General features: G+C 35.9%; 37 protein-coding genes. 15 read left to right on the plus strand and 22 right to left on the minus strand.

What is annotated here, in order from left to right:
* Positions 1-165 precede the first annotated feature (165 nt).
* Positions 166-648 (minus strand): GNAT family N-acetyltransferase, encoded by a 483-nt coding sequence (locus OPU68_RS17725; RefSeq protein WP_498475252.1) that lies wholly within the window; start codon positions 646-648, stop codon positions 166-168.
* Between the two features lie 119 nt (positions 649-767).
* Between OPU68_RS17725 and OPU68_RS17730 the strand changes: the two genes are divergently transcribed.
* The 4 genes from OPU68_RS17730 to recG all read left to right on the plus strand — a co-directional run bounded on the left by OPU68_RS17730 (position 768) and on the right by recG (position 7,000).
* Complete coding sequence (locus tag OPU68_RS17730; protein ID WP_498475253.1) at positions 768-2,516, plus strand: peptide MFS transporter; 1,749 nt, start codon at positions 768-770, stop codon at positions 2,514-2,516.
* Positions 2,517-2,693: 177 nt separating this feature from the next.
* Positions 2,694-4,205: a peptide MFS transporter gene (locus OPU68_RS17735; RefSeq protein WP_498475254.1), complete on the plus strand. Its 1,512-nt coding sequence runs from the start codon at positions 2,694-2,696 to the stop codon at positions 4,203-4,205.
* A gap of 38 nt (positions 4,206-4,243) precedes the next feature.
* A complete protein-coding gene (locus OPU68_RS17740) occupies positions 4,244-4,780 on the plus strand; it encodes a thioredoxin family protein (protein WP_498475255.1) in 537 nt (178 codons plus the stop codon).
* Positions 4,781-4,912: 132 nt separating this feature from the next.
* Positions 4,913-7,000, plus strand: coding sequence for an ATP-dependent DNA helicase RecG (gene recG / locus OPU68_RS17745; RefSeq protein ID WP_498475256.1), 2,088 nt, complete (start codon positions 4,913-4,915; stop codon positions 6,998-7,000).
* 754 nt (positions 7,001-7,754) lie between these two features.
* On the opposite strand, the gene OPU68_RS17750 is transcribed toward recG, so the two are convergent.
* The 6 genes from OPU68_RS17750 to OPU68_RS17775 all read right to left on the minus strand — a co-directional run bounded on the left by OPU68_RS17750 (position 7,755) and on the right by OPU68_RS17775 (position 14,277).
* A complete protein-coding gene (locus OPU68_RS17750) occupies positions 7,755-8,279 on the minus strand; it encodes a GNAT family N-acetyltransferase (RefSeq protein ID WP_498475257.1) in 525 nt (174 codons plus the stop codon).
* 5 nt (positions 8,280-8,284) lie between these two features.
* On the minus strand, positions 8,285-8,962 hold the full coding sequence (gene recO, locus OPU68_RS17755; protein WP_498475258.1) for a DNA repair protein RecO: 678 nt from the start codon (positions 8,960-8,962) through the stop codon (positions 8,285-8,287).
* Positions 8,963-8,965: 3 nt separating this feature from the next.
* Positions 8,966-11,224: a type IX secretion system anionic LPS delivery protein PorZ gene (gene porZ / locus OPU68_RS17760; protein ID WP_498475259.1), complete on the minus strand. Its 2,259-nt coding sequence runs from the start codon at positions 11,222-11,224 to the stop codon at positions 8,966-8,968.
* 1 nt (position 11,225) lies between these two features.
* Entirely contained in the window at positions 11,226-12,176 is a 951-nt protein-coding gene (locus tag OPU68_RS17765; RefSeq protein WP_498475260.1) for a bifunctional metallophosphatase/5'-nucleotidase, read from the minus strand.
* On the minus strand, positions 12,176-12,937 hold the full coding sequence (locus OPU68_RS17770) for a 5'-nucleotidase C-terminal domain-containing protein (RefSeq protein WP_498475261.1): 762 nt from the start codon (positions 12,935-12,937) through the stop codon (positions 12,176-12,178). The genes OPU68_RS17765 and OPU68_RS17770 overlap by 1 nt, the downstream gene beginning before the upstream one ends.
* Positions 12,938-13,119: 182 nt before the next feature.
* Positions 13,120-14,277 carry a hypothetical protein gene (locus OPU68_RS17775; protein WP_498475262.1) on the minus strand — a complete coding sequence of 386 codons (1,158 nt, stop codon included), beginning with the start codon at positions 14,275-14,277 and terminating at the stop codon, positions 13,120-13,122.
* Between the two features lie 108 nt (positions 14,278-14,385).
* Here OPU68_RS17775 and OPU68_RS17780 point away from each other — a divergent pair, with 108 nt between their 5' ends.
* From OPU68_RS17780 to dapA, 3 genes are all read left to right on the plus strand, one after another.
* Positions 14,386-15,915, plus strand: coding sequence for a hypothetical protein (locus OPU68_RS17780; protein WP_498475263.1), 1,530 nt, complete (start codon positions 14,386-14,388; stop codon positions 15,913-15,915).
* A complete protein-coding gene (locus tag OPU68_RS17785; protein ID WP_498475264.1) occupies positions 15,912-17,426 on the plus strand; it encodes a hypothetical protein in 1,515 nt (504 codons plus the stop codon). Before OPU68_RS17780 ends, OPU68_RS17785 begins: the two co-directional genes overlap by 4 nt.
* Before the next feature lie 80 nt (positions 17,427-17,506).
* Positions 17,507-18,382 (plus strand): 4-hydroxy-tetrahydrodipicolinate synthase, encoded by an 876-nt coding sequence (gene dapA / locus OPU68_RS17790; protein WP_498475265.1) that lies wholly within the window; start codon positions 17,507-17,509, stop codon positions 18,380-18,382.
* Between the two features lie 39 nt (positions 18,383-18,421).
* On the opposite strand, the gene OPU68_RS17795 is transcribed toward dapA, so the two are convergent.
* From OPU68_RS17795 to mqo, 3 genes are read right to left on the minus strand one after another with little or no spacing between them, the layout of a single operon-like run.
* Positions 18,422-18,817, minus strand: coding sequence for a hypothetical protein (locus OPU68_RS17795; protein WP_498475266.1), 396 nt, complete (start codon positions 18,815-18,817; stop codon positions 18,422-18,424).
* Complete coding sequence (locus OPU68_RS17800) at positions 18,818-19,294, minus strand: GNAT family N-acetyltransferase (RefSeq protein ID WP_498475267.1); 477 nt, start codon at positions 19,292-19,294, stop codon at positions 18,818-18,820.
* Entirely contained in the window at positions 19,294-20,775 is a 1,482-nt protein-coding gene (mqo, locus tag OPU68_RS17805) for a malate dehydrogenase (quinone) (protein ID WP_498475268.1), read from the minus strand. The genes OPU68_RS17800 and mqo overlap by 1 nt, the downstream gene beginning before the upstream one ends.
* Before the next feature lie 596 nt (positions 20,776-21,371).
* Here mqo and OPU68_RS17810 point away from each other — a divergent pair.
* From OPU68_RS17810 to OPU68_RS17825, 4 genes are all read left to right on the plus strand, one after another.
* Positions 21,372-23,060, plus strand: coding sequence for an ABC transporter ATP-binding protein (locus OPU68_RS17810; RefSeq protein WP_498475269.1), 1,689 nt, complete (start codon positions 21,372-21,374; stop codon positions 23,058-23,060).
* A 138-nt stretch (positions 23,061-23,198) separates the two neighbouring features.
* Positions 23,199-23,534 (plus strand): DUF3276 family protein, encoded by a 336-nt coding sequence (locus OPU68_RS17815; protein ID WP_498475270.1) that lies wholly within the window; start codon positions 23,199-23,201, stop codon positions 23,532-23,534.
* A gap of 236 nt (positions 23,535-23,770) precedes the next feature.
* Positions 23,771-24,874: an Mrp/NBP35 family ATP-binding protein gene (locus OPU68_RS17820; protein WP_498475271.1), complete on the plus strand. Its 1,104-nt coding sequence runs from the start codon at positions 23,771-23,773 to the stop codon at positions 24,872-24,874.
* 70 nt (positions 24,875-24,944) lie between these two features.
* Complete coding sequence (locus OPU68_RS17825) at positions 24,945-25,193, plus strand: NifU family protein (protein WP_498475272.1); 249 nt, start codon at positions 24,945-24,947, stop codon at positions 25,191-25,193.
* 39 nt (positions 25,194-25,232) lie between these two features.
* Here the strand turns inward: OPU68_RS17825 and OPU68_RS17830 are convergent, their stop codons facing one another.
* On the minus strand, positions 25,233-25,571 hold the full coding sequence (locus tag OPU68_RS17830) for a YkvA family protein (RefSeq protein WP_498475273.1): 339 nt from the start codon (positions 25,569-25,571) through the stop codon (positions 25,233-25,235).
* Positions 25,572-25,661: 90 nt separating this feature from the next.
* Complete coding sequence (locus tag OPU68_RS17835; protein WP_498475274.1) at positions 25,662-26,678, minus strand: NAD(P)H-dependent glycerol-3-phosphate dehydrogenase; 1,017 nt, start codon at positions 26,676-26,678, stop codon at positions 25,662-25,664.
* A gap of 211 nt (positions 26,679-26,889) precedes the next feature.
* Here OPU68_RS17835 and OPU68_RS17840 point away from each other — a divergent pair, with 211 nt between their 5' ends.
* Positions 26,890-27,777 carry a M23 family metallopeptidase gene (locus tag OPU68_RS17840; RefSeq protein WP_498475275.1) on the plus strand — a complete coding sequence of 296 codons (888 nt, stop codon included), beginning with the start codon at positions 26,890-26,892 and terminating at the stop codon, positions 27,775-27,777.
* Positions 27,778-27,789: 12 nt separating this feature from the next.
* Positions 27,790-28,311, plus strand: a complete 522-nt coding sequence (locus tag OPU68_RS17845; RefSeq protein ID WP_498475276.1) for a DUF4269 domain-containing protein — start codon at positions 27,790-27,792, stop codon at positions 28,309-28,311.
* Positions 28,312-28,361: 50 nt separating this feature from the next.
* Here OPU68_RS17845 and OPU68_RS17850 read toward each other — a convergent pair whose 3' ends face one another.
* The 8 genes from OPU68_RS17850 to OPU68_RS17885 form a co-directional block, all read right to left on the minus strand.
* Positions 28,362-29,696, minus strand: a complete 1,335-nt coding sequence (locus tag OPU68_RS17850) for a trigger factor (protein WP_498475277.1) — start codon at positions 29,694-29,696, stop codon at positions 28,362-28,364.
* A 107-nt stretch (positions 29,697-29,803) separates the two neighbouring features.
* Entirely contained in the window at positions 29,804-30,316 is a 513-nt protein-coding gene (locus OPU68_RS17855; protein WP_498475278.1) for a phage tail-like protein, read from the minus strand.
* A gap of 33 nt (positions 30,317-30,349) precedes the next feature.
* Positions 30,350-32,101, minus strand: coding sequence for a phage tail-like protein (locus OPU68_RS17860; RefSeq protein ID WP_498475280.1), 1,752 nt, complete (start codon positions 32,099-32,101; stop codon positions 30,350-30,352).
* A gap of 220 nt (positions 32,102-32,321) precedes the next feature.
* Positions 32,322-32,888, minus strand: a complete 567-nt coding sequence (locus OPU68_RS17865; protein ID WP_498475281.1) for a hypothetical protein — start codon at positions 32,886-32,888, stop codon at positions 32,322-32,324.
* 43 nt (positions 32,889-32,931) lie between these two features.
* Positions 32,932-35,313 carry a TonB-dependent receptor gene (locus OPU68_RS17870; protein WP_498475282.1) on the minus strand — a complete coding sequence of 794 codons (2,382 nt, stop codon included), beginning with the start codon at positions 35,311-35,313 and terminating at the stop codon, positions 32,932-32,934.
* Positions 35,314-35,534: 221 nt separating this feature from the next.
* Entirely contained in the window at positions 35,535-35,894 is a 360-nt protein-coding gene (locus OPU68_RS17875; protein ID WP_498475283.1) for a hypothetical protein, read from the minus strand.
* Positions 35,895-35,955: 61 nt separating this feature from the next.
* Positions 35,956-36,984, minus strand: coding sequence for a nucleoid-associated protein (locus tag OPU68_RS17880; RefSeq protein ID WP_498475284.1), 1,029 nt, complete (start codon positions 36,982-36,984; stop codon positions 35,956-35,958).
* A gap of 99 nt (positions 36,985-37,083) precedes the next feature.
* Positions 37,084-38,193: a serine hydrolase domain-containing protein gene (locus OPU68_RS17885; RefSeq protein ID WP_498475285.1), complete on the minus strand. Its 1,110-nt coding sequence runs from the start codon at positions 38,191-38,193 to the stop codon at positions 37,084-37,086.
* Positions 38,194-38,341: 148 nt separating this feature from the next.
* Between OPU68_RS17885 and OPU68_RS17890 the strand changes: the two genes are divergently transcribed.
* Positions 38,342-38,638 (plus strand): hypothetical protein, encoded by a 297-nt coding sequence (locus OPU68_RS17890; protein WP_498475286.1) that lies wholly within the window; start codon positions 38,342-38,344, stop codon positions 38,636-38,638.
* 151 nt (positions 38,639-38,789) lie between these two features.
* On the opposite strand, the gene OPU68_RS17895 is transcribed toward OPU68_RS17890, so the two are convergent.
* Entirely contained in the window at positions 38,790-40,238 is a 1,449-nt protein-coding gene (locus OPU68_RS17895; RefSeq protein ID WP_498475287.1) for an RCC1 domain-containing protein, read from the minus strand.
* Between the two features lie 494 nt (positions 40,239-40,732).
* The gene (locus OPU68_RS17900; RefSeq protein WP_040998464.1) at positions 40,733-41,659 is read right to left on the minus strand and encodes a tyrosine-type recombinase/integrase; all 927 of its coding nucleotides are present in this window, start codon (positions 41,657-41,659) and stop codon (positions 40,733-40,735) included.
* 81 nt (positions 41,660-41,740) lie between these two features.
* Between OPU68_RS17900 and OPU68_RS17905 the strand changes: the two genes are divergently transcribed.
* On the plus strand, positions 41,741-42,303 hold a 563-nt coding region (locus tag OPU68_RS17905; protein WP_498475288.1), incomplete at its 3' end, for a restriction endonuclease subunit S.

Genomic DNA, 42,303 nt, shown 5'->3' on the forward strand with positions numbered 1-42,303 from the left:
AAAGTTTAATTAAATGCTTTTCTCTTTCTAAATTTAATATTTTCCCAATCATATTTTATTATTACAAATCTAAAGGAGTGGAGCTCTTTTTTTGGTGGCTGGAAAAGCTATGGCAAAAAATAGCGGGAGTGGAAGGCGGATAAAGCTGCCCAAATTATTATTTCACTATATTTTATGAAAAGCCAATCTCGGAGTTCCATCAGCAACGTAAATGATTCCACATTTTTGGTAACCATGTTTTTCCAGAACTTTTTGCATCGCGATGTTGGTTTCGTGCGTATCGATTCTGATGTTCGGGAATTGGCAAAAACACCATTCAAAACAGAATTGCGCAATGCCTTTTGCTTTTCCGTTGGATGCTAATCTGTGGATGACGGCGTACTTTTCTTCATTCAGCCAGGCTCCGTTTTCTATCAATGAATAATTTGGATCGTCGCCGATTATGAAATCAAACGTTGCAACAACCTCATCATTTTCAAAAATCAAAAAATTAAATCCATTCTGAATACTTTCCAACATTAATTCTTTGGAAGGATATCCGTTTGTCCATTGGATTTGGTTTCCACTTTCCCGCATCAGCTTTCTGGCTGTGTTGATGCAGTTCATTATTTCGTTGATATCCTCGGGATTTGATTTTCTGATTTTCATATTATCAATATTAATTACAAAAATAATAATCTTTGAACCAATAAGAAAAGAGGAATTCTCGTTGTGTTTCCGAAAAAAAACTATATTTGCTAATCTTAACAAAAATTAACACTGAAAATATGGATAACGCAGAAACTTTGAATTCTAAATTTGAGGAACTGGAAGTGAAATCAACGAAACACCCAAAAGGATTGTGGGTACTTTTCGGTACGGAAATGTGGGAGCGTTTCAATTTCTACGGAATGCGAGCCTTGCTTACTTTATTTATGGTAAATTCTCTTCTAATCAAGGAAGCAGATGCCGCAATTATTTATGGAGGATTTCTAGCTCTGTGTTATCTGACGCCACTTTTAGGCGGATTCATTGCTGATAAATATATCGGAAACAGAAATGCAATTTTGGTGGGCGGAACTTTGATGGCGCTTGGCCAATTGTTATTATTCTTCAGTGCTTCAACATTTTCCACAAATCTTGGAGGCGCAAAAGGACTAATGTGGCTGGCACTTTTCATCATTATTTTCGGAAACGGATTCTTCAAACCGAATATTTCATCGATGGTGGGGAGTCTTTATCCAAAGCAGGAAAAGTCCAAACTGGATTCTGCTTTTACGATTTTCTATATGGGAATTAACATCGGAGCCTTCTTGGGTCAGTTCATTTGTCCTTATCTAGGTGATGTGAAAGATGCTGGTGGTGTAAGAGATATTTTCGCTTTCAAATGGGGATTCTTGGCGGCTTCTATCGCAATGTTGATAGGAACGGTCACTTTCTTTATCCTTAAAAATAAATACGTTGTAACGCCTGAAGGTCGACCAATTGGTGGATTACCGAAAAACAACACTAGTGAAGATTTTGAAGAAGGCGAAACACAAACTGCAAAATTCGCTGGTAAAAATATGGGAATTGCAGCATTGTTATTCGTTGCACTTTTCTTCGTATTCAGATATATTTTGGTAAGCGAATTGGGTTTCAGCTCTGTAGGAATGGGACAATTGATTAAAGGAATTATTTATCCATTTATCTACGCAGCTGGGATTTCATTGGCATTCCTGATTATGAGTTCTGCTGAAAATAAAGTAGAAAGACAGAGAATTTGGGTAATTTATATCGTTTCTTTCTTTATCATTTTCTTCTGGGCAGCATTTGAACAAGCTGGTTCATCATTAACTTTCATTGCTGATAATCAAACCGACAGAGATATTTTTGGTTGGAATATGCCGCCATCTATGGTTCAGATTTTCAACGGATTGTTCGTTGTGGCATTGGCTTTACCATTCAGTTTGCTTTGGGATAAATTGAGAGCTAAAGGAAAAGAGCCGGTTTCTCCAATGAAACAAGCGATTGGTTTGGCATTGATTGCTTTATCATATTTCATTATCGCTTATAACGTAAAAGACCTTGGAAATACCGGACTATTGGCTATCAAATGGCTGATGTTATTATACCTAATCCAAACAATGGGAGAACTTTGTCTTTCCCCAATCGGATTATCTTTGGTAGGGAAATTGGCTCCGAAAAGATTTGCTTCTTTATTGTATGGTGTATTCTTTATTTCTAATGCCGCTGGTTATGCATTAGCTGGTTCATTGGGAGCAATCATCCCAGCAACAGGAGATAAGTTTGTAAAAGCTGAAAAATTGGGTGTAAATCTTCAAGACGTTTTGGACAAAAAAGTAACGTTGACTCCTGAGCAAGTTGCCTTATTCGAAAAAGAACAATTGCCAATCGCCAACACGACTTTTGCTGGTGTAGAAATTCATAATTTGTTTGAGTTCTTTATGGTATTCGTTGTACTTTGTGGAATCGCTGCTGTAATCTTAGCAATTCTATCTCCGAGATTAAAGAAAATGATGCACGGATTAAGCTAAAATCCGACAAAACATAAAATTATAAAACCACCGAATATTCGGTGGTTTTTTGTTAAATTCGTATGGCTTAAATCACAATTGTTGACTCATTCGTCAACAATTGAGTTAGTAACTTTTTAATAAAATAAATTCGTGACACAATGAGTCACTAATTAAATCAATTACCATTCATCATTTATGAACCTAACTCTCGAACAAATACAGGATTTCAAAGGGAAATATCCAAAACAAATCTGGTCGCTTTTTTTCTCCGAAATGTGGGAACGATTCTGCTTTTATGGAATGCGCGGAATGCTCGTTTTCTTTATGATTTCACAACTCAAGTTCGATGATGAACAAGCGAATTTACAATATGGCGCAACACAAGCATTCGTTTATGCTTTTACATTCGTTGGTGGACTTTTCGCAGATAAGATTTTAGGATTCAGGAAATCTCTATTTTGGGGTGGTTTCTTAATGATAATTGGGAGTGTGATTCTCGCTATTAATCCTCACGATTATTTCTTCTTGGGAATTGCATTTACAGTTGTAGGAACAGGTTTCTTCAAACCAAATATTTCCACAATGGTAGGGAAATTATACAAATCCGGAGACTCCAGAACCGATGCTGGGTTTTCACTTTTCTATGCCGGAATCAATCTTGGCGCACTTTTGGGCGGTTATCTTTGCATTGCCATCGGAAAAGGCGAAATGTTGTCACGTTTAATCCCAGAACACAAAAGATGGAATGTGGCTTTCGGATTGGCAGCCATCGTGATGGTAATTAGTCTGGTTAATTTTATTTTCACTCAAAGACAATTAGGACCAATCGGACTTCAACCTCAAAAATTAAACTCAGACGGTACTTTCTCAGCCTTGGCAAAATGGAATGAGTACAGTGTTTATATTTTATCTTTAATATTTGTTCCATTAATTATGATAATGGTTTCTGTCCCGCAATACACAGATTATTTTATGTGGACAGTTGGCCCTTTGACGCTGATTTATTTGTTTTATGAAATGACAAAAGTTACATCAGCCGAGAGGAACAAACTTTGGGCAGCCTTAGTTTTCATCATTTTCTCCATCGTTTTCTGGGGAATTTATGAGCAATCCGGAGGTTCACTGAGTATTTTTGCTGCAAACAATCTGAACAAAGATTTATTAGGATTAGACCCCAATGGCGTGAATAATTCCGGAGGTGCTTTCTTCATTATTTTTCTGTCGCCAATCGTTGGTTTGTTGTGGATTTGGCTGAGCAAAAGAAAGCTAGAACCCAATACATTAATTAAATTTGGTTTAGGATTCATTTTTCTTGGATTGGGATATTACGTGCTTTTTGCGACCAAATTCTTTGCAACTTTACAAGGAATTACTTCGCTTAATATTTTTACGATTGCTTTACTGGTAATTACTTTTGGGGAATTGTGCCTCTCTCCCATTGGATTATCTATTATGACAAAACTTTCCACCGAGAAACTTCAGGGAATGATGATGGGAATGTGGTTTTTGGCTTCTGCTTACGGTCAATATGTCGCAGGACAAATCGGTGCAGGAATGGCAAAAGTAAAAACCGGCGCCAACAATTACGACGCCCTCATCACTTACACCGATGGATACAAACAATTGGGTTTATACGCATTAATTGCAGGCGTTGTGCTAATTTTGATTTCTCCACTCGTGAAAAAACTAATGCAAGAGGTGAGATAATGATTTAACTAAAATCTTTTTCAACGATCCAAACACAGATGAAAAAAATTACAACTTTACTAATTCTCTTCCTGATTCCAGTTTTTGGAATGGCGCAAGTCAAATGGATGACGATTTCCCAAGCGTTGGAAGCTCAGAAAAAGGCACCAAAGAAAATCCTTATCGATTTCTATGCAGACTGGTGCGAGCCGTGCAAAGAAATGGACAAAAAAACCTATAATCATCCTGAGATTGCAAAAATCATCAATGAAAATTTCTACGCCGTGAAGTTTGAAAGTGATGGAAATTCCACCGTTAATTTTCTTGGGCATAAGTTTACAAACCCCGAATATAAAGGCAAAAAAGGCAAATCCACGCTTCATCAGTTTTCCAAATATATGAACATCAATATGATTCCGACAATGGTCTTTCTTGATGAAAAAACCGACCCGATTACCAGTCTTTCCGGATTTCTAAAAGCGAAAGAAGTGGAACCGTATTTCTCAATGATTGCTTCTAATGAGTACAAGACGATAAAATCAAGACAGGAATGGGAAGGTTATCAGAAGAAGTTTAAATCGAAGATTAAGGAATAATATTTTTTTAAACTACCTCAAGAGAAAAGTGAAATTCAGATTCCTTCAGAATGACAAATATTGCGTTTTTCTTTTGTGACTTTTGTGGTTAGATTTTAATTCCCGAAATTCGTCGGAACAAATTTTCCTTTCTTGACATTAGAAACTTCCATAGAATTTCTCAAAGGCATCGGCACCGAACGCGCAAAACTCATCAGAAACGTGTTGGGGATTTCGACTGTAGAAGATTTGCTCACTTTTTACCCAATCCGATACATCGATAAAAGTAAAATCCATAAAATTGGAAATATCGCCAAAGATACAGAGGCAGATATTCAGCTGAAGGGAAAAATCACGGACATCCAGGAAGTTGTTTACGAGAAGGGAAAACGATTGTCTGCGAAATTCCGTGACGAGACCGGAACGATGGATTTGGTTTGGTTCCGATATACGAATTGGATGAAAGATGCGATTCCATTGAATCAGGAGATTTTCATTTTTGGTAAGGTTAATTTCTTTAATGGAAACTTCTCAATGCCACATCCGGAAATTGAGGTTGATGAGAAAAAAGCTTTGCAGGGAACGCTTCTCCCGGTTTATCCAGGAAGTGAAAAGTTGACGAAAAGAGGAATCACGAATAAATTATTTCAAACCGTTATTTTCAATCTACTGAAAGATTTACCCAATTTGATTCAGGAAAATCTGCCGGATTATTTGATGAAATCGATGAAGCTGATTGGACGATTGAATTCCTATTATTTCATTCATTTTCCGAAAGATTTAAAACAATTTGATGAAGCCAACAGACGATTGAAGTTCGAGGAAGCATTCTTTTTCCAGCTCGGTTATGGCTTGAAGAAACTTCATCAAAAAACGAAATCCTTCGGAAGTCCGTTTCCAATTGTCGGCGAATATTTCACCAATTTTTATGAAAACAATCTTCCATTTGAATTAACGAATGCACAAAAACGAGTTCTGAAAGAAATCAGAATTGATATGAAACGGTCGACCCAAATGAACCGATTGCTTCAAGGAGATGTTGGCTCGGGAAAAACTATGGTTGCCTTATTAACAATGCTGATTGCGATGGACAACGGTTTTCAATCCTGTCTGATGGCGCCGACGGAAATCTTGGCTCAGCAACATTTTAATTCCATCAAAGAATTACTTCAAAATACGAATATCAACGTCAGACTTCTGACTGGTTCTTCCAAAACGGCGGAACGGAAAATCATTCACGAAGAACTGGAAAACGGACAACTTTCCGTCCTGATTGGAACACACGCATTGTTGGAAGACAAAGTGAAATTCCAGAATCTTGGTTTGGCAATCATCGATGAACAACACAGATTTGGAGTCGCTCAGCGGGCGAAACTCTGGGCAAAGAATAATATTCCGCCACATATTTTGGTAATGACCGCAACGCCGATTCCACGGACTTTGGCGATGAGTTTTTATTCCGATTTGGATGTTTCTGTAATTGATGAAATGCCGGTTGGAAGAAAATCAATTATCACAGCCCATCGTCGAGAAAAAGACCGACTTTCGGTTTATAATTTCTGCCGAGAAGAGATTGAAAAAGGCGGGCAAATCTATTTCGTTTATCCGCTCATTGAAGAATCTGAGACGTTGGATTACAAAAATCTAATGGAAGGTTTGGAAAGCGTAATGAATTTCTTCAAAAGCTACAATGTAACGATGGTTCACGGCAGAATGAAACCTGCGGAGAAAGATGCTAATATGCAATATTTCGCATCGGGACAAGCGCAAATTATGGTCGCCACAACCGTGATAGAAGTCGGCGTAAATGTTCCGAATGCTTCTGTAATGGTGATAGAAAGTTCTGAGAGATTCGGATTGTCACAGCTTCACCAGTTGCGAGGGCGCGTTGGTAGAGGCGCGGAACAAAGTTATTGCATCCTGATGACAGGCGACAAACTGAGCAAGGAAAGCCGAACCAGAATCAAAACGATGGTGGCGACGACTGACGGTTTCAAAATCTCGGAAGTCGATATGGAATTGCGTGGACCTGGCGACATTCTCGGGACTCAGCAAAGTGGTGTTGTGGATTTCAAAAAACTGAGTTTGATAGAGGATTCGGCCATCATCAAAGCTTCGAAACTGGCTGTCGAAAAGATATTGGAACAAGATGCCCTTCTCACGCGTCCCGACAATCTGATGATGAAGCAATATTACATCAAGCAGTATAAAGGGAAGAATAAGTGGTCACAGATTAGCTAAATTCATTAAACATCGACTCCTGAAGTCTGAACAATGAACCATATCTACCATTATTTCACTTTAGAACATTTTTTAGAAAAGATCGTAAAGTACTGATTACAAACGAAATGCACTTGATTGCCTCAACTAAGTGGTTGAACGCCTCAACTAAATGGTTGATTATCCTGACTAAATGATTGATTTCTTCAACTAACTGGTTGAATTCTTTAACTAAATGCTTGAATGGCTCAACGGAATGGTTGATTGATTTAACTAACAGTTTGAAAGCCTCCACAGAACGGTTTGTTGCCACATCTGAATAATTATTTGCTGTTTTGTACTAATTTTCCAGACATCAAAAAAAGTCTGCTACAAATAACAGACTTCTTAAATTTAAAAAAATAGTATATGAAGAAAAATTTACTCTCAGGCATTCTGCTTGATTTCGTTCTGCCACAAATCTAAAATTATACTTGACATTAAACTTTAATGAATCGTTATCCCTTTATTAATAATACTTAAGAATCAATTCAGATAAGTTTCAACGAGAATTAATACCATCATAACATTACTTTGATTAATTGATTTCGGAAATTGTTTTTTACAATTAATGAACTTAAAATCAGGTTTTAAACAAATTCAGAAAATTCTTAAGTTGACAAACTATGATTTGAAGTTTTCAAGGTTGTTCATCATTCATTCATTTTCAACATTAAATCTAGGCGAAAATCAATCACAAAAAAAGCATCTGCAAAGGTTGAAAATGCTTTGAAAGTTATTTTTCGATGATGAATTCCATTAGATAATCATCCATTACATAACCATTTCCGATATCAAAAATAGCTTCGTCATAGACTTTGAAACCTTGGGATTCGTAGAAACTTTTGGCGTTGTTGTTTTTATTGACGGTTAAGGTCAATCTTTTGTCACCAGATTTTTGAGTTTCAGTTTTGACGAATTCCAAAGCTTTTTTTCCGAGACCTTTTCCTTGTGCTTCCTTAAGAAAATAAATCCGATGAAGTTTCGTGTTATCTGGTTCATTATGAAATTCGAAGCCGATAAATCCTAGGAAGACCTCATCTTCTTCAATCAAATAATATTGATAATTGGGGTTTTCGAAATGGGTTTTCAAGGTCGATTCAGAGTACATTAAACCTAACATATAATCTATTTGTTCTTGCTCCAAAATGTTGGCATAAGCTGATTTCCAGGATTCTTTTGCGAGGTTTTGGATGGTCGGAATATCTTTTTCTGTGGCTTTGATAATCATTGAAATTGTAAAATGTAAAAAGTAAATCATTCGGATTAGAAAATCTCTTTGATGATTTCCAAAGATCTCGGTTCCCGGAAATCTGTAAAATGATAATGTAAATAGACCAATATCGAATCCAGAAAATTCTGTTTTTCGGCTCGGCTGAGTTTGATGCTATATGGGTCTGGCGACGTGATAAGGTCTTTCCAAATATCAGAAATTGTCTTATCAAAAAAATGATGCATCTCGATATCTTCGAAGTTTCCGGTTTCGGGATTAAGGAAAGTTTTATGTGAGAATAATGGTTGTAAACCTTGTTGTTTCAGAAGCCTGAAAATAAAAATCAAATGCGACTGGAAATTATCGATTTGCAATTGACTCAAGAATATCGAGATCTCGGAGTAGATTCCAACGTTCTGATTTTCATTCCTCAGAACCTGATTTAACAAATCGGAAATAAAAAATAGAATCGAATTTTTCCGAATATCAGAACTGAAAAAATCCACATTTTTCTGCTCAATTTTTTGAACATTCTGAATGCTTTTCTTCTTGTCGGACGTGTAAAGCAATAATTCGTTCAATGGAAAAAGGAAAGCTTTTTTTTTATTTTTCGGAGCGTAAATTCCTTTGGCAAAGAAACTTTCAAAGCCATTCTCTCTACAAAAACAATGGAGAACAGCATCGTGATCTCCATATTTTGTATAAGACAGTAAAAAAACTTCTTGCGTCATTTATTAATTCACAACTGCAATTTTTGCTGTTGCAGTATCAGTCCCATCTTCGTTGGTCATTAGAACATAATAGATTCCGGAAGCTACTCTCACACCTCTTTGGTTGTTGAGATTCCATTCGAAATACCCTCCGTTTGCAACTGCAGAATGTACAAGATTGCCTGCTACATCTGTAATTCTGATATTGGTCTTCGCAGCCAAACCTCGGATTCTGACATTGCCTTTGTATTGCGCATAAACCACAGGATTTGGATAGACCAAAACATCTCCAAAGTTAGAAGTTACTTCTGTTACATCGCCTTGGTATACCATAATACCATCTAAAGTTGCGAAATAGACTTTTCCGGTTTTTTCATCAATTTGAATATCTGTCACATTGTCATTGGGTAAGGGAGAATTGGCTTTTGTAAAGTGATAGATTGTTTTATCTCCATTTGGGCTGAGATAGAAAACTCCTCCTCCTTCAACAGAAACCCATTTCTGATTCCCGGAATCAGATGTTATTTGCAATATTAATGCATCGCGGAATAGTTCCTCTGCTAACCCATTCTCCTCAATTATTATGTCATCTGTCTGCGGGCTATCTTCTAAAATAGCTGATTTTGGATTTGATAAAATCCTCAAGCCTTCCATCGTCCCAATCCAAAGATCATCATTTTTATCTATTGCAACACTTACACATCTATCTGTTGGTAAATTATTGTTTTTATTTAGGAATTTGAATGTGTCATCAGATGAAGTAGTGGGAGTATTATTATAATTATACACCAACATCCCTCCACTTGTAAATGGAACTGGTATGTAAATCATTCCATCCTTGGTCAATGGTTTTTGCACATTTTGATTTACGGGGATATCTGTTAAAATAAAACTATCTGACTGTCTGTTATAATTGTAGAATCCTACACCTTTGGGTGTGTGAGACACAGAACAAAGCAAATTATTACTTTCATCAAACGAGCATCCTACAGGTCTGTTTATATATTGACCATAGTTAGGGTCTATTGCATTAAGTTCAGTAAGATAACTTTTAGTAAATGCATCGTTTGTCATTTTATAGATGCCTTTACTATTTGACGAATGAGAGTAATTTGTAAAGAAAACTTCAGACGGATTGGATGGATTCGGAACCACATCTAAAATATTAAAAGTGATATTAGGATTTTGAAGAAAGTAGCTGGGATAAATCCATTTAGATCCATCAAAATGATAATACCCTAACAAAGAAGGATTTGGAGCGACATCATAACTTGCTCTTTTACCCGTAGATACCCAAATTTGATTATTGAGCAGAGAAAGCTTGTAAGAACTGCTATTATACGGGCCATCAGGTTTCAAACTACTCTTTTGTTCATTATAAATGCCGGAGAATTTCGTTCCTGTAAATAGCATATTATTATCCATTAATGCTGTATTTAATTCTTCACCAGCATTGAAGTTCTTCTGCTGTACGCCACTTGTATTATATACATAAACCTGCGCTTGGTCTGTCACGATGATTTGATTATCAGAAACTCGAACATCTCTGACATCTGCAAAAGTTCTTGAGATTTCAGAAAAGTTTGTTCCATTACCAAACTTTACCTTAGTCGCGCTTGCAAATGCTACAATGCTTGAGGCATCAATCTTTCTAAAGTTACCAGCTTGTATAAAATTTGAACCTACAACATTCCATTCAGAGTAGATGGCAAATGTAGAATTGAGTTCGTGACGTTTCAGTCCCAAACCTGTTGCAACATATACAAAGTTATCTTTGATAGCAGATGCATTCACGGCTTCATAAGCACCACCACTCGCAAAAAATGCAGTATCTCCAAATTCTCTTTTGGAAACATTAAAAATAGATACACCGTAACCAGCAGAGATCACCGCTCTATCACCATTAATAGAAATATGATTGATTTTCTTGGTTCCATTATATCCTGTAGCTAAAGGAATATCTACGATTAGGAAGATCCCATTTGGCGTTATGACATCCAAAGATCCATTTTGATAGCCTACGATTCCTGTTTGTGTGGTAGCATTATAGTCAAAAGCAGATATTTTTACATCGTGCAGACCATTTGCTTTGGAAAGTTTCCTTATCTCTCCTGTAGATGGATAATAATAAAATATCCCATTTTCTGTAGCAGCAATCAATCTATCTCCATCGTTTCTGATGGTTAAAACGTTATTATACGAAAACAAGTCGCTCCATTTACTGGTCTGAGCGATTGTCATAAGCGTTGTAAAAAACGATATAATTAATAAAATTTTCTTCATCCTAAACTATTATGTTTTCATCTATTAACTGATTATTCCAAGAAATATTTTTCACATTCTTATTTTTATCAAAATAAAAATCCAATCTTCCTAATAAAATACCTGCCCAACCTACCTGATTGACAATGACATTTTTATGATCTTTGTTCTGAAGCGTGAGAGGCTCTTTGAGGAATGTATGTGTGTGGCCTCCTAAAATCAAATCTATTCCGGAGGTTTTTGCAGCCAAATGTTTATCAGACATTTTTTCGGGATCATTTTTATAATCAAATCCAATGTGAGAAAGACAGATCACGAGATCACATTTCTTCTCTTTTCTAAGGAAATCTGCATAATGCTGGGCGATTTCTATCGGGTCTTGATAAATGGTTTCTGCATAATTTTTCTTACCTACCAATCCGTTCAATTCAATTCCAACTGCAAAAATGCCGACTTTGATTCCATTTTTTGTGAAAATCTTGTAAGCTTCTGTTTCTCCGTCTAATATAGTATTTTTAAAATCGTAATTGGAACAGATGAATGGAAATTTCGCATTGGGTAAAACTTTTAGAAAGCCTTGCAGTCCGTTGTCGAAATCGTGATTTCCCATTGTTGAAGCATCATACTTCATCATACTCATGAGTTTGAATTCCAATTCGCCTCCGAAAAAGTTAAAATAAGGTGTTCCCTGGAAAATATCGCCTGAATCCAGAAGCAAAACATTCTTTTCTTCGGATCTTATTTTTTGTATTAATGATGCTCTTCTTGCAAAACCACCTTGATTGGGGTTTTTTGTGTAAGAAGCATCAAATGGTTCTATCCTGCTATGCTGATCGTTGGTATGAAGAATCGTCAATTTATGAGTTGATTCTTTATTAATAAAATCAAGTTCTTCTGCCAGCAAAAGATTGGGAGCTAATGTCAATGCAAGGCTTCCTCCACCAATATATTTTAGAAATTCTTTTCTTTGCATTATTCCTCCAATTTTTTATTTTTGAAAATCAGTCTTACATCGTCTGGCGATGAGATTTCCGGATTGTGTTTGAATTTTTCCAAAAATAGATCTCGCATTTTAATTCCGGTTGAGATCATTTCGCCTTTGCTGAAGAAAAACATATTGTCACCGCCAAGAGCCAGATAATCTGATGTTGCTATATAATACGTTTTATTATAATCCATTGTTTTCCCATTGATCAGCTTTTGGGATAAAGTCCCATTTTCTGTCTCAATAAGAAGGTGAGAAACAGGATTGTTTTTTTGAGTTTTAAGGTAATAATCAAACAAACCTTCCAGGTCTTTTCCATTCATTTTGATGATAACAATTTCGTTCTCAAAAGGCATCACTTCATAAATCTGCTTTGTAAGAATATCGCCCTTTGCAATAATAGTCCTGATTCCTCCAATATTTATAACCGCCGCATCTATGGGTGGAATATTATTTTTCTTCGCCCATTCATCTGCACCTTCGAAAGTGTAATCTGCCAAAAGATTTCCAAGATTACTATTATCTCCCGATTTCGTAAGTTCTACATTGGTGTGGGAAATTTTGGTATTCATTTTACCTTCCAGATCGTGTTTGTAAGGCTGGATAATTGCATCTATAGCATTATCTTCTGATAACTGATCGTTAATGTAAATGTTTTTCTCGGTATGGATATTTGCAATACTGAGGGGCGTTTTGCAGCTTACCAACAGCAATCCAATGATCCCGAATCCAAAAAGCTTGTTTTTCATTGAAAGAAATATGGATACAAATCTAATGATTTTAGACTTTTCAAACTAACTATTTAAAAAATAGAGATATTACAGGATTATTAATTCTTTGTGAGAAGCAATGCCGCCCGCACAAAAACTATCTCTTTGCTCTTCAAATATTGTACAGCTCTTCCTTTGCGATTTCATCGATAGGCAGAATACTATAGAAACATATGGATCCGTTGCAAGATTTCATCGTGATTCATATGAAGGTAAAACAATACAAACAACATCGGTGTTATTAACAAATGCCAGACTTTTACGCCTCTCGAATTAATAAAGTTTCCGGTTTCCGGGGTTTGGAATAAAATAATGAGAAACATGAAAACGCTGTAAATGTAAATCCATCTAAACCAATCTATGGCAAGATAGTAAAGCGGTAAACTCCAAACAACACTTATGATAAAGCCTGACAAATATTCTCGGAAATATTTTCCCTGGAAATAATAAACATAATACAGGATCTGGGAAACAATAACCACCAACTCCAGAAGATGCACAAAGAAAGATAATTTATATCTCAGTACGTGACTAAAATCATAAGCGAATTCTTGAGAAAATATATTTCCCGGATTCAGCCGAACGCCTCTTTCTAAAAGCAAAGCAATACTCTTTCCCTGATTAATATTCCCTCCGTAGATAAATATGACTGCAACAGATAAAAAAGACAATACAATTGCAGCAATAGAGAAAACACGATCAAATGAGTTATTATTTTTCTTATAGCTGACCCAAATCAAGAAAGGAAGATAAAAGAATGCAAGCTCGTGCATGAAAATGATGATTATATAACAAATAAGTGTAATCCAGTCATATAGTTTTCTATTGTCTGACATAGCATACCAATAGAAAAGCAAGACCAGTAATATCTCCTTGCGTCCGGAATTGGCAATCGTACATATAGGATAAAGCAGAACAAACGGTGATAAAAGAATCCCAAGCAGGAACAAATCTAATTTCCTCTTTTTTAGATTTTTATAAATCAACCAAAGAAAACTGACGTAACTAATAATCTGAATGAAAAAAATCTGACCCTTGAGCGGAATATTTACAGCCTCTTGAATCATAAAGAAAAAACTCCCCGACAATCCTCGCCTCTTAAACCCGCCATCCTCATAATTGATAAGCCAATCCGATATGGTCCATTGGGAAAAGTCTAATTTAGTTTTGAGAAACAGCAGATAAAAAAACAAAGTGTATAGCAATGCTACAATAACCCAAAATATTTTCCAAACTTTCTGGCCTTCAATTTCACTCAGACTAACATTTTTTGAAAGAATATTGCTTATCTGGTGCAAAAGGTCATTTATTTTAAACATCTCAAGGTTATTTCACAATATTTTCAGCAAATCTATAATATCAGATTGTCTTTACCAAAGCATATTACACCTATTTTTCTTACTTTTGTTTTTTAGCAAGATTCTCTTATGGTTAATTTTTGGAATTACCCCAAATACAGTCTTTACTTTATTTATTGCTTATCCTCGGTATTTTTTCTTTTCAATCCTGCAAAATTTCCTGCTGACGATGGTTTTTTCTATCCTCAGATTGCATTTAATATTGTTCATGCAAAAGGCTCATATTTCAATGACCTTTATCTTACCAACGGTTATCATCCGCTTTGGATGGTTTGCTGTGTATTGGCAGAGTTGATAAATCCGTTTGCTAAGCAAGATGTCGTTTATATCCTGTGGACATTTCAAGTTCTTTTTTTCTTTCTGAGCATTCATTTGATTACTCCTTTTTTTAAGAATAATTTTCAGCGTTTTCTTGTTATAATTGTCCTGAGCATTGCATTTTTAGGAATTGGAACTTTTTATCTTACAGAAGCACATCTTAATCTTTTGAGTCTCTGCCTGATTCTCAATTTTTTACAAAGACAAAAAACGAATGATTTTTCATTCGGGCTTCTTTGCAGTGTTTTGTTCTTAGCTAGATTGGATAATATTTTCATAATTATTCCATTAGGAATTTATTACTGGCATTTCAGAAGTTGGAAATTTTTATCATTCCTTAATATGTTATCGGGATTTACATTACTAGTATTCCCTTACATCATTTCCAATCTCTATTTTTTCGGGAGCATTGTTCCAATAAGCGGAAGAATAAAAAGCACTTTTCCGCACATTAAATCAGAAATCATCTTAGGACTATGGCAGAAGATATTTGTCGCAAGCATTTTAGCTTATTATATTTTACTAATAATTTCTAAAAACATCAATAACAGAACTCTCAAATTATATTTTCTGACAGGGAGCTTTTCACTATTACTGTATAATATTCTTTTCCAGAACGAGGTGATGCAATGGTATTTTGTCAGCCAAATGCTTGCTTTAGGATTCTTGCTTTACGACATTTTCGATTGGTCAAAAGTCAAAATTCCTTCTTACATCAAAATAGGAATATGCAGTCTTCTCTTTATTTTTTCAATGATGATTCCGGCTCTGAAAATGGGTGGAAATTTCAGCTTTGAAAAATTTTTCTTCTCAGATTCTCAACAACTATCGTTCTACAGTCAGGAGCCTATAAAAGCTGCAACAGAGCAAATAAGCAAAATCACAAATTCTGGCTCACGTATATATGTCTATGATTTTCCCGGCAAATATGCTTTTTATTCTGATAGAAACTTCATCCCCGCAGATGGATTGGTCGGGAATGAATCTTTTTTTAATGAAATCTCGGGGTCAACTTTTCAGTCTTATATGCTAAAAAATAAAATTGACTATCTCATATTACCCAGCTATTTTGCTTCCAGAAAAGGAACATTTTCCTTCGTTGGAATGGACGTTTCCGGTTACAAAAATGATCTTAAATATTTCATCAAAAACTCAAAAGAAAAAAAAAGGGTTTCAGAAATTGACCTTAACGATTTTGTACCGATTGCAACATTTGAGAATCCTGCAAAATTTTGGCAAACGAACTATGACAGTATCAAAGTTTATAAAATTATAAAATGAATCAGCGTCTACTATATTTTTTCTTCTGCCTGGCTGCGGTCTTTTTTCTTTTCAATCCTGCAAAATTTCCTGCGGACGATGGCTTTTTCTATCCTCAGATAGCATTTAATATTGCAAATGGGAAAGGTTCTTATTTTAATGATCTTTATCTAACAAACGGTTATCATCCACTTTGGATGATTATCTGTACAATAGCAGATTGCTTAAATCCTTTTTCAAAGCAAGATGTGGTTTACATTCTTTGGGCGATTCAGGTAATTTTTGTTTTATTAAGTTTCAAAAAGCTGGAAGTTTTTTTCAATGATAATCTGGTTGGGAAAATCATTGGTTATTTCTGCATCAGTATCCTATTTTTTAGTTTCGGTACGCTTTATCTTATCGAGGCACATCTCAATCTGTTCTGTTTCTGCTTTCTGCTTTGGTTTTTGGCTAAAGAGAAAAGCAACGATTGGCTGTTCGGGCTCTTATTTTCGCTTGTGTTTCTCAGCAGATTGGACAATGTTTTTCTACTGGCATTTTTAGGAATCTATTATTTGATCTACAGAAAATGGGATTATAATGTATTCTTAAAGTCCGGAGTTGTTATTTTACTGATTTGCGGCGCTTACCTTTTGAGTAATTTCTATTGGTTTGGCAGTTTGGTTCCAATCAGCGGACGAATCAAAAGTTCTTTCCCGAATCTCCAGCCTCATATTTTCTTATCCATTATCAGTAAGTTTTTTTTAGGGATCAATGTGATTTCGATATTAATTTTGATCTTCATTAAGAAAATAAATCTCCGCTCTCTCAAGTTATTTTTCGCATTAGGTTCATTAATTCAAATTCTTTACAACATTGGCTTTCAGTCTCAGATTGGGCAATGGTATTACGTTGCACAGACTTTTGTTTTGATATTATTAATTGGCGATTTGATTACTTTATTAATAAAAAACAGAAATTCCAATTATCTTATTTATCCCACTTTAATTTTAGGAATTCTGGTTTCCTGCGGCATTGGCTATTTCAAAATGAGCAGTAATTTCAGTCTTCAATTTACTTTGATGGATGAAAACTCTGAAATATCTGACAGAAATCAAGACGAAGTGAAGGTCTTTGCAGAAAATATCAAAAAGACTTTATCCCCAAACTCAAGAATCTTTACCTACGATTTTCCTGGGAAATTTGCTTTTTATTCTGATATGAACATTATTCCTGCAGATGGATTGGTCGCCAACAAAACATTTTTTGATGACATATCAACTTTGAAATTTGATCAGTTTTTGAGGAAGAACAATATCAATTATGTCAACCTTCCCTCAGCATTTATTAAAGATGACGATTACAGTTTCATTGGGATTTTCGTGAAAGTCCGAAATGGGAAACCAACTTATTTCATCAAAAATTCTATGACAAAAGACAAAGTTGATTCTTTGGATTTAAACAATTATAATGTCATAAATACTTATAAAAACCCGATCAAAACCTGGCAAAAAGAATATGATTCTATCACTATTTACCAGCTCAAATATTAATTGGGAAATTTTTCAGATTATATAAGTTCATAATTCGTTTAAAATAAATTAAATTTGGAAAAATTAAATTTAATATAAAAATGGGTCAGTTAAAAGGCGTAGGTGTGGCTTTGGTAACACCTTTCAATGAAGATCTTTCTGTAGATTTTGATTCTCTTACCAAATTAATCGATTATAATATAGACAACGGAACTAATTTCCTGGTTGTTTTGGGAACTACAGCTGAGGCTGCAACGCTTTCCAAGGAGGAAAAGGAGAAGGTAATTGCGCATATCACAAAGATCAATAACAACAGATTGCCTTTGGTTTTAGGAATCGGCGGAAATAATACGGCACAAGTCGTACAGCAAATCAAAGAAACAGATTTGTCAGATTTCGATGCCGTTCTTTCTGTTTCTCCATATTATAATAAACCTAACCAGGAAGGACTTTACCAGCATTATAAAGCTTTGGCAGAAACTGGTGCGAAAATTATCATTTACAATGTTCCTGGAAGAACCGGACAAAATGTGGAAGCTTCCACGACTTTACGTTTGGCCAATGAGTTCCCCAATCTTTTTATGGTAAAAGAAGCGGCTCCGAATATCCTTCAATATTTCGATATCCTGAGACAAAAACCAGAGAATTTCTCTCTGATGTCCGGAGACGACGAATATACTTTGCCGGTAACTTTGGCTGGTGGAGACGGTGTAATTTCCGTAATCGGTCAGGCTTATCCGAAAGAATTTTCTACAATGGTAAAGTTTGCGCTAAGCCGTGAAGTAGATGAAGCTTACAAGATCCATAACTCGCTGGTAGAAATCACAAGATTGATTTTTGCAGAAGGAAACCCTTGCGGCGTGAAAACTATTCTGGCTGAAAAAGGAATTATCAAAAATTACCTCAGACTTCCGCTGGTAGCAGCATCCGAAGGTTTGCAGGAAAAGATTAAAGCGGAAATGGAAAAGCTTTCATAATAACAAAAAAGGTTCAGAAATTTCTGAACCTTTTTATTTTTACATATCTAATCTGATTTTATAAACATCAGAACCATTTCTCACAATACCTTCTTCAAAGAAACCATTATTCTGAGGAATTAGTTCTATAAAATCGAATACTTTACAATCTTTTGGCAATCCTGCGAAAACAAGCGTAAACCAATATTCTTTTCCGTGCGGAACATCTGTCCAGGCAGGAAACAAACTGATATTTTCGAAATGAATCAGCTTGGAAATATGATCAGAATTCCTGTCGATCAAATATGTAGATGACCAGATTCTGATCTTCTCTTCAAGAAAAAACTCCGACTTGTAGCAGCAATGCAAAATTACCTGCTTCTCCTCTATCGTCTCTGATTGAAGTTTTTTAAGAATCTCTTCATCGATCTTTGGTTTTACAATCGTTTCGCTCATTTAAATTCTTTTAGATAAAAGATGTTGAAATCCTTTACTCATTTCTCTGCTTTTACCTTCATCCTTGAAACCACATTTCAAGTACAAATCGTAAGCACTTTTATTATTAAAATTAACGGCCAGCACAACTTCGTCACATTCAGGAAAATTTTCTTTTACAAAATCCGAAAGTATAATCATTGCTTTTTTGCCAATTCCTTTTCCCTGATAATCAGGATTAATTGATAATGATCTTAATAGTGTTGAGTTTTCATTTTCGGTTAATTCAAATTTATCTGACCCGAAATCCAGCACGAAAAAACCAACTGCTTTATTTTGATAAAAAATACTAACAGGGAATTTGTCGCCCGTATTTTTCTCTTTTATAATTTCCAAAGTCGCTTTTGGCATCGCAGTAAATTGACTTTGAAGCTCATCCAAAGCGTAACTTGTAAGGTCCTCAAAATCCTCAGATTTATAAAAAGATAAAGTGATCATTAATATTCCAGTTCCAGTTTTTCTTTAGAGTAATCTCTTATTTCCTTAATCAATTCAGGATATTCAGCTAGTTTTTTACCATAGCTCGGAACCATTTCTACCAATTTATCTTTCCAATCGGTTTTCAGTTTATCAGCAAAACAGTTTTCCAAAACCATAATCATGGCGAATGCAGACGTACTTGCTCCGGGAGAAGCTCCCAAAAGTGAGGCTATATTTTTATCTTTATTTACGACAACCTCAGTTCCAAATTCCAGTCTTCCACCTTCAAAACGATCTCTTTTGATGATCTGAACTCTTTGTCCGGCTGTTCTAAGTTCCCAGTCTTTTTCCTGAGCGTCGGTTACGAAATCTCTTAAATGCGACATTCTCTGAGATTTGCTCATCGTTACTTGTTGGATCAGATATCTCGTTAAAGGCATATTGTGCCACCAAACGCCGAACAATGAACGTATATTTTTGAAATTGACACTTTCCGGAAGATCCAGATAACTGCCTTCTCTTAAAAATTTGGTTGAGAATCCTGCGAATGGACCAAAAAGAAGTGCTTTTTCGCCATCAATAATTCTGAGATCCAAATGAGGAACAGACATTGGAGGCGCACCAACTGTAGCTTGAGTGTAAACTTTCGCATTGTGTTTTTCTACCAGTTCCGGATTTGTACTTACAAGCCATTGTCCACTGATTGGGAATCCACCATAACCTTTACTTTCCTCGATTCCTGAACTATCCAAAAGTGGCAATGCATAACCACCAGCTCCGATGAATACGAAATCTGCATTCACAGTTTGTTTGTGGAGATTCTTTCTGTCGTTCACTTCCAGATTCCAGCTGCCTTTTCCGTCGGCCTCTATCTCTTTGACTTCGTGGTAGGTGAAAACTTCTACAGATTCGGTTTTGTCCAGATGTTCAATTAATTTTACGGTTAACTTTCCAAAGTCAACATCGGTTCCAAGATCCATTTTGGTTGCTGCCAATTGATCGGAAGCCATTCTTTTCTGCATCATTAATGGAATCCATTCTGTCAGTTTCTCGTGATCATCGGAAAACTCCATTCCTTCGAAAAGCGGTGATTTCAAAAGGGCTTCGTGTCTTTTTTTAAGATAATTAACGTCTTTTTCACCGAAAACGAAACTCATATGCGGACAGGAATTGATGAATTCTTTTGGATTATCAATAATGCCTTTGTTGATTAAATACGACCAGAACTGTTTGGAAACTTCAAATTGTTCGGCAATATATTCTGCTTTCTTGATATCGATTTTGCCGTCTTTTTCCGGCGTATAATTCAGTTCGCAAAAAGCGGAATGTCCTGTGCCTGCATTGTTCCAGGCAGATGAACTTTCTTTGGCTACTTTTTCCAGTCTTTCGAAGATTGCAATTTCCAGTTTCGGGTCGAACTCGTGAAGCATTGTTGCCAAAGTTGCACTCATTATTCCACCACCGATCAGTACAACATCGTATTTAGGTTTCGGATTCATTTTTAATTAAATTTTTCGAGTACAAAAATACTGATAATTGTAATTTTAAAGACTTTTTCGTACAATAAATAGACTTACCATTTGTTAAGAAATCCCGAAAACAGCCCTCGACAGGTTCTCTAATGTCTTCAACAGGTTACCTAAGTGGCTTTGACCATTCATTCAAGTGGCTGAAGGTGGTTCGGAAATGGCTGCAACCACTTGACCAACCACCTTTAGCCGGTTGATAACCACCTCTTACCATTTAAACAACCACTCTCAACCACTTATACAACCGCCCTCAGCCACTTCCGAACCGCCCTCAGCCACTTAGACAACCGGCTTTGACCATTTCAGAACCACCTGCGACCACTTGAGCAACCGGGTTAAGGGTGGTTCGGAACCGGGTATACCCCCCTTCGGAACCACCCCCTAAGGTAATCGCTTATTCCAATAACCCTTATCCAATAAGGATTCCCAAGGATTTGGTATTTTCCACCATCGAGTTTATAAATTCATATCATTTGTTAAGTAAATCTCAATTCCGGTTTTAAAATCTTTTCTGAAATTTTAAATCATTATTTTTGCATCGCCTTTGGAAAATCAAAGCAAAAAGTATGAAAGCTTTAAAAACACTTAATCCATATTTCTGGAAACACCGCGTCTTATTATTTTGGGGATTTTTATTCATTATTCTGAGTAATTTCTTTGCGATATATAAGATCCAGTATATCGGACAAACCATTAATATCATCGAGAAAAATTACTCGACGCTCAAATTATCAGACGAAGCAGGATTGATTGATAATGTGAAAAACAACTGGGCTTATTTCAGAATTATCTTTATTAATTCAGGAATATTAATTGGTTGTTCATTGCTTTCAGGATTGTTCACTTTTATGATGAGACAGACGATCATCGTTGCCTCCAGAAGAATAGAATACGAACTCAAAAACAAGATCTACACGCATTACCAGGAATTATCTGTAACCGATTATAAAAAGACAACAATTGGTGACTTGATGAACCGATTGAGCGAAGATGTAGTTGCCATCAGAATGTATCTTGGACCAGGCGTAATGTATGTGGTCAATCTTATTATTTTGCTGATTATCACGAGTGTTTACATGTTTATGACTGATGTTCAGATGACGCTTTGGACTTTGGTTCCGCTGCCGATTCTTTCTTTTGGAATTTACAAAGTGAGTGACATCATCAATAAGAAATCGAAGGTAATGCAGAAAAGTCAGTCAGGTATTTCGACTTTCGTACAGGATAGTTTTTCCGGAATCCGTGTTGTGAAATTCTTCAGTAAAGAAAAATATATTGAGAAAAACTATGGGATTAAAGTTAAGGATTATCAGGACAAAGCCTTAGATCTTGCAAGAACCGAAGCTTATTTTTTCACGATCATCCTTTTCGTTGTCGGACTTCTGAATGTTGCCATTCTTTATATCGGCGGACACAAATATATCGCAGGTGAAATGAGCGTCGGGACAATCGCTGATTTCTTTATGTATATCAACATGTTGATTTTCCCTTTCTCGATGCTTGGCTGGGTAACATCTGTCAATCAAAGAGCAGAAGCCAGTATGCAGCGTGTGAATGAGTTTATGGATGTGAAATCCGATATTATTAATACCAATTCAGAAACTTACCCAATCAGTGGCGAAATAGAATTCCGAAACGTGAGTTACACTTATCCAAATACGGGAATCAAAGCTGTTGATAATCTAAGTTTCAAAGTGGATGCAGGAAAATCCCTTGCGATAATGGGAAAAACCGGAAGTGGAAAATCCACGATCGCACAACTAATTTGTCGATTAATCGATCCAGACGAAGGCGAAATCCTTATCGACGGTAAAAATCTTAAAACTCATAATCTGAAATTATACCGAGATCAATTGGGTTACACACCACAGGAAAGTTATCTTTTTTCTGACACGATCGAGAATAATATCGGGTTTGCGATTGACAAGCCAAATCACAGCTTGGTCGTAGAAATGGCGAAAAAAGCAGACGTTCATAAAAACATTGAAGAATTCAAAGAACAGTACGAAACTATGGTTGGCGAACGTGGTGTAATGCTGTCTGGTGGGCAGAAACAGAGGATTTGTATAGCAAGAGCAATGATAAAACAACCGAATATTCTGATCTTCGATGACTGCCTGTCTGCCTTGGATACTGAGACTGAGGAAAACATTTTGCAAAACATCGATAAGGATCTTAAAACCACAACTTCTATCATCATAACCCACAGAGAATCAAGTGCCAAAAGAGCTGATGAGATTTTATATCTGAATTAATTTCTCTAACATATCGTTAATAATTTTATCAAAAATTTAAGAAAATTAGCAATATTAAAGGTTTTATTAACAAAACATTTTGAATTTCCGAGAATTCTGTTATATTTGTTAATACAGATTTCTAAAAAATATATAACGATGAGTGAATTTAAGGAACGACATGAGAATGAGATTTTCACTAAGGTGTTGAAAGCAGGCAGAAGAACGTATTTCTTTGATGTGCGGGAGACAAAAGCAGGTGACTATTACTTAACCATTACCGAAAGCAAAAAGAATTTCGGAGAGAACGGAGAAGCAACTTTTGAGAAACATAAAATCTACCTTTACAAAGAAGATTTCAAAAGTTTTCAGGAATTATTCAATGAATCTACAGACTTCATCATTCAGCAAAAAGGTGAAGATGTCATCTCTGAAAGACATGATAAAGACTTCAAATCAAAATCTTTTACGATAGAATCTGACGAGGAAGTTTAAATAAAAAAGATCACAGCGCATTCATAAAATGCGCTTTTTTATTATAAAACTCTGATATTACAAAGATCAAAAGTTAATGTTTTATTTGAAAGTCGTTAACTTAAGTTCTATTTATCGCAAACACTTCAACCAACACACTTGCCAAAAATCATCAACATAGACAAAATCACAAATCGTATTGATTCTAAATTAATTTTAAAATCCGTAAATTTGTTGCTTTAAGAATCAAAATTTTTATGCTGACGAAATCAAGGGTTCAGGATTTCCTGAAAGAGATAGAAGTAGAAGATCTGGTGAATAATTTCCAGGTGATGGGAGACGATATTTATATTGATATGACGGCTCATTCTCCGGCAATGCACGAGAAAAAGAAACTGGAAGTTGCTATGAAGCAGGCTTTTGCTTCAGAATTTGGCGAACAAGTGAATCTTAAATTAAAGATTACTTCTCCTGAATTGCCTGCAACACCGGTGAACGAAATCAAAGGAAAGCAAATCGCCGGTATTCAAAATATCATTGCCATCGCTTCCGGAAAAGGTGGCGTTGGAAAATCTACTGTTGCGGCGAACCTTGCGGTAACGTTGGCAAAAATGGGTTTCAAAGTTGGATTGCTGGATGCGGATATCTACGGACCATCCGTCCCAACAATGCTTGATACGGAAGGCCAAAAACCAATCTCAGTAGAAGTAAACGGCAGAAACCTGATGAAACCAATAGAGAATTACGGTGTGAAAATGCTGTCCATCGGATATTTCTCAGGTGCAAATCAAGCCGTAGTCTGGAGAGGACCAATGGCTTCCAAAGCCTTGAATCAGATGATTCGTGATGCAGATTGGGGCGAATTGGATTTCTTGTTGATTGACCTTCCTCCAGGAACTGGCGACATTCATTTGTCTATCATTCAAGAAGTTCCGGTAACTGGCGCTGTGATTGTGAGTACGCCTCAACACGTTGCTTTGGCGGATGTGAGAAAGGGAATCGCGATGTTCAATATGGAAAGTATCAACATTCCGGTTTTGGGATTGATAGAAAATATGGCTTATTTCACGCCTGAGGAATTACCTGATAATAAATATTATATCTTTGGCAAACAAGGTGCTCAGTTTATGGCCGAGGATTTGGGAATTCCTGTTTTGGGAGAGATTCCATTAATACAGAGCATAAGAGAAGCTGGTGACGTTGGAAGACCAGCCGCATTGCAAGAAAATTCCAAAATTTCTGAGATCTATATCAAAACAGCTCAGAATATGATAGAAAGTCTGGTAGAAAGAAACAAAAATCTACCTGCAACAGAAGCTGTAAAAATTACAACGATGGCAGGTTGTTCTCCGAAAAAGTAATAAGCTTTTGGCGATTGGCTTTTTGCTGATAGCAGTAAAATCGGAGGTAGTTAAAAAGAAAATATATAAAATGGATAATACAAGTCAAATTCAGGAAGAACTGGTAACCAAAGTAATGGAAGCTTTGGAGAGTATTCGTCCGTTTCTACAGAAAGATGGCGGCGATATAGAATTGGTAGATGTTCAGGACAACAAAGTTTATGTCAAACTTTTGGGACACTGTTCCAGTTGTGGCATCAGCAGTTCCACTTTGAAGCTGGGTGTGGAAAGCACCATCAAACAGCATGCTCCGGAAATAGAAGAAATCATCAGCGTTTAAAAATAAAAAATCCCGATTCAGTTACGAATCGGGATTTTTTTATTCTACTATTTCAGCGTCCTGAATTTGAGAAGTTCCTTTTCTAAGTTGACTTTCCCAAAGAAGAAACTTATCTACCTCTTTCATCAGCATTGGAATTGCCAATGCTAATATTGCCAAATCATCCAGTGCTCCTACAACAGGAACAAAATCCGGAATAATATCTATCGGCGAGATAACATACACTAATGCCAGAGCTGGAATCAATACATCTGTGAATTTCATTTTATATTCACCTCTGTACCAAAGTTTAAACATCCGTACCACAGAAGGAATCTTTTGCAGAAATCCTTTGTGCTTGATGGCTTCCTGAGCCAGTTTTAATTTTGAATATTTCATTTATGTGTTTATTTTTTTTCGACATTTTAAATTTCGCAAATTCTATTCCAATCAATTCATAGAAAATCGTAATGTTTTGTTAATTAATTACTAGGTCAATTTATCTGTCAGCTTTGCAAATTGCTTTTCTGCACTTTTTCCTTCGTACAAAATGTCATAAATCGCATTGATGATCGGCAGCTTCAGCTTTTTTTCTTCACAGATTGAGTAAATCCCTTTTGTGGCGTAGTAGCCTTCTGCGACCATACTCATAGACTGGATTGCAGATTTTACTGTATAGCCTTTTCCAATCAGGTTTCCGAGGTTTCTGTTTCTTGAGAATAGAGAATATGCTGTTACAATCAAATCTCCCAGGTAGGCACTATCATTCACATCTCTCTTTTCGGGATAAATGGCCTGGAGAAAAGTTTCCATTTCACGGATTGCATTGGAAACATAAACTGCTATGAAGTTGTCTCCATAGCCCAAACCGCTGGCAATACCCGCTCCTATCGCGTAGATATTTTTCAGAATGGCGGAATATTCGTTTCCGAGAATATCACAGCTTGTGTTGACCTTAATATAATAGGACGACAAAATACTTTGCAAAACTTCGGCATCTTCTTTTTCTGCAACCGCAACCGTAAGATAAGAAAGTCTTTCCATCGCCACTTCTTCCGCGTGGCAAGGACCAGCAATGACCGCCTGATTTTTGAATCCGATTTTGAATTGATCTTTTAAATAATGGGCAACAATATCATTATGCTTTGGAACTATACCTTTGATGGCAGAGCAGAACAGTTTCCCTTCGTACGCGCAGGTCATCTTCTCCATAGATTCTGCCAGATAGATGGAAGGAACGGCAAGGATAATCACATCACAATTTGAAACCAGTTCATTGATATCCGTTGTAATCTGTAATTTTTTCAGATTGAAAGAAACCGTTGTGAGATAAGTTGGGTTGTGTCCACGCTGCTCAATGGCGCCTTTTACAAATTCGTTTCGCACGCACCAGTGTACGGTTTTACAGTTTTCTACCAGCATTTTTACGATAGCTGTTGCAAAACTTCCGCTACCCAAAACGCCTACTCGCACATTATTAGATGATTTAGTCAATTTCTTACTCATACTTTTTCTGCATTTTCATTTGTAAATATCTATTACTTTCCAAGGTTACAAATCTAATGTAATTTGTGAATTTATATAAATCTAATTTCCATTTTAGAAATATTTTAAGAATAATTAACTTCTATTGATCATAAATACCCTCACGAACATTATTAACATCGATAAAAATAAAAAATTCCTATTTTTGCAATCCATTTTAAAACCCAGATTAATGGTCAACTTTCTGAAATCGAAAAAGAAAAAAAATATAGTTCTGATTTTGCTATTAGCAGCTTGTTTTGTACAGGCGTTGGTCATTGCAAAGTTGTATAACGGAATCGATAATAAAGTGTACCAGGTCAATATTGTAAAGATCAATAACGAAAAAGACAGCATTGATCATCTACAGTTGAAAACCGATTTGGCCATCGTAGATCAAAGCATTAGAAGCATAGACGGATTTTTGAAATCAAAAAATGTATCTGACCTCCGAATAGAAAATCTCGCTAAAGACAGCCTTCAAAATGAAGTTTATCTCGCAAAAGTAAGTAACAGATACAGCCAATACCTGATTGACCTGGAACAAAAATTACAGCAGGTTCCTTTGGGAATCCCGACAGACGGCTATATTTCTTCTAACTTCGGTATTAGAAAAAATCCAATTCCACCTAAAACTGATGCTTCAAAAGTTGTTGCTCAATCAAATGTTGCTGAGGAGAAAGACAGTCTTGGAAACGTCATTAAAAGACAGGCAATCGTAAAAGAAGACAAAAATGCCTCCATCAACGCGCCAGCCGAGAAAGACCAAATGCAGTTTCACAAAGGACTGGACGTGGCTGTAGCTTACGGAAGCCCTGTAAAATGTGCCGCTTCAGGAAAAGTGATTTTCGCCGGCGTGAAAGGTGGGTACGGAAACTGTGTCATCATAGAACATGGGAATGGTTTAGCAACGTTGTATGGTCATCTTTCAGAGATTTTAGTTGAGGCTAATGACCGAGTGAAAGTGGGACAGATCATTGCAAAATCCGGAAATACAGGTCGTTCAACAGGACCTCATCTTCATTATGAAGTTCATAAGAATAATCAGCCGATCAATCCGAGATTGTTTTTGAATTTTTAAAAACTATTACTAATGAATTTTCTGAATTTGGAATATTTGAAAAATGGATCTGAGATTCAGAAAAGGATATTTCAGGTTTTAGAAAACAGTCAGATCTTTCAAAAACTTCAGATGTATAATCCTATCCTCGCAGGCACTTTTCCAATTAATATTAATATCAAAAACAGTGACCTTGATGTTATTCTGGAAACGAATGATCTCAAAGTTTTAAAGAAATTATTGATCAAAATATTTCAGGATAAGAATCAATTCAGCATTGAAATTTTAGAAATAAATGACGTAGAATCGCTGATTTGTAAATTCGAATTAGAGGAATTTCCAGTGGAAATATTCGCTCAGGATAAGCCTACAAATCTTCAGAATGCTTACCTTCATATGATTAAGGAATTTGAAATTCTGGAAAAAAAAGGTAAAAAATTTCGCTTAAAAATTATTGAACTAAAAGAGCAAGGTTTTAAAACCGAACCTGCTTTTGCCCAGTTGTTAGAACTAACAGGAAATCCGTATGAAGAACTTTTAAACTATCAAACATAAAAAAAGCGACCCAAAATCTGGATCGCTTTTAATTTATAACTAAGAATTAATTATTTCTTTAATTCTTCAAGAAACTCATCGTGAGATATTGTTGTTTCTTTCTTTTTAGATTTTTCCAAGATCACATCTTTCAATTTTGCCATAGCAACCTCAGAGGAGATTTGTCTTACCTGGTTTTCGTCTTTTAACATTTCTGCTGCATATTTCTGAACTTCATCATCACCTAAGTGGTGGATTCCGTAGATTGCTAATTGGTTTCTTACCAATTGCTCCGCTTGTCCAAGAACTTCCGCATAATCCAACTGGATATCATTATCGTTCATCAATTTTCCTTCTAGGATTTGACCTTTGATAATGTTCTTCTCGTTTTCAAGAATTTCTTTTGCCTGCTCTTCAGAAGTAATGTTCTGGTTTGAGAATAACAACCATTTGATCAAGAATGCTTCAGGTAATTTGATTTCTTCCTTCTCATTAACTTGCTGAAGAATCTTGTTTACGAAATGAACATCTGCATTTTGTTGGAAATATTCATCCAATTCAGTTTTCACTCTGGCTTTCAATTCTTCTTCAGTTGTGATCACGTCTTTACCGTAAACTTTGTCGAACAACTCTTGGTCAAGTTCAGCCAATTTCAATCCGTAGATATCTTTCACTGTAACCTCAACCTCATTGTGGTGAAGGTGTTCTGCATCTTCTTTGGAGAAACCTAACTGAGTCGCCAATTCTTCTTTAGCTTGCAGGTCTTCTTTAGAAACTTTTACAGATTCGTCTTTTTTCAATTTTTTCACCAAATCGTAAGCTTCTTTCTGGTCTTTAGAAATGGTTACGTTTTTTGGAGCGTGATTGTGCTCGCCTTCTGCACCTTCTTCTACAACCTGAGCAATTTCCAAAGCTACGTAAGAATCTTTACCGATTTTTTCTTCCGGTAATCTCTCTGCGAAACGCTTTTGCATATTCTCAACACTAGTAGAGATTTCTTTATCAGAAGCTTCTACTTTGTAATGAGGTGCTTCATATTTAGAAAGATCAACAGTGAATTCCGGCTCGTATCCAACTTCGAAAGCTACAGACAAAGATTCTGCATTGTGATCGAAATCGTTTACTGGCTGAGGAACCGGCTGACCTACCAATCTAAGTTTGTTCTCACTTACATAACCGTTCAACGCTTCAGAAACCTGTTTGTTGATCTCTTCGAAAGCGATGCCAGCTTCATATTGTTTTTTAACCATACTCAATGGCACTTTTCCTTTTCTGAATCCAGGAACCTGTGCATTTTTTGCATAGTTAAGCAGTTGTTTTTCAACTTTTTCTTTATAATCAGATTTTTCCAATGTTACCGTAAGCAATGCACTTACATCGTCATGGTTTGTAGCTGTAACGTTCATTAATTGAAATTTTTAAGTTGCAAAAGTAGGCAAATTCTGAGGAACTTCAAAATTAAATACACTCTGCATTCCTATAAAAAAATCATAAAGTTTTGAAATTTAAAATTTTAAGATGCTTTCCAAAAAGTCCACACTGTTCCGTTGAAAACCAAAAGCATTTTTTTCACCGTGTCGTAAACAATCATTCCGGGTGTCGGAGCAACAATATTAAGGTGTGGACTCGCCACTTTTGGGAGGATCATAGCTTTGTTGGAATCTTCCAAAACTAAAATTCCCGGTGTAGAACTTAAAGCGCCAATGGCAACTTTAGCATTCGTCTGCTCTGCCAAGCCATCCTGCAAAGAGGTTTCCGCGGCTCCGTTTATGGCAATTGTGAGATCTTTCCAGGCATTACCAGAGTAAACTTTAGTTTTTTTATCATTAATATCAAAAATAAGAGTTCCGTTTACAACATCTGCTACACTAGCCGCGCTGGTTGCCCAGGGAAGAACCAAGCCTCTATTTTCAGATCCAAACTCCAGAGAAGAGGATGCTGACTCCAACGTTATTTTCCCAATAGCTACCTGCGCATTAAACATGTTGAAAATCAGAATAAAATTCAGTAAATAAAAGTTTTTCATTTTGTATGTGTGTTTGTGTGTTATTAAATTTGCCTAATCAGGACAGGTCTGAGTATCAAAACATTTCCAACCTGCAGCTGTCCCATCTGTATTAATTTGAAGACAGTTAAGCGTCGTGTTATAGACCATCATTCCTTCCTTAATATCTGCAGTTGGGATTGCTGAAACTTGTGCGGTTGTCAGTCTATTCAGCACAAAACCTTTGGTTTTAGATTCCAGTATGACCCAAGCACCTTTTCGGACACCAGGCCAATTGGCGTCACCCGGATTTGCTCTTGCCAAAGATGTAATACCTTCATTTGTTGACAGCGAAGTTCCGGATGTAATTCCCGGTTTATAGCAAACTGCGGATGCAACTCCTGTGACATTAACCGTAACGATTGCCGTGCTGCAACTGCTTGTCAAACTGGTGCGGCAAATCTGATAATTAATTGTGTAAGTTCCGGATGCAATACCAGATCCTACCTGAACCAAACCAGTTGCAGTGTTTAGCGTTACATTGGGATTGGATGCTGAAACCTGCGTCAGAATAACATTGGATGTGGTTGCTGCTGCCCCATTATATTGTTCCAAATCATTCGCCAGAACAGATGTCGCAGATGAAGATCCTGCATTGATGGCAAATGTATCATTATTCGCAACTGGCGGGAAACTTCCGTCTGTATTCGTACAGATGTTGGTCACCGTAACAACAGGCGCGCTACAGGTTCCACTTCCTGCACAATCATAGGTGACATTTGCCAGCGCCGCTGTAGTTGTAGTCCCTGAAGAGTTAATGTACGTTGGTGTAGAATTGAAGATGGCGCTTTGACCCTGTGTACCAGCTTTTATCATTGTTGCTTCATACTGGGAATATTTTGTCAGATCCAGATTGGGTCCAATCTTCGCCCCATTTGGATTTACCGTATTTAGAAAATAAGTGTAGCCCTTCTTGGATGATGATGTCGGGCCATTCATCGTCGCGCCGTTTGGCTGCCAGGTTGTAATCTTCATCAGTCCTTCGTTATAGATCACAGAAGTGTTGGCTCCGTTTATGATTCCTTTAGAATAAAAAGTACCGTAATTTTCCAGCCTGCTGTTTCCGGCCATATCAATAGAACCAGTTCCTACATTAAAGGTACCGGTATTTATAATCTTACCTCCTCCCAAATTATATCCAACTGTAGAATTGATTGTTCCACAATTAAGATATGTACTTGTACTGTTGTTATTATAACTGGCGCCGACGTTTATGATTCCAAAATTTCGGAAAGTCGTTGTGCCGGAAATATTAATGTTCTGTGTGATGGAAAGTAGATTGTAATTATCAACCAGATTGGTTCCATTACCACTGAATCCCAAGACACCCATATCTATAGTCCCATTATTAATAACCGTATTATTTGTTCCGGAAAACGTAAAATTATTATTTCCGTTTGAGCCTGCTCGAAGAATACCGCCATTTGCGATATTGACCGTAAGGCTGGAATTGATGTTCGGGCTTTGGTTGAACTGCAAAGTTCCTGCAATTTCGAAAGTGACATTGGTTCCACTTGTGGAGTTAATATTATTTTGAATAATAAGAGTCGCACCAGAGGCAATGCAGATTTTGGAATTATTCTGGAAGGCCACATCACTCATAGTAGTAGTGCCCGCAGTGAAACAGACGACACTATTTGTCGCAAAAGTATAATTGCTGCTTGTAGGATTTGTAACAGTACAACCTGTACATTGGGAATAGCAATCAAAGGACAGCAGGAATAGCAATAATGTAAAAACATTATTCTTAAATAAATAATTAATCATCGTTTTATATTTAATTTTAATAAATCAAATAAATTTCATTGAAGTGTGTTAATTTTCAATGATTAAGCAACAAATGTAACACTTATTTATCAATAACAAAATATTTATTGTTAATTAATATTAATAATAGAAAATAATTGAATTTTTGACGAGCTAACTTACCATCCAAAAATAAGAATGTCTCAAAAGAGACATTCTTATTTTTAAAGTTTCTAAAAGCTTAATTGCTCAAACCAAATGTAGCTTCAGCATCCGTCTCGCCTCCTGTTACACTTCCCCAAGCTGTTCCGTTTTGGGCTTCGCTGGCAGATGCCGGCTCGTGGATCAGAGTTAATTTTAATAATGGTGAAGATTGGTTTACCACTTTCACAACATCCCATTTTGTAATGAGTCCAACTTTCCCTAAAGCTCCGGTAGAAGAACTTGTGTCCAGTCTTGTCAAATTAACAGTGGATTTTGGGAAATCGAAAATTAAGAAATGTTCGTCTTTTGCATCTTTTATTTCCTGTGTTACGTCTTCGTTTCCGTTTTTGAAAATGGTTGTTACTTCATAAGATTTCCCGTCTGTCAAAGCAATTACCGGCGCAGCAGAACCTATGATATAATTGTAGGATTGTGAAGTTCCCGTGGTAATATCTTTCACATTCAGAACGATATTCGTCAGTTCTTCCTGAGGCAGATCATCCGCCGCAACATCCTCGTCTCTTTGACAAGAAATCACATTGAAGATTAAAAATAATGCTGCTAAAAAACTTACTAATTTGTTGAAATTGAATTTATTTTTCATTGTTTAAATTTTTTAATAATTGATTGATTTTTTAATTGAATTTTTAAAATTTGTATCTGAAATTCAGAATGAAGTTTCTGCCCATATCATTGGCAAAAAGTCGCATCCTGTTCAGATAATCCCTGTAAGAAATATTGAAAATATTATTAACCGTCAGCCCTGCTGAAAAGTTTTTTGCAATATCAATTCCCATCTGCGCATTCCAGATTGAATAGGTTTTCGGTGGCGTACTGATGTCAACAACCGTTGTCACTTCTTCTCCCGCAACATAATCTGTAAATTCCAAATTATGAACAGGATAACGTTTCTGATCTACAAATATTTGATTCTCAACATTTAAATACAATCCATTCCATTTCTTTTTGTTGAATTGCAATGCATTGGAAAAATTAATCGGCATCATCAGAATCAAAGGCTCATCGTGGGTTTCATCCTGTCCCCGAACATACGCGCCTCTTCCTTTATAAGTGAAATTTTCTGTAAGGTTAAAATTAATATCCACGTCCAAACCATACATTTTCGAATCAATCTGTTGATAAATCCAAACCGGAAAAGATCCGGCCTGCGTTAGCTGCAAAGTTCCATCCGGAATCTGATTGATGAAATTTTTCGTACTGAAATAGTAAGGATTAATAGAAATATCCAAACCTTGCAGAATATCAAATCTAGCATCTGCCACCAAATTGAATTGGTTTCCTTCTTCATTTTTGACACTCATATTTCCTTTCTCGATGATCGCCGCAGAATGATGCAGGCCATCTGAAAATAACTCAGCAATATTCGGTGTTCTGCCAACTTTTGCATAGTTCAGTTTGAGATTAAAATTATTGGAAGGATGATATTCCAAACCGGCATTGTATGAGAGATTCTGATAAGTTAATTTTGGCCTTGTCAACACCCTGTTGGCGTTGGTTCTCACATAAAATTCGGGATAAGAATCTGCGTACAGATTTTCCCAATCGCTTTTGTCATACCATTTGGTCACATCATAATAATTGTGATCATATCGGATTCCGGCTTCAGCATTCAGTTCCGGTGTGATTTTATATTTGAAAACAGAATAAATTCCCGCTGAATATTTATCATAATTAGGAATCAATCTTCTTGCTTGCGTTGCCGGATCAGAATAATTGTTCTGAAAACTGGCATCAATTCCCGTTTCCAAAGACCATTTTTCTCTTTCCAAAAGATCATTGATATTGAATTGATGCGTCATCAAAGCCAAATCCAAAGATGGAATCGCACTAAGATCGCCTCTTCTTAAATCAAATTCCTGGCGGTGATTATACTGAAAACTATAAGTTGCCGATACCTTTCCAATATTTTCAAAACGATTAAAAGCTGAAATCTTAGCCAGATGATGTTCTATCAATTGTCTCGGATTATCAATCTCATAACTGAAATTGCCGGAATAAAACGGAACCGGCGTATTCATCGCTTCGTAATAATCACGAGGTGTGGAAACGTGTGAATCCCGCAAAATCCCAAGATTCTGATTTGTCAGATAATAATCGAAAGAAAAACCACTTTTGAAAGTATTCTTCTGCAAAGTAAAATTAAAAGAAGAAAAATCCGAACCTGTATTTTTCAGATTATAATCCGGCGTACTTTGATCCCCAACCTTTCTAATGCTTCCGCCGGATTTTACAGCCCAGCCGTTTTTCCAGATTTTAGCGATATTGACATCAATTCCCAAACCTCTCCCATTCGAGATTCCGGAAAGATTAACTGAACCTTTCAAAGTATCTTTTTTAGGGAAAATTTCCGGTTCCAAAACGACAACGCCGCCAATGGCATCACTTCCGTATCTCAATGCAGATGCACCTTTAATTACATCAATGTGTTGAAAATTATTGACATCGATATTTGGTGCATGCTCAATTCCCCATTCCTGTTCCTGCATTCTCACACCATTATTGATGATAGATATCCGGCTTCCGTAAAGTCCGTGAATCACAGGTTTTACGATATTGTTTCCTGTTTTCAAACCGCTGACACCTGAGATATTTTTCAGAAGATTCCCCAGATTTTCGGTAGAATTCCTGTCGATTTCTGATTTGTCGAGGGTTTTCACAACCATCGTTCCATTGTTCTTATGATTACCGTGAAGCGTCACAGACTGGATTTCGTTCACATGATGCTCAAGATTGATCGTCAGATGAAGATCTTTCCCAACCGTAAAACTCTCAGAATAATTGTCGCAATCCGGATGAGAAGCCGTCAAAGTGTATGTTCCTGCAGAAACGTTTTTGATTTTGAAAGCTCCTGATTTATCCGTTTTTGCTGAATATTTCCCAAAAGAAATCACGACATTTTCCAAAGGTGTTTTGTCGTGAAAATCCTGCGCAATTCCTTCAACTGAATATTGAGCAGAGATGAATGCAAATCCAAAACAGATCAGCATCAGGCTAATAATATATTTCATTTTTTCGTAAAATGTATAATGTAAAAAGTACAATGTACTTCTGTGAAATTTTGGAATTAATTATTGACAGATATTCTTGACCATCAAGTTATAGAAGCCTAAATTCCAAACGGATAAAGCTGCCCAAATCAAAAAAAATGATTCGACCAAAGGCAAATTAAATGTCAAAATAATTCAAGGGAATTCTCTCAAAATCTAAATGAAATTGAGGAAAATAGGAATTACGAAATAGCGGGCGGACCGCGGAGTTGAAAAGTGAATTTGGTCGCTGACCAGATTTTTTCCTGTACAGAAAAAGTTTGTTGTGTGTCGTGCGTATGGTTTTCAAAATGGAAAGAAAACTGTTCCGGAACCAAAGAATTGCCAGTTGCCAGGAAATGACAAGCCAGACAATCGCCGGATTGGCTTTTGGAAATATCCGAGGAAATGGTTTTCTCAGTCTTTTTGAAACCTGAATCTTTGAAGAAAGATTCGCCGCTGTGATTGTGCAATTGCGAAGAAAACAAAGCCACAAAGAGATACATCCCGGCAAAAAATACCGAAATGAAATTCCTGAAAGTTTTGTTTTTTCCAATCAACATAGATGCAAAGGTAGAAATTTTTTGGGACTGGAGATTAATATTATGTTAAATCCAAAAGTGATTATTTTTCTTCCTCGAAATATAATCTGTAATATTTTCCTTTTTCGTCCTGTCCGGTTTCCAGCATTTTTCGGTCGCCGTGGATGTAGATATGGAAATTTTTATCTAACTTGATTATTGATTTAAAGTGTCTTTGTTGTTTTTTAACCGCCTGAGTATTAATCGGGAAATCTTCAGAAATTGAGATCTGCATATCCTGCTCGTAATCGGATTTGAAATTGGAAAAACTTTCGATGACATTTTCGTCTTCCAAAACTTCTTTTACGAAATCATCGTATTTGAATTCTTCTTTTTCTTTGAAAAAATTGATGGATTTATTAAGAAAATCTGCCTGATCTGCTTTGGAAACTTCGAATTCCTGGGGCAATTGCTGTGTGATAAAATCTTTGTAAACAGACAAAGTCTCCTGCGTGTGGAAATATTCGTTGTCGCGTTGTTTTACTTTCAGGAAATCCTCGAACCAATAATAGATATCACCATTTTTGTTGTTATCTATCACGGATAAAACGTAACCACTTTCTTTGTCGCTGTTATAAATCAAAGCCGCTTTATCGATTTTTGACAGGCTGATTCCGAAATCTCTTTCGATATCAAAAGATTCGTCCTGAGGATTGATTTTCAGGAAACCTTCTCTCTTTTCGGTTTTGAAAATCCCGATAGAATCTATTTTTTTATCGTCGCCGTCAGCAGATTCAATTGTTTCGCCTTCGAAGTAAACGATGAACAATTCGCCGGACTGAACTCTTGGATTTTCGGCAGCTTCGTAAAGATGTTTGGCGATGTTTTCAGATTCCCACTGGAATTTGGCTTTGTCTTCAAAAATCTCAGAAACAGAACTGTAAACCGGATTATTCACCAAATAAGAATCACTGTAAAAATGAAACTGCTCTTCGGATTTGAAGGCATTCATAAAGTAATTTCCCAGTAATTCCTTCATCTCATCTTCCAGCTGCAATTCTTCCTGAGAAAGTGTTAGAGATTCTCCATTGATTTTATTCCCGACTCTGTGAACTGTAATTTTTGAAAACATTTTTTGTTGTTTGAGTTTGCAAAGATATTCATAATCTCCTTTTCTGGCTAATTAGAAATCATATTTGAGAAATTATCCTTTCCGCCTTATTTGAAAATTTTAATCCCTCTCAAATTTTTCTATTTTCAGTTTTGGACTTAATGTTTTAATATAAAAAGCTGCGATTGCACGAGAAAATGTGGGCAATAGTTCACCATCATTTGATAAAACTATAAAAGTATAACCTTCTTTTGGGAACCGTAAAATATCAGCCAATCCCGGACCACCGCTATGACCAGCGTACAAAACATCTTCTTTGCCGACAACCCAGCCCACTTTTGAAAAATCTGCATCTTTGCCATCTATCTTGTCTGTTTTGTAAATATAATTTTCCGAAAACGAATTTGGAAATTGGATTTCATTGTCCAAGCCTATTACCCAGTTGGCCATATCATTTATCGAGGCAAAATATCCACCGGCAGGATAAGTATATTGTGGATAGAGATATTTGTAGGCTTGCATTTTACCTTTGAGATCGTAATAAGTGGTAACTTTTTCCGGGATAATATCAGTGCGTAAAAATTGTCCATTCACCTTGAATTCCATGTCGAAAGCGCCATCGTTCATCTTGAAAGGAATAGCAACTTCATCCCTTAAAATTTGCACAAAAGGCTTGTTATAAATCTTTTCAAAGATATAGGACAAAACCATAAAATCCGATTGTGCATATTTTTGTTTTGATCCCGTTTTGAACACCAAAGGAAGTTTTTTGACAGCCTCTACAATTTTCTCCGTCGGCAGATAGACATCGCTGTCATAGTAATCGTCGATTCCGCTGGAATGATTTATCAGGTTTTCAATTTTGATATCATTCCATTCTTTGGGACAATCTGTAATATACTTTGAAACAGAATCATCCAGACTTATTTTCTTGTTATACATTGTTTTTAGAAGAAGCGTGGAAGTAAGAAGCTTTGTACAGGATGCAATTTGAAAATTGGTATGTTCGGTAACTTTATTTTTCCAATCAAGATTTGCAAAACCGTAAGTTGTTTTCTTAATTATTTTTCCATCTTTGACGACTGCGATTGCCATTCCGGGAATTCCCAAAGTTTTCATTTGGTTATTTACAAATTTATCTACATCCTTATTGATATCCATCTGATTACCCTGTGAGAAAAATAAAGCTGAAAATAGAATGACTGAAGTTAAAACGAATAATTTTTTCATAATTAAGATTGGGTTAAGTTTATCACTATTTAATTAGTTATTCAAAGATGAAACTTAAATCTCAATGCATCACTATTTTTATAGTTAAAAAATATTAAATAAATTTCGCCGAGAATTAAGTTATCTTAGCTTAAGAAAAATTGCAAAAATGAATTTAAAAACGAAAAAATATTCCTTTTTAATCTTAATGGCATTCTCCTTTACCTCCGCCCAAACCATCGAAGAAGAAATCGCCAAAAAATCCTGCGAATGCATCCAGGCAAAAGTGTTAACAAATGGACAAATCTCAAACTCAGAAAGACAAAAATGCATTTCTAAAAGCGGCGATGAAGTTCTGAAATCAAAAGACCAACAGGAAGTAAAAAGACTTACCAAAAATATGGAGGAAGTGGTCGAGCGTTTGAAAACCATCTATGCTATGGTAGAAAAGTGCATCTCAAAATAAATAGAAATCTCCAAGCCTGAGCCCGGAGATTTCTGTGTAACATTTGAAAATTGCTTTCACATTTGTGAAATAAATAATTTTTTTTTCATCATCCTTTTATGAAAAAACAGAGAGTCGAATGAAGACTTTCTATTTAAAAATTTCTCTAAAATTATTTTTTAATCATTTTCACGCCTTCTGAAAAATCATTGATCTTAACGATATAGACACCAGCCGGCAAGTCTGCAACATTGATTTTGTTATCAGAAACTTTTGAAAGTGATTTTACGATAGCGCCTGCGGCACTGTAGATTTTAACTTCAGAAATAGCTTTTGCAGATTGTAATACTACAAAGTCTTTTGCAGGGTTAGGATATAAAGATAATTTTTTATCAGAAGAAAAGTCATTTACAGCAAGTAGGTCATCACAAGTAACCTGGGTAAAGCTGTTGCTATTTGTTGTTGTTCCATCATTGTTTCCTAACTGATAATAGTTATCCGCTCCTGTTGTTAACATTTGGGAAGAATTATTAATAACACCACTATGACCTTCACCTAATCTCATAGAAATCGATTTCCAGTTGGTTGCAGTTCCTATTCTTACAAAAGCAAGATTGGAAGTCGTGGCATCATTTGTCCCAATTCCTAATTTTCCATAGCTATTTGATCCTCCAGCGAAGATAGCTCCATCTGATCTCATAACCAATGAGTTGTCTATGCCCGAAGTTATTGCCGTGTAATTAGAAGCAGCATCTATTGGTTGTGGTGTATAATAGATTTGCTCTCCTCCACCGGCGAGACCTAATCTTCCGAAATTGTTAGCACCCCAAGCCCATAATTTTCCAGCAGTTGTTAAAGCTACCGTATGAAATGGAGAGCCCGATACTTCGCTCCAATTTGTACCTGTTCCTACCTGCGTGAAAGAAGCTTCCTCACCAGAAGTCTGCCCCAATCCTGTTGCCCCATAAACATTAGATCCGCAAGACCAAAGTGTCCCATTAGATTTAATGGCAAAGGATGTATACCATCCCGAAAAGACTTTAGCCCAATTTGTAGCATTTGTTGGCTCTTGCTTGAAAGTATTGATAAATCCTTCACTGGTTCCAAGTCCAAGATTACCCCAGTCGTTATAACCTGTTGCCCATAGGGTTCCATCGTTTTTAATGACCAATGTGCTGTAATAACCCGCTGCATAATCTTTTACGCCTGTTGCAATTTTTATGGGCGTAGTTACATCTGTATTATTGCCAAGTCCAAAATTACCGTAGGCATTATCTCCCCAGCCGTAAAGATCTCCGTTTTCCTTCAGAGCAAGAACAAAGTGATGCCCTGTAGAAATCTCTTTCCAGTCAGAGTCAGTTCCAATTTGTTCCGGATGTTTGATTATAGTTCCAACAGTAGAAGCACCGTTTCCACGAACACCACTGTCATTGAGTCCCCACATCCAGATGGTCCCATCTGTTTTCATTGCAATATTGAAGTTCTGCCCCTGAGACAGCTGTGCCCACGAATTGGTAGAACATTGCCCATTAACTGTAATGCAAAACATCAATAGTAAAATAGACGCTAAGGCAATACTACTTTTTTTACCTGTTTTTGAAATTAATAAAAATCGTCTCATAACAATTTATTTATTGGTTAATGATACAATATTACGTCGCTATTTGCCGATTTAGCAATCAATGAATTGAATAAATTCGGAAATTATTCCCTGTTTTTTTAAGAATTATAATTTTGAAAATCAAATATATACAACACATCCATCCTTTAATATTATTTTAAAAATAACATATTAAAAAAGCGTGATAAATAAAAATATGCAACTATAAATTCTGATTTATCAATTGAAAACCAGATTAATTGAAAATTTAAAAATTGACTCCACGTAAAATAAAGCCATAAATAAAAACATCAATTTTAATCTTAAAACAAAAAATCTCCAAGCTTTCGCCTGGAGATTTCTATTGTATCAGTTTTAAAACTGTTGATTACTTCACTTCTTCAAAAATAACGAATACTGAATATCAATGAATTAAATTTATATGGTACAAATAAGATACAAATATTTAAGTTTCTTCTATTTTCATCTTATTAATAATTTGCCAAATTAAACAATTATCTCAAAGCTTTAAACATCTGTTCAATCGCTTTCTTTTTCTGTTCCATATTAGGATGAACATAGAGATTTAATGTTGTACTGATATTAGAGTGTCCAAGCAGAACACTTACTGTTTTATAATCACAATTACTTTCTATACATCTTGTGGCGAAGCTATGCCTTAATCCGTGAAATTTTATATCGGGCATTTTAAGCTCCTTCATAAGGTTTTTATAATAACTTCGATAAGTTCTGGGCTCCGTTGGCTTCGCATCATTTGTCAATACAAAAAAAGAAGGATTAACAATTTTTTTAAATGGTTTCAATATTCTCAATAAATCTTTACTTATGGGGATTTCACGGATAGAGTTTTTAGTTTTTGGTGTATCCAAAATGAGTTCTGTTCTGCGAACTCCGTCTTCTATTACATATATACGTTGAATGGTCTGATTCACGCTTATTATTCCATTATCTGTATCAACGTCTTCCCAAGTCAGTGCACATACCTCGCCAATTCGCATTCCAGCACTTAGGCAGATGTAAACACCCAAATTTCTAAATGTAAAATGTTCCTGAATGTAATTCATTATCTTTTTCTGGTCAGATTTGGTAAGTACCTCCAAACTATGTTTTTCTCTTTCCGTAGGGAACTGTATATCAAAAGGTGTGTAATCAAACCACTTATTTTTTGCCCCGAATTTGAGAATCATTTTTAAAACAATTAAGATATCTTTAATCGTTTTATGGCTTAAACCTGCTTCTAATTTTTTCAAAACAAAATTTTGCACATCGGTTTCCTCGATGATATATGCTTTACCAAAGATTGGAATTATATGATTTTCAATTAGAAGTGTGTAAGCTGAAAAACTTGATTTTTTAACGTACTGCTTTTTGTTTACTTTCCATAGTTCGATGACTTCGGACAATTGTTTTTGTTTATTCATTACTTTTTAATTTTAAATCTCAAAGGAAAGCAATTAAAGATTCAAAAACCTTGAGGATATGAATTAGTTAATGTTCCCAATTTGAGATTCCCGGGGTTTGAGGGGGAATGGGAAACGAGGAAGTTGGGGGAAATGGCGGAAAAAGTGAATAGTGGTAAAACACCATTAGGTGGTGAATCAGTCTATATAAATGAAGGTATTTTATTCATACGAAGTCAAAATGTAAATAATGATAAATTAGAATTACAAAACTCCGTATTTATTTCTGAATCTATAAACAACGTAATGAAAAATAGCGTTGTTAGATCTAATGATATACTTCTAAACATAACAGGGGCATCATTAGGAAGAAGCTGTGTAGTTCCTGAAGATTTTAAAATTGGGAATGTTAATCAACACGTTTGTATCATAAGATTAAATAAAAAATACAATCCAAGATTTCTTCAGCCAATATTTTCTTCAATTAAAGGTCAAATCATCTTTAATAATTTACAGACTGGGAGCGGAAGAGAGGGTTTAAATTTTGAAAGTATTAAAAGTATCAAATTATCTATACCGGGCTCAAAAGAGCAAAAGAAAATAGCTTCATTCCTCTCAATTTTAGATGAGAGAATTTCAACCCAAAACAAAATAATTGAAGAATT

Source organism: Chryseobacterium sp. TB1-D10, from assembly GCF_059803555.1.

Bases quoted from the DNA above. Each gene is read 5' to 3' on its own strand.
- OPU68_RS17725 (WP_498475252.1), bottom strand. From the start codon at position 648: ATGAAAATCAGAAAATCAAATCCCGAGGATATCAACGAAATAATGAAC.
- OPU68_RS17730 (WP_498475253.1), top strand. From the start codon at position 768: ATGGATAACGCAGAAACTTTGAATTCTAAATTTGAGGAACTGGAAGTG.
- OPU68_RS17735 (WP_498475254.1), top strand. From the start codon at position 2,694: ATGAACCTAACTCTCGAACAAATACAGGATTTCAAAGGGAAATATCCA.
- OPU68_RS17740 (WP_498475255.1), top strand. From the start codon at position 4,244: ATGAAAAAAATTACAACTTTACTAATTCTCTTCCTGATTCCAGTTTTT.
- OPU68_RS17750 (WP_498475257.1), bottom strand. From the start codon at position 8,279: ATGATTTACTTTTTACATTTTACAATTTCAATGATTATCAAAGCCACA.
- recO (WP_498475258.1), bottom strand. From the start codon at position 8,962: ATGACGCAAGAAGTTTTTTTACTGTCTTATACAAAATATGGAGATCAC.
- porZ (WP_498475259.1), bottom strand. From the start codon at position 11,224: ATGAAGAAAATTTTATTAATTATATCGTTTTTTACAACGCTTATGACA.
- OPU68_RS17765 (WP_498475260.1), bottom strand. From the start codon at position 12,176: ATGCAAAGAAAAGAATTTCTAAAATATATTGGTGGAGGAAGCCTTGCA.
- OPU68_RS17770 (WP_498475261.1), bottom strand. From the start codon at position 12,937: ATGAAAAACAAGCTTTTTGGATTCGGGATCATTGGATTGCTGTTGGTA.
- OPU68_RS17775 (WP_498475262.1), bottom strand. From the start codon at position 14,277: ATGTTTAAAATAAATGACCTTTTGCACCAGATAAGCAATATTCTTTCA.
- OPU68_RS17780 (WP_498475263.1), top strand. From the start codon at position 14,386: ATGGTTAATTTTTGGAATTACCCCAAATACAGTCTTTACTTTATTTAT.
- OPU68_RS17785 (WP_498475264.1), top strand. From the start codon at position 15,912: ATGAATCAGCGTCTACTATATTTTTTCTTCTGCCTGGCTGCGGTCTTT.
- dapA (WP_498475265.1), top strand. From the start codon at position 17,507: ATGGGTCAGTTAAAAGGCGTAGGTGTGGCTTTGGTAACACCTTTCAAT.
- OPU68_RS17795 (WP_498475266.1), bottom strand. From the start codon at position 18,817: ATGAGCGAAACGATTGTAAAACCAAAGATCGATGAAGAGATTCTTAAA.
- OPU68_RS17800 (WP_498475267.1), bottom strand. From the start codon at position 19,294: ATGATCACTTTATCTTTTTATAAATCTGAGGATTTTGAGGACCTTACA.
- mqo (WP_498475268.1), bottom strand. From the start codon at position 20,775: ATGAATCCGAAACCTAAATACGATGTTGTACTGATCGGTGGTGGAATA.
- OPU68_RS17810 (WP_498475269.1), top strand. From the start codon at position 21,372: ATGAAAGCTTTAAAAACACTTAATCCATATTTCTGGAAACACCGCGTC.
- OPU68_RS17815 (WP_498475270.1), top strand. From the start codon at position 23,199: ATGAGTGAATTTAAGGAACGACATGAGAATGAGATTTTCACTAAGGTG.
- OPU68_RS17820 (WP_498475271.1), top strand. From the start codon at position 23,771: ATGCTGACGAAATCAAGGGTTCAGGATTTCCTGAAAGAGATAGAAGTA.
- OPU68_RS17825 (WP_498475272.1), top strand. From the start codon at position 24,945: ATGGATAATACAAGTCAAATTCAGGAAGAACTGGTAACCAAAGTAATG.
- OPU68_RS17830 (WP_498475273.1), bottom strand. From the start codon at position 25,571: ATGAAATATTCAAAATTAAAACTGGCTCAGGAAGCCATCAAGCACAAA.
- OPU68_RS17835 (WP_498475274.1), bottom strand. From the start codon at position 26,678: ATGAGTAAGAAATTGACTAAATCATCTAATAATGTGCGAGTAGGCGTT.
- OPU68_RS17840 (WP_498475275.1), top strand. From the start codon at position 26,890: ATGGTCAACTTTCTGAAATCGAAAAAGAAAAAAAATATAGTTCTGATT.
- OPU68_RS17845 (WP_498475276.1), top strand. From the start codon at position 27,790: ATGAATTTTCTGAATTTGGAATATTTGAAAAATGGATCTGAGATTCAG.
- OPU68_RS17850 (WP_498475277.1), bottom strand. From the start codon at position 29,696: ATGAACGTTACAGCTACAAACCATGACGATGTAAGTGCATTGCTTACG.
- OPU68_RS17855 (WP_498475278.1), bottom strand. From the start codon at position 30,316: ATGAAAAACTTTTATTTACTGAATTTTATTCTGATTTTCAACATGTTT.
- OPU68_RS17860 (WP_498475280.1), bottom strand. From the start codon at position 32,101: ATGATTAATTATTTATTTAAGAATAATGTTTTTACATTATTGCTATTC.
- OPU68_RS17865 (WP_498475281.1), bottom strand. From the start codon at position 32,888: ATGAAAAATAAATTCAATTTCAACAAATTAGTAAGTTTTTTAGCAGCA.
- OPU68_RS17870 (WP_498475282.1), bottom strand. From the start codon at position 35,313: ATGAAATATATTATTAGCCTGATGCTGATCTGTTTTGGATTTGCATTC.
- OPU68_RS17875 (WP_498475283.1), bottom strand. From the start codon at position 35,894: ATGTTGATTGGAAAAAACAAAACTTTCAGGAATTTCATTTCGGTATTT.
- OPU68_RS17880 (WP_498475284.1), bottom strand. From the start codon at position 36,984: ATGTTTTCAAAAATTACAGTTCACAGAGTCGGGAATAAAATCAATGGA.
- OPU68_RS17885 (WP_498475285.1), bottom strand. From the start codon at position 38,193: ATGAAAAAATTATTCGTTTTAACTTCAGTCATTCTATTTTCAGCTTTA.
- OPU68_RS17890 (WP_498475286.1), top strand. From the start codon at position 38,342: ATGAATTTAAAAACGAAAAAATATTCCTTTTTAATCTTAATGGCATTC.
- OPU68_RS17895 (WP_498475287.1), bottom strand. From the start codon at position 40,238: ATGAGACGATTTTTATTAATTTCAAAAACAGGTAAAAAAAGTAGTATT.
- OPU68_RS17900 (WP_040998464.1), bottom strand. From the start codon at position 41,659: ATGAATAAACAAAAACAATTGTCCGAAGTCATCGAACTATGGAAAGTA.